Source organism: Enterococcus salsurae (assembly GCF_054784955.1).
Window position 1 is genome coordinate 1 of sequence record NZ_BAAHWY010000004.1, and the last position, 57,671, is coordinate 57,671.

Below are 57,671 nucleotides of genomic sequence, written 5' to 3' on the forward strand. Positions count from 1 at the left end.
ACGCCGCCAGCGTTCGTCCTGAGCCAGGATCAAACTCTCATAATGATTTGTTTGAACGATCCAAAGGATCGTTAAGCTCATAAAATTAAAACTTTGCTAGCTATTGCTTGCATGTATTTGCTTCATATAAATGAAGCGTCCTACACATTGGTTCGTTTGCTTGCTTTGTTCAGTTTTCAAAGGTCTACAGTGTTGCTTTAGCAACTTTTATATCATATCAGAGTGACAAGTGATTGTCAACACTTTTTTATAAAAGTTTTTTTGCTCGTTGTTTTGCAACAACGTGTCGGCTGCCTTAGCAACTTAATCATAGTAACAAATGATTTGTTATTTGTCAACAACTTTTTTTAATTAATTTATTGTCATATCAACAACGATCAATCAATTTATTTTTGCGACTCAGTTATAATATCATCTGTTTCAGATTTGGTCAAGCACTTTTTCAATGTTTTTTGAAAAGTATATTTTGACCTGCTGGCGTTTTGCCAACGTTGATAAATTTACCATGCTTCATCGCTTCGGTCAAGGAAATATTTCATCTTTTTTACAAAAATCGTTTCCATAAAAAAAAGACCGCTGCTGCGGTCATATGTTTGATCATTTGTCGATTCATTTTAGAAAAAAGGAACACCTTCAATATCGTAGTCTTCAATGATTTTACGGAAGATGTTTGGTTCTTGCCAGGCATAGCCTGTTGGCAATTGTTGGGTTTGTGCTGCTTCTTTTGTTTCAAAAACAAATAAGGGAACATTTTGCATACCAATATTTCCATTTGTTAATTCAACCAGTTCAATCGCTGTCACATCTAAGTGAATCTGCTCTTTGAACAATTGTAGGATCGTAGCCAAGCCGGTTTTATCCTCTGAAAAATCTGTTGACGCTAGTTCTGCATTGCCTTCATTCATTTGCATCAAAAATCGTTTCGAACCATTTGCTAAGTGCATCATAACTGTACCTGCTACTTTTTTGGACCCCAAAATACCCACCTCAGTTATTCATTTGTTTGCAAAGTAATTTTAGCACATTTTCAGAAAATATGCACGATTATCTGCGGTTGCTTTCTTTTTCTAGCATTTGTTTGGCTTCACTTGTCCAGACTGGGAGAATCTCTTCGATTGTGCGAAATCCGATGCGTTTATTTTTGTTGGTAAAGTATCTTTTTCGTTTAAAGGGCGGTTGCACAAATGTGGGTTCCAGTGTCCTTCTAGACAGGCTGATTTTCTGGCTGTATTCATCGATATCAATGATTTGCACACGAATCTTCTGACCAACCTGTAATACTTCATGGATATTCTTGGTAAATCCTGACTGGATCTCTGATACATGGATCAAACCTTGCGTTTCTTTATCTAAAGAAACAAATGCACCATAAGGTTGGATACCAGTGACTGTTCCTTCTATAATGTTGCCAATTTGATAGCTCATATTCATTCCTCGCTTTTCCTCTTTTATTATACTTGAACAAGTGGTAGATTTGAAGTATCAGAACCAATCTTGCACTATATAGGAGGGAATTAGATGATCGATTTTGATAAAGTACAACCTCGAACAGGTACCAACAGTGTAAAATGGGATGCCATCCAGGAGATGTATCATCGGGAGGGGTTGTTGCCTTTATGGGTAGCAGATATGGATTTTTTGGCACCCAAAGCTGTCACCATCGCCTTACAAGATGCCGTAGCAAAAGGGATTTACGGCTATAGTATATTTCCAGATTCCCTTTATAGGGCTATCATCGACTGGCAACAAACACGCCATGGTTTTTCGTTAGAAAAAGAAGCGATTTTATTCAATAGTGGCGTGGTCCCCAGTTTAGCCTTGGCCTTGCAAAGTTATACCGCAGAAAATGATGCCATCTTGATCCACGATCCTGTCTACCATCCTTTTGCTGACGTGATCAAGCGTAATAACAGACGATTGGTTCGCACTCCACTGCTTGAAAAAAATGGGCACTTTGAAATGGATTTTGCAGCTATGGAACAGGCGATCGTTGAAAACAATATCAAACTCTTCATTCTATGCAATCCGCATAATCCTGGCGGACGGGTTTGGACCAAAGAAGAATTGACTACCATCGGTCTATTGTGTCAAAAGCACCACGTCTTCGTTGTCAGTGATGAGATCCATCAAGATATCGTCTTTGCGCCACACAGATTTACTTCTTTCCAAACTGTTGATCCAAGTTTCACCGCATTTTCTATCGTGTTGACTTCAGCAACCAAAACATTCAACTTGGCAGGAATCAAAAACTCAATGGTCTTCATCAAAGACCCTGCCTTACGCAAACGATTTGTTGCCGCACAAGAACGAAATGTACAAGGTGAAATCAATACTTTTGGTACAGTGGCTACAGAAGCCGCTTATCGAGAAGGCGCGCCATGGCTAGAAGCTTTGCTGCCGTATCTTTCCGATAACGCTGCTTTCATTCAATCTTTCTTACAGGCACACATGCCAAACGTGCGTGTTCAAATGCCTGAAGGGACGTACTTGATGTGGCTTGATTTCTCTGCCTATGGATTGTCAGACCAGCAATTGCAGCGCATTTTGATCAACGAAGCCCATGTCGTCTTGAATCAAGGAACGATTTTCGGTCCCCATGGCAGTCAGCACATGCGTTTGAATTTCGCTTGTTCTCGCAGCATTTTGGAAAAAGCATTACACCAGATTGCTGAAGCTTTTGAAACGATTGACAGAAAAGAATAAAAGAAGAACCCACTTGCCCGGACACACAATGTCTGACAAGTGGGTTTTGTTTGTTATTCAATGATATCGATTGATTCGATCACAACATCATGCACTGGACGGTCTTGTGGGCCGCGTTGCACGCCAGCGATTTCATCTACAACAGATAAGCCTTCAACGACATGACCAAATACAGTATGACGGAAATCTAACCAAGGTGTGCCACCTGCTTTATACGCTTCGACTACTTCTGCTGGATAGCCAGCACCTTCTAATTGACCCAACATATTGCTTGGTACATTCTGATTATTCACGATGAAAAATTGGCTGCCATTTGTATTTGGACCAGCATTCGCCATTGACAATGCACCGCGAAGATTGAACAATTCTTTTGAAAATTCGTCTTCGAAGCTGCCGCCATAAATACTTTCGCCACCCATACCAGTTCCGGTTGGATCGCCGCCTTGGATCATGAAATCTGGAATCACTCGGTGGAAAATAATTCCATCGTAGTACCCTTTTTTCGCCAATTCGACAAAGTTTTTGACTGTCTTAGGGGCTAATTCAGGGAACAATTGAACAGTGATATCCCCGCGATTTGTTTTGATGACTGCTTGATGACCAGTTTGATTTTCTAATGCTAACTGTGGAAATTCAGACACAACTAACTCCTCCTTCTCTATACTAAATCCATGATAGCAGAAAATTGAAAAAATGCTAGTTTCAATAATCTTTGCTATAATGAGTTTGTCCGATGAATGGAGCAAACAATAGCAATATAAGCGTAGAAAAGAGGAATGACATGGACATTTTTGATATTACGATCATTGGTGCCGGTCCCGCCGGCATGTTCGCAGCCTTCTATGCCGGTATGCGCAACGCCAAAACCAAATTGATCGACAGTTTGCCGCAACTAGGCGGACAACTCGCCACTTTGTACCCCGAGAAATATATTTATGATATCCCTGGGTTCCCAAAAATCAAAGCTGGTGACTTGGTACAAAATTTAGAAAAACAGTTAACGACCTTTAATCACCAATATTGTTTGGAAGAAACTGTTTTACATATAGAAGAACAAGAAGATTATCTTGAGATCACTACCGATAAGACGACCCATTATTCGAAAGCTGTCATCCTTGCATTGGGAAATGGCTCTTTCCAACCCAGAAAACTGGCCTTGCCAGATGCAGAACGCTTTGAAGGATATGGACTGGATTACTTTGTCACAGATTTGATGAAGTATGCTGGCCGTAAAGTGGCGATTGCCGGCGGCGGCGACTCGGCAATCGATTGGGCATTGATGTTAGAGCCAATAGCAAGTGAAGTGTACTTGATCCATCGCCGTCCCGAGTTTCGCGCACATGAACATAGTGTCAGCAAATTAAAGGACTCCTCGGTCAATGTCTTGACGCCTTATGTGATCGAAGCCATCGAAGGAGAGCACAAAGTCACCGGTCTTTCCTTGCAACAAGTCAAAGGCGAAGACACCGTTTCCTTGAATGTAGATGCTTTGATCGTCAATTATGGGTTTTCTTCTACACTGAATATCAAAGATTGGGGCTTAAAAAGTACGCGTCAAGGCGTATTTGTCGGTTCTGATATGCGAACGTCGATTCCTGGTGTCTATGGTTGCGGTGACATCGTATTATATGATGGAAAAGTGGATCTGATTGCCACCGGTTTTGGGGAAGCTCCTACCGCTGTCAACAATGCCTTGCATTTTATTGACCCTAAAACACGCACGCAACCTGCCCATAGCACAAGTCTATTTAAGGAGTGAGGCCTCATGGGATCGGCAGATTTTGGTCTTTATTTGTCCCCTGTCCAAGGAAGCGATCTAACCTTGCAAATGATCCATTATTTACAACAATTTGGCGCAGACGATACAGCACAACACAATCTGGATGTAGCCGAAGCCGCCCGGGAGCTGGCACTCCGATACCACATTGATGCTGATAAAGCATATGCAGCTGGTCTACTGCATGATATTAGTGTGGTGATTCCAAATGCTGATCGACTGGCCTTTCAGCAGCATATGCTGGCGCCTGTTTTGTCTGCTGAAGAAGCGGCCCCTTTTTTGCTGCACCAACAACAATCTGCTCTGTTGGCTGAGTCAGTCTTTTTCGTGACTGACCCCGAGATTTTATCGGCCATTGCCTGTCATACGACATTACGGGAAAATTTTAGTTCACTGGATTTGGTTGTTTTTTTGGCGGACAAAATCAAATGGGACCGCAAAGACCAAGCACCCTTTTTGACAGATATCCAAGCAGCCTTAACAGACTCCCTTGAACAAGCTGCGAAGGTTTATCTGGACTGGCTTTTCGCAGGAGATATTGTTGTCCCCCATCCATGGGCGGTCGCCGCGCTAGCGCAGTTGAATCATGAATAATTGTGAAAAAAACGTCTGACAAAAAAAGATATTGGAGGGAAAGAGATGGTATTAGAGAACAAAACGTTAGAAGATAAAGCACGGGAATTATTGGCCGACCGCGGTGTATCCATGCAGGACATCGGCGAACTCGTCATGTTTTTACAAAAAGACTACATTGCAGATATTACACTAGACATGTGTATCGACAGTGTCAATGCAGTCTTAAGTAAGCGAGAAGTCCATAATACGATATTAACGGGTATCCAATTGGATATCTTGGCAGAAGAAAACCAGCTACTGCATCCGCTGCAAGAAATCGTCAAGGATGATGAAGGACTGTATGGTATCGATGAGATTTTGGCATTGTCGATCGTCAATGTCTATGGCTCAATTGGCTTTACCAATTATGGCTATATCGATAAGGTAAAACCGGGGATCCTGAAAGAACTGAATCGTCATGACGGTCCCAGAGTCCACACTTTCTTGGATGATATCGTCGGCGCGATCGCCGCATCAGCTGCTAGTCGTTTGGCCCATCAACATCCTAACAAATCTCACTATATTACCCAATAAACGCAAAACACTTCAGTTGCGGTCGCAACTGAAGTGTTTTTTTACGATAACGTCTACTGTATTAACGAACAGATTGCTTCAAACTTCTCTTGCCCCAGAAATAAAAAGCAAAGAAAAAGAGTTCGATCAATACAAAGAACAAAATAAAACAGTGCATAAAGAAGCTTTCCGGCAAAACATTGATGATTGGATCAGTTCTAGGATCAAACAACCAGTCATCATTGCTGAAAAAAATCTCATGAAATGTCACAAAGAAACGATCAAATCCAATGGCCATCAAAAAGCCGAAAAAGACCGGGATCAGCATGCCCCATTGAAACGGACGGATCAAACGCCATTGTTGCTGTTGCTTCCTCAAGCGTCGTTTGAGCCAAAAGCTCGGTACCACCGTCAGAAACATAACTGCATAGTTCAGCATAAACAGCTTTTTGACATCATAGAAATGACCGGCCCCAGCTGCCGACATTGGAAAATCCGGTAATGAGAGGGTCTGATTAAAAGGATTGTTCAAAAAATCTAACAACAAGCCATAATTCTTGTGCAACACTTCTTGGGAGACCGTTGTCTGCGCTAAAATATTCAAGTAATGGACATCAAACCAATATAATGGACGGAAATTGATCGTGATCGTAATCGCAAAACTGATCAAGAACAAGAACAAACAAACAAATGCAATGCGTTCAAGCCACAGCTGCTGCTTCATTTGTCAAAATCCCATTCATCTAATGAATCCAACACATACGTAGGTGCGACTGGCAACAACGGGACGGCTGCTTTCGGGGTAAAACCTGAAAGCACCAGCAATGAATCAATGCCATTGCGGATACCAGAGCAGATATCGGTATCATAATTGTCTCCAACCATGATCACATCTTCTTTTTGTAAGCCAATATGATCGACTGCTTTGTCCATGATGATGGCTTCTGGCTTGCCAATAAAGATCGGCGGCGTCTGCGTGGCTGTCTCTACCATCGCAATCAATGAGCCAGCGCCTGGCAATAAGCCACGTTCTGTCGGAATATTTTTGTCCGGATTGGTGCCGATAAACGTAGCGCCTTTTTGGATCGCCAATGTGGCCAAAACAAACTTTTCATAGGTCACATCATTATCTAAACCAACAACAACGTAATCAGGGTTGGTTTCATCCCACGCAAAACCAGCTTCTAGAATCAGATCAATCAAGCCAGCTTCGCCGATCACAAAGACTTTCTTGCCTTTGGCATCATCTTTCATAAAATCGATCGTAGCTAAACTAGCTGTATAGATTGTTTCAGGTCCCACATGAATATCGAATTCTTGTGCCAAACGATCTGCAACGACTTGGGGGGATCTAGTCGTATTGTTGGTCACAAATAAAAAGGGCAAGCCTTTGGTCTGCAATGCTTCCACAAAACGTTTGCCTGCAGGTATAGGTTCTTTGCCTAAATAAATCGTCCCATCTAAATCAATCAAATATCCTTTATAACTCATGCTATTCTTCCCTTTGCCGAATCGTAAACTCTTTTTTGCTGCTTTTCACAACGGTTGCAGTTTCTGCCGTTTTTGGTTTATTTTCTTTTGGCTTACGATTTTTGATTGTCGGTTTTGTTTTTTTGTTGACCACTGGTTCTCGTTTTTCTTCAGTATGCGCTGTTTGCGGCTGCGTTTTTTGGCTCGCAGGTTTTTTTTTGCGGCGACGTGTGGTACTTTTTTCTTTCTTGCCGCCGATTCGTTGAATTACAAAATAGGCACAGCCAAAATTGCAATACTCATACAAATAATCTTCTAACATATCGATTCTTTGGTCTGGCAACGATTTGCGGTTGTCCGTTTCAAAGAAACCTTTTAGGCGCAATTGTTCATAGCCCCAATCTCCTACGATATAATCGTAACGCGCTAGTACTTCACTATACCGTTCCCCGAGTTTTTCAGGATCAAAGCCATCGCGATAGTTGACCACGATTTTATACTGACGGGAACCAATCATGATTTCTTCTTCATTTAGCAAAGTGACCAGTTCGCCTTTTTTAGGCTGCTTTTCTGGTTCTTCTATAATTTCTTCAAGTACAGATGTGATTTCATCTGTGATCGTTTGTTTTTCGGTCATCTTTTCACCACCTGTTGCTTATTATACCTTGTTTTATGCGCCAATGATAGTCGGGGATTTGCGAGAAACTTGCCAAAGGTACTCGCTTTCACAGTAATGGATAACGCGCGCTTAAATAATTCCCTACCACAGTGCGGATAAAGTCTGGAAATAAGAAGGTCACGCGCCCTGCAATCTCAATCGTCGGGAAAAATGGAATAAAGAGATAGTGATCCACTAGTGTGATGGTATAGCTTTGTTTGGGGTCGACTGGATGCTGCTGCCAAAGCACTTGATGGTTGGTTTCATCATATTGAATTCCCTCATAAACCAGTTCGCCGAAAATCTGTCCGCGAAAGCCCATCCCAACAATAGGGAAACGACGCAGAAATGCGCGGTTTTTTTCCATCTCTAACACCATGCGGACAAGGTCGTTGCCAGACAAGGTTACTTTGATCAAATGCATCGGATGGGGCAAAATCGTATGCAGCTGATCCTGATCAACGATACCAGCAGGCAAGTCGCCAAGAAATAAGCCAGTATTCAACACCGCAGCTTCCGTGTCTCCCGCTTTGCACAATGCCAATAATGCGGCTTTGATCAATGAATGATCCGTTTGCTGCTCCGTCAAAGCATGGGGCAGCAGCGCCACTTGATTTGCCCGCAGCAGACGATGGCCAATCGATAAATAGCTGTCGATTTCTTCTTCATCTTGAGGAAAGGCCATCAAGCCGAGCGTCGGTATGACTCTGGCTGATTTCTCCATGATTGTGTGGTCATCAGTCAATTGGAGTTCGACTTCACCAATATACATCCCAAATTTCCCTGCTGCAGCGATCTGGACGCCATTCACAGTTTCCCCCTGTTCAAATAAGTGGTGGGTGTGGGAACCCAAAACAACATCTAGTTGCGGAAAGTTCAGGGCGATCTCTCGATCTGCGTTGATTCCTAAATGGCTCATCAAAACCAGCACGTCCACTTTTGGACGTAGATGCGCAACCAAAGAAGGCAAGATTTCCATCGGCTCACGTATATCCCAACCGTTGGGTGCATACGTCAATGGAAACGGCGCGGTAAAGGCGATCAAGCCAATTTTTGTCCCCATTTTTGTTTCGATGATCTGATACTCTTTGGCCCAAGTCGGCGGTTGCAGGTCTTTTTTATCAAACAAATTCCCTAAAATCACTGGGAATTCAGCCAAATCGTACAAATGCTGCAAATCTTCTTTCGGGTTGCCGACGCCTTCATTGTTGCCGATCGTCACTGCATCATAATGTCCTTGATTCATCAAATCCACGTTGGCCTGTCCATTCGTTGCCTCAGTCAGCGGATGCCAACGATCCACAAAATCTCCCAAATCTACCGTCACCACTGATTCATCAATGGCGATGGCTTCTCGTTGTCGCTGGTCCAGATAACGGCGAATCTTCGGCCAATTTTCTAAGTGTGAGTGAATGTCATTCGTGTGGATGATCGTGATTTTTTCCATCCTCTGCCTCTTTCCTATCGTCCTTTGTTGATTCGGTTCAACGATGCTTGTTTTGTTGCCTCTGCCTATGGGGCATATTTCTTCCAATTTTACTACAAAACCCAGATAAATTCTTTACTGGTAGACTCCCTATGCCACAAAACTATTTCTGACGATGCCTATGCACTATGCTATAATATTTTTTTGACTGAAACGAACCATAAGAATAAGAGAGGATGAACTGCTTGAAAATATGCGGCTTAACATTCGGCTTACGCAATGTAAAGACAGGCATCAGTGTCTTTATTTGTATTTTACTTAGTTTTCTCTTGCAACGAGAAACATATGTGGTCTCAACGATCACAGCTGTCTTTACTTTACGAGAAGACCACCAAAACACCCTTAAATACGGCAAACATCGGATCGCCGGCAATACCTTCGGCGCCATGGCATCTGTGCTGTGCATCGCGATTTTTAAATACTTTGGCTTCACGCCCCTTGTCCAAATCATCGCCATTCCATTGGTGATCATGTGCATGATTGCACTATTGGTTCGATTTGATTATAACGAAGGCACTGTTGGTGCGTGCGCAACCTTGCTGACGATATTGTTTATGGTGCCGCATACGGAATCTTATGTTTATGCCTTTAATCGGGTGATCGATAGTTTTATTGGGATGGGGGTAGCGATTTTGGTGAATCGGTATTTGCCGATGCGAAGTAGAGAAAAATGAGTTCCTCATGATCAACAAAAAAAAATTTCTTAGAGATACCTCTTCATCTATAATAAAACAGAACAAACCTGAAAATGAGAGTAAGTCGGTTCAACTTTCTCTTTTTTTTACAAAAAGTGGTTACCCCTGAAAATACCACTCTGAAGATATACACTCATGTAATTGAGAAGTAAAAAAAATATTTGAGAGAAATTAAATAACCTAGGGTTATAAACCCTAGGTTTGAACAATCATCATTAAATTGTAAACGAATACCCCTTTTGCCCCATTTCTTGTTATGGACCATCATCAGAGTTGATAAAAAGCTATTCTATAGGCATTCAATCAGACACATGAAGGACCCTGCTTAGTGCTGCTTCCTTCCGGATCTGACACGCTTCACAAGACCTTCATTGTCCTAGCCTTACGGCAGTAATTAGTATAACGTACTTTACTCAGGATTACTAGTCTTTTTTTGTTTTTTCTTTTCTCTTAGCATGCGGAAGAAATCTGTCAGCATCTGACCGCAGGTATCTGCCAAAATCCCACCCTCAACATGTGCCCAATGGTTGAAGCGTTCATCCGTTAATAGGTTCATCAATGTGCCTGCGGTACCGCCTTTGGGATCGTGGGCACCGAAGTAGACTTCTTCTACTCGTGATAAGAGCATTGCGCCGCTGCACATCGGGCAAGGTTCCAACGTCACAAACAATTGTGCGCCTTCTAGACGCCAACTGCCGACTTTTTGACAGGCCGCTTGGATTGCAAACATCTCTGCGTGGGCCGCTGCTTGTTGCTGATGCTCTCTTAAATTGTGCCCCCGGCCGATGATCTCACCATTGAGAACCACTACCGCACCAATGGGGACTTCAGCGATGGCAGCAGCTTTTTCTGCTTCTTTGATGGCTTCTTGCATGAAATATTCTTTTTGTTCAGTAGTCAATGTACTTTCTTTTTCCACGTGGGGCTTCACTCCTGCTTGTTTACTCATACTCTCATTATACCGAAGGCAATGACCAAAGACGAGAAAAAAACCGCAACGCGTTGATCGTTGCGGTTTGGTCGATTATTGGATCAAAAGACAGAGTCAATCAAACTAGTTAATTTATCTTTGACATGTTCCGTAGAATCTTTGATATTGTCGCCATAGACCGAGATTTTATCGCGGCCATCTTTGACTTTTCTCATGACGCCTAATAATGAATCTAGTTCATTGTCCGACAATCCATCTACAACATCCAATAGCTTCTCATTGCCATTGAATTTGTCATCGACAAACTTCTTCACTTTATGGCGGTTGCAAGCGAAGCGTACTTTATTGAATACTTTGTCTGAAACAACGACTGCAGTGGTGATGCCAGCAATCGCTGCAATACTTAATCCAACCGTTACTTTTGATGATGTTTTCATATCGATCAGCTCCTTTGATTTGCTATTTACATGATAGCACGGCGCTCCAGATATGAATACTATTTCGATCAATCTGCTTGAAATCTTAACCCTTTAGGAAAGAAGTTTTTTACGATGCCTTGGACTTGCTTGCCAATGCCTACTGGCACCTCATCGACCTGTAAAATCACCCAACCGGCATTTCCCGGTACAGAGATGGTTTCCCCTGCAACATATTGCTTCCACTGCTGGATCGTGATCGGCAGCGTCGGTCCTTGACTGCCTGCAAGAAATGCCAGCGCCACAGCGTAACTTGGTTCGATCCGATGCTTTTTCATCGTTCCAAGATGCAGTCCGGGCCGCATTACTTTGAGTCCTTGCAATGAGGGTAGCATTTTTGGCACAAGCCATAGCTGATCACCAAGCATGTGCAACGTACCTTCATCAAAAGGCAAATAAGGAAATGTTGCTTGAAAGGTTTCCCATAATTTGCTGGCTTCTTGCTCTAATTTAGGCAGTGCCTCTTTATGTTTGCCTTTCTTTTGCTTGATCGACTTAGCTTCACCTTGATAGTGCAACTTTGCTGCAAAATGGCCTTCGCCTTGATTCAAATGCGGCCATAGACGAACCGTTTTGTCGATATCGGCTGCATGTCCCCACTCAGGGCGTCCATGCGCCACGTTGGGCATGGCGATAGGTTGGATCACGAATGGATAGTTCTCTACAAGCCAGCTGATGATCGCTTCGTTTTCTTCTGGTGCAAAGGTACACGTGGAATAAATCAATTGCCCGCCTGGCTTTAACATTTTCACAGCCTCTATCAAAATAGCTTGTTGCCGGTTGGCGCATTGCTCCGGCGCACCACTGTGCCATTCAGCAACCGCTACTGGATCTTTACGAAACATTCCTTCCCCTGAACAAGGTGCATCAACGATGATTTTGTCAAAAAATTGCGGAAAATGGCGACTCAGCTCATTCGGCGCATGATTGGTCACGACGACGTTCGCAAATCCCCAGCGTTCGATATTTTCAGACAGAATCTTCGCTCGCTTAGGAAAAATCTCATTGCTGACTAACAAACCAGCACCTTGCAATTGACTCGCCAATTGCGTTGATTTGCCGCCCGGTGCTGCGCAAAGATCCAACACGCGTTCCCCTGGTTGGACATCTGCGATTGCCGCAACGATCATGGCACTTGGCTCTTGACTATACACATAGCCAGCCTGATGCAGCAGCGACTTGCCTTTGACTTCTCCAATATAGGCATGCGGTGCATAAGGTGCTTTTTCGTGCGCCGGTCCATACTTTGCCAGCATAGCTTCAGCCTGCGGCTTCGCAATATTCAAGCGAAATCCCTTCACAGGATAACCAGACGTCAACGCAGCAAAAAATGCCGCTGCTTCTTCCCCCAATAAATGTTGGTATTTTTCAATAAAAGAAATTGGTAATTCCATACGTGTTCCCCCTCGGTTTTTTTATTTTAGCGATTGAGGGGGCAATATGCAAGCAGAAATTATCGAATGAATGGCGCAAAAATGTTTGTGTTTGGCACGAAAAACCTACGGGTATTTCCTGCATCATAGCTCCTTGCTGCCAGAACGAAAAAAAACGTGAGACAGATAACGACCTGTCTCACGCAGCAGCCATGTTTGCTTATTTGAATACGGCTTTTTTTACGCTTTTTTCAATAAAGGGCACTGAGATGAAATCATCCCAGAATTTGATGAGCGGGCCAACCAAGAAGGCACAGATAAATGTCCCAATTCCGATCGGTCCACCTGTAAATAAGCCAATCAGAGCAAACGAGACATCTTGGATCACCCGAACCACCCGATAGTTTGCTTTTGTTCTATCAACGATCGTCGGTGCCAATGCATCGTAGGGTGCACTGCCAAGGTGTGCCGACATATAAAAGGACGCCCCAAAAGTAAAGAACAATACGCCTAGCAGCAAAAACAATCCTTGTTGCAGCCAACCATCAGGGGCAACTGACAATCGATCAAAAATCATCGTATAGAAATCAATAAAAAAGCCTGTCAAAACCATATTGATAATGGTCCCAATACCAATGTGACGTCGGCCAAAGATAAAAATCAACACAAGGATCACCGCATTGATCATTAGTTGATAGGTACCTAAAGACAAGCCCAAGACAGCACCTACACCAATATTGGCTGCTGTATATGGATCAAGACCCACACCGCCTACCCGTAACAATGCTGCACCAAAACCTAGAATGGCTACGCCAATCAATGCATAAAGAGAACGCAAACCCGTTTCTTTGTTCATTTTATCCCACCTTCTTTTCCTTCAGTATAACGAGAAACACAAGAAATGGGAATTGCGATGCTTAGGGGGCGCTTGCCGTTTTTTTTGCTGAAACGACTTTTGTAGGCAAAAAAGTATTCAAAAGATAGACAACAATAAGAAATACAACCTGTACATCGGATAGAATACTTTTGTTTGCTTATTCGTCCCAATGAATAGTCACCAATTTTGAAATATTTGAAAATTCGTTGATATTGTAGTTCCTATATGTGATTAAATATTTTTGATTATCCACAGACAATTTCTCATAATCATGCTGGCTAACTTCTAAGCTAATCGGCTCATTGGATAAATCTCCAAAATTTTCTATTTTAATCATATACTTCTGATTATTCATTTCAACTTTTGAAATGATACTCGTGTAGGCATCTATATGTTCAATGTTATTGTTATCTTTTCCCGTCAAAAATAGTGCGCATGCTATCAACAATAAAGAAGTAAAAATAAACTTTTTACTCAAAATGATCTTAATCATTAAGAAACCCAGAACGATGTTTATGCCAATATTTAGTATAAATACTGAGATGAATTCATTATTAAAGTACAGAAAAGAAATAGCATAAAAGAATGATAACGCGATATTGATTATCGCTAAAGCAAAAAACATCTTATTCGTTTTTACCATGAATAGCTCCTTTCAGTCGAACAAATCCTTTTGGTCTAAGTGGTTTGGATATTGTGTAATCATATAGACTTGATTATTGATTTGATAAATCATATTCAGACTTTACGTCATCTATATAAGGATCATTTATTTGATGATCCACTGCATCTGAATATTTTTGATATTCTTCTGTTGATTCCAGATTTTCCTCGTTAGTTAAATTTTCAGCTGATTCATCAAAAAGAATATTCGAATTTGCTCCGGAAACAAGCAGAGATCCATCATCTTGAGTATATGCCTCTCCGACATATTCAGTTGTGCCATCTCCTCTTTCAACAGGAACATCATCTTCATATGTTGTACCAGTTAATTCAGTTACTTCACCTACAAACACATAATTTCCTGAACCGACTACCGCTTCTGGATTTTCAACATCAATATTATAGTCAGCATGAATCGCATAAATCGGTATTTCTTTTCCAATAGCTTCTTCATTGGTCTGTTTGTTTTGCAGCACTAATGCTGCAGCTCCGATCAAAATACCAATTCCTAAAATGCTGCTAAAAACTGCTATTTTCTTCATCTCGAATCCTCCTAATCATTTATATGCTTTATCATATGAAGCATTGTCATACTTAATTTAGCGCTAGAATCATACAAAGTTCTCTTGATTTATGACACGAGTTTAGGAAACACTCGTAAGCCTATCATCCCGCGAATTATCCCGTGTATCAAAAAATATTAAGTTTTTTATTTCTTAAAATAAATGGCTGCAGTTACCAGTTTTACAGCAACGACTTTAAACCCGTTATCAAATGAACGTCTTGGCATAATCTAGATCCCCGCTTTCCCTTAAATTTTAGTCTCGTTTATTATGCCAAGTTCTGTTTACGGCCTTTTCTTCTGATAACCATTCCAAAATCCTCTATACTAGACATAGCCTATCGAATTGGAGGAATAATTATGACAGAAAAAATTTATGGGTATGCCCGTGTATCTACGCGGCAACAAGATTTAGCACGCCAATTAGACCTGCTGGATGGCTACGGCTGCCACAAAATATATACCGAAAAAATCAGCGGTGCCCATACAAATCGAGCAGAATTAAACAAATTAAAAAAGCGGGTCAAAGCGTCAGATCAGGTCTTGATTGAAAGCTTTTCTCGACTTGGTCGTAGTACGAAGGACTTGATCGACTTGGTTTCCTTCTTTGAAGAAAAAGGCGTTAAGGTTATCAGCATCAAAGAAAACTTCGATACCCAAACGCCACAAGGAAAATTAATGATGACTGTTTTCCAAGCTTTTAGCCAATTTGAACGAGATATTATTGTGGAACGAACAAGAGAAGGACTGGATTCGGCTCGCGCAAGAGGGAAAATCGGTGGACGGCCGCGCGTCGATCAGCAACTGGTCCAACAAGCGGTGGCGATGTATTATGAACAAGCGTATCCCGTTGATGTAATTTGCGAAAGAACCGGCTTAAAGAAAGCAACAGTCTACCGCTATTTACAGGAAGTGAAAAAGCAAGAATCCTTCACAACAATCGAACACGCGCTTCCGTAATCTTATTCCCTTCCACTAGACATATCTCGCATCAAGGGAATCGTTGGAATATTTTCAACAATGCGCATAAAAGCATCCGCACTCCCCCCGTATCGGGTATAATTGTGCCATCACCTCAAGCATCCCTCACTAGAAAAAAAGGGTTGAATTGGAAAGGACGTACCACATGTATCTATCTAAAATGTCTATAACTGACTATAAAGACTACTTGACATATGCTACTCACGCATATGCCCAAGATAAAATCCAAGCTGGTACTTGGTCGCCAGCAGAAGCCCAGACGCTTGCTGCAGAAAGTTTCCAACGACTTTTGCCAGATGGACCAAACACCCCAGATCATTACGTCTTCTCACTCATGCAAGAAGGCATCGATCAGCCGATCGGTATACTCTGGATCCATGCGCAAGATCAAAAAGCGTTTATCTATGATTTTGAGATCAATTCCGCTTACCGTGGCCAAGGGTATGGCAAAGCTGCACTGAAAGTTGCTGAACAATGGGCCCATACCCAAGGGATTCGGGAAATTGGTTTACATGTCTTCGCCCACAACCAATCGGCCTATCATTTATACAAAAAAATGGGCTATCTCGAAACAGACATTTCGATGGTACGGCAGATAGATGCCGAGCCCCAACCAACGCAGCACACAACCGCAACAATATTTTCGGAAAAGCTTGACTCCCTGATTGCCTTAAGAGAGTCCGGACGTGCATCCCAAGACACCGCAGTACTGAAAGAAGCGTTGACGGGATTTCAAGATTTGATACACGTACACTCTCAAGAGCCAGTCCTTCACTATCAAACTGGCATTTGCTTTGACAATCTTGGGTTCACCAATGATGCGATTCCGCATTATGAACGGGCCATCGCGCTAGGTCTGGGTGAGGATGATTTACGTCGTTGTTATTTGGGATTGGGCAGTTCCTATCGCGTGACTGGTCAATATGCACGTTCGCTCGCGATTCTAGAAAAAGCGGTCGAACAATTCCCCGAATACAAGCCATTGCATTTGTTTTATGCGCTGACATTATTCAATACCCAGCACTATGAACAAGCATTAGAGAAAGCGTTCCTTACTTTGCTGCCTGACAATCAAGATCCTGATATCCGCTATTTCGAGAAGGGACTGCGTTTTTATGCCACCCATTTAGATGACACTTGGTCACCTGCTTTTTACCAAGAGCAAGACTGACCGATCCCCTGACGAAAACGATCGATTTCATACGAATCGGTCGTTGTGTGTCAGATGGCACCCCACATTTTTTTCAAACCGCTCACGCTTGCCGTCCATAAATTGACACAGCAATCAAATCTCCCTTGCGTATTGCCTCGTCTGCGTAGTCTTGAAAATCAGCTTCCCTTTTTGTCGAATCATTTTTTCCATACGCTGTGGCGGGCCCCTATCTATCTTAAAATCGACTTGAACAAAAGCCAGTCAAACCAAGTGAAAACACTTGATTTGACTGGCTTTTCAAGTAAAATTACATACATATCCATGGTTTTTCGAAGGACAAAAAACAATGATGAGGAGTTTATCTATGTTAAAAAAAGTACGGTACACAGCAGCAGGTCTTTCGCAAGAATATCCATTTCATTTGCCTTGGCTATCTGCGATTGAGGACTTGGATTTCCATCAACCTTTGACTTTTTTGGTTGGCAATAACGGTGTTGGCAAATCAACTTTGATCCAAGCATTGGCCATTCAAACGCAGATTCCGCAACTCACCAATGCATCTTATGAAGACGACCCGAGTTACACTGCACTGCTGGCCTTTGCCAATCGCTTAAAAACGGAATGGGATGTGAAATCCAAAAGCGGCTTTTTCTTTCGTGCGGATGATTTTATCAGCTTTGTTCGCGAAAATGAGCGTTTGCGCCATGAGTTGCAAGAGGAGCTTGCGTTGTTGGATCAGCAAGGGGTACCCAAATTATCTTTCCAGCGGCAACCGTATGAGAACTCTTTGGCTGCATTAAAACGCACATACCCCAAAGCGCTGCATACCTTGTCACACGGTCAATCCTTTCTGGCACTCTTCAAAAGTCGGTTAGCCCCAAACAGTTTGTACTTATTGGACGAGCCTGAGACACCTTTAAGTCCCCAAAATCAATTGGCTTTGCTGCAAATGATCAATGATCAAATCAAACAAGGGGCACAGTTTATCATCGCTTCTCATTCTCCGATTCTGACTGCCCATCCAGAGGCGGTCATTTACGAAATCAGCGATACACACATCGCCCCAATCGACTACGATGAGATTGAAAATGTCTCATTTATGAAGCATTTCATGTCAGATCCACAACGATTCATGTATTACATGTTGGAGAATCAGTGACGCGATCCATGCAAAAAAAGAGCGGAAACATTCGTTTCCTGCTCTTCTCACCAACAATTTCTTTAAATGAATGAAAGATGCTTTTGGCTTAATGGTGTACGTTGATCTGTGCCAACAAATCTGTCAGATCTGTTATCTTTTTTTGATCGATCTGCTGGATGGTCTCCGCGATTTGTGCCGCTAACGTGCCATCGATGTGTTTGGTCAGATTTTGATACTTTTGCAGCAACTGATCCCAGCTGGCAGGACTAGTCGTGAATCCTGGATAGTCGTGTTTTTCTACTGAAAAGATTTGACCATCGTTGGTTTCGATGGTCACTTTGCACACCATTTCTTTGGGAAAACGTGCGCTGTAGTCTTCTGAGCAGTTGACGTCTACTTTTTGCAGCAACGATTGTATATCTTGCCGATTGATCCTTTGTAGTTGATATTGCTCTGGCATCACTTGTCCGTCCAGAAAAGCTGCCGCCAGCATATAAGGCAGCGAGTGGTCGGCTTCTTCTTTGGTCTTGATGGTTTTCTTTTCTCCTTCTTCGCCACCGCCGATAATGTTATACGCCACATCGAAGGTATCTAAGCGAATCTGCTTGATTGCTGATGGCGCGATGTTTGCTTGTTGTTTTAGTGCTAAAATCCCCTCAATTGCTGATTGAGAATGGATTTCTGCATTATATTTTTTGATGCTCGTCCGGGTGACGCCTTCATAGTTTTCTTGTGCCCATTCAATCGCAAAGGGGCCTGCGATACTCTCCATGAAGCCTTTATTCCCTTCGAAGACTTCGCGAGGACCAGTAATACCATATTTTGCGAGTATCGCTGCATGCATCGCCCCCATCGCCGTGTTGGGATAGGCCAAGCCTTTCCAATGCGACAATTGGCCCGTTCTGGTTACCCGCAAGGCATTCTGCGTGGTACCCGCAATAGCGATTGCCTGTGCAATACCCTGCCCATCTAAGCCTAAAGCACGCGCTGTACCTGCTGCAGCGCCATACGCCCCTTGGACTGTATGATCAAATCCATGTTTTCTAACAGGTGCCGCTTCAGATAGCCTGGTCTGCACTTGATAGGCAATGGCCAGTGCCACCAAAAATTGTTTGCCGCTGATTTGGTTGTATTCCGCAGCAGCCAATACCGGTGCGATGTTGTCCGAGGGATGACACGTTTCTTCTTTGGCTAAAAATGAATCATTAAAATCAAGATAACGAATGGCTGCACCATTGAAGAACGTGGCATTGACTGGTGAAGTCTTCCCGCCGCCAATCAGAGTCACTGCCGGCTGACCACCTAGGTCTTCTGTCATCTGACGAATCGCTTGGATAGGTTGCCCCTCTAATGCCCCAATCGCCACCCCGATACTATCTAATAAGCGCCCTTTCAATGCAGTGATCGCTTCTTGTGATAGATCTGACCACGCGGCTTTTTCTACCCAATGGGCAAGTGCTTCAACCATTGTTTGTTGTGTTTCTGTCATTGTATCTGCCTCCAGTCTGCAACGATTTTGGTTATCCTCAGGCGCCCATTAGTCATTCTTGCCATCATCAAGGGTCAGCACGCGGCCAAATAATTCATTGTTCCCCCAAATCCCTCTGCGCAATCCTTCAAGTTGGACAATTTGACTGTGGTCAACGAAGAGATTGATTTCAGGCCCGTAGTTTTTGATGTACCAAGCAAATACATTCGGATCTGCTGCTTCAAACATCACTTTTTCTGTCCCTAACTCCTTGGCAAATTTAGAAACCACATCTGTTCGCCAGTTCGTCACACTTTCTGTGATGCCTTCTGATTCGATCATCAGCATATAAGCGCCTGCTGCCAAACATTTCTTTCCGGTTTCGATTGCTTTGTCAATATCGGTCAATCCCGCTGCTTCATTTTGAGCCGCTGTGTTGGTACCGCCAGAGCCAAATTGAATCCCAATCTCAGGTTTAGCAAGCAAACCAGCTTTTTGAACACGTTGGGTCAAGCGGACAATGTCATCGCTCGGCATCGTCAGAAAACCGGTAGAGATCTCAATGATATCAAACCCAACGCGCTTACACTCATCAATGTAATGATCCACTGCATCGATGCCTTGGGTCAATACATATTCCATCCAGCCGCCGGTATCGACTTTCACGCCATATTCATGACAGATATTGATAAATTGTATCAATTGGTCTTCTGGCATCAATGAAAAAGAGCCGCCAGCAAACTTGATGATATCTACATGTTCGCCCATTGTCTCCATAATATCTCTCAAGTAACGCTCCCCCATGACGTTGTAATAAGGACCGCGTATCTCGGTCACACCATATTGTCTGGGCTTTTGCGGCCTGCTGTTGTGTCTGATTTTCGAAAATGCTTGTTTATTGGTCATAGTCTTTCGTTCCCCTTCTCTTCGCTTTTCAAACCGCTGCTGTGTCCTATCGGTTGCGTCAACATCGATTTGTTCCTGTTTTTAGGTAAACCGGCTTTTCCGTTTTTTCTATACAACGCCTATCTTGGAGAGTCCACCTCTTTACAGCGCAGCAAAATCGTCATACTATAGGTAATAGTTGCGTGTATGTTTTTTACAAAACATAGATGACCGTTTCATTGGATTCATACTAGCATGGTTGCATACGGAGATAAATACAGATTTACGGTAGACCTATCGGTAAATCCGATCAAAAGGAGACCTGCCGCAAGTGAAGATTGGTGCACCGCAAAGCGTCAATACGTATTTATTCAGAGATTTTTATCGACAATATTTAGATGCGACCTATCACTTGCATGTGAGCGCCCATTGGAATCGAACGATTTACACGATGATCAATGCCTTTCATCTAGATATCGGGATTGTTTCTCGGCCCTATCAATCAAAACAAGTCACCACAGTGCCTTTACTGGACGAGCCGTTACTGATCGTTTATGATAATCGTTTCGCACAATATGAAGACATGGCGGAATTGAACCGAGGGGACCAAATCTATATTGGTTGGGGACCCGCTTATAAAGAGTGGTACCATCGCCATTGGGATACAACGATTCCCGCAAGAATGACGTTAGATTCCCCCGAATTGCTGATGGACTATTTGACAGCACCCCATACCTGGGCAATCGTTCCTCTATGCGTCTATCAAGATATTGCTGAAAAAAATGCCCATATCCGAACATTGCCCACAAAAAGTGCGGTCTACCGCCGTTTATATGTCATTTATCAATTTGGACAAGGAGAAGCCCGCAATCAAAAAATACGCAACTTTATCACTGATATGCAGGCATTTATTCGAGAACTAGCTGCAAAAGAACGTTGCAAATTGCCTAATGCGTCAATTGAAGCACTAAATCAGCCTTTGAGCCAGCATGAATAGACCACAACCAACTTAAGCGAGTTGGTTGTGGTCTATGTGTCGAAGGATATTTTCTTGCTTGCTGCCTCTCATGCTTTTGACCTATCTCTGGTTAGGACGCTTGGATAATCTGCTTGAAGCCTTCTTTCAACTTCGCATTCTCTGTTTCCGTGAAATACAAATAATCATTTTCGTTTCCTTGGTTTTGACTAGTGACCAACACAAGCGGACTGCCATTGTGTATCGTAAAGAAATAGACATGTTTGTCTAAATAATCTTGTGTTTCTGCGTCAGAATAGACCGCCACTAGGTTGTATGCCTCACTTGATTCTCCTGTATCAGACCAGGCAATGTCGATCGGTGTATCATCAATCACCGCTTGCCATTTGTCTGACCCGCTGAGGACACCATCTGGCAAAGCCAATCCGTATAAATCAACGTTGTTCCCAGGACTGTATGCTTGATACGTCTGCTCCATCTCTGCCCCCCAGTCCTCCATAAAACTGCGCAATTGCGCTGCCTTCGTTTCATTCCACAGTGTAGCTTGCGGGTTTGTTTCTGCCCCTGAGGTTTGCGTCGTACTCGTGGCATCTGTTGTACTGGTCACGGTGCTCGTTTCGGTAGATGATTGACTCGCGGTAGTCGATGAAAGGGACGATGCGCTACTTGTCTGACTGCTGTCGCTAGGGGAACTTGTTGCCGTATCACCACAGGCAGCTAACACGAAAAGAGAGGCTAGCAGCCACGTAGTTGTCATTTTTTTCATTCTACTCACCTCGTTTTTATTTACTATATCAATAGTGTACGACACTATATGCGATTGAACAAATGATAACAACGATACCAATGATGCTTTCTATTGACCTTCTGTTCTAAACGTGCAATAATAGCCTCATTATAAAAAAATCACCACCGGGTGATCCCAGTATGTAGACAACTCTTTAGGTCTTAGTAGAGTTGGCTAGATGCTTTTTTTTATGTGTAAGGAGGAATGTCAGATGACATGGATATATTTATTATTAGGTGGGTTATTTGAAGTTGTTTGGGCAAGTACGATGAAATTGAGTAATGGATTTAGTCAGCTTTGGTATAGTGTCCTCACAGTGATTGGCATGGTCTTTAGTTTTGGATTCTTAGCTTTGGCTGTCAAGCAATTGCCTTTGAGTATCGCTTATCCTGTATGGACAGGCATTGGTGCAGTGGGCTCGATCATCGTCGGGGTTATCTTGTTTAAGGATCAGTTGTCGCTGTTGACTTGGTTTTTCGTGGTCCTACTCATTGTCGGTATCTTGGGCATCAAATTTACGAGCGGTCATTGATTGATATCCGGTATGGCATGAGCTAGCTATAAACACCTCGTGGATGTATTGGGATTCACCTAAAGGTCTGTTCAGGCTTTTTTGCAGTTCACTTCATATGCTTAATCAAAAAAGGGCGAAGATTCGCCCTTTTTTTCTGCTATTTCAGCCCACGGCTTTGATCTACAGGGTATTTCAGGTTGTTTTTGATCAGCTTCTCTTGGATGATCTCATCGATATCCAAATTCAAATTATCAGCCAGCATATAGCTATAGATCAGCACATCTGCGATTTCTTCTTTCAAGTGTTCAAAGTCTTTCAACGCTTCCTCTGACGTTTTCCATTGAAAAATCTCCAGCAATTCTGCTGCTTCGATGGAGATCGACAAGGCTAAGTCTTTTTCGTTATGGAACTGTCGCCAGTTGCGTTCATCTCGAAATTGATTGATGCTGTCCATTGACCTATTTTTGTTTTCCATTCCTTCTCACGCTCCTACATTATCGGTGAACTATCTCTAGTTGTCTCTCACACAATACCCCATTTTTTATAAAAAGTCCTCAAGTGTATCCTACTGATCCGAACACAAACAAAGGTGCCTGACCTTACACGACCTAACGACCAAGTGACAAAAATGAAACGACTTATTCTTGCCAGGATATGCTATATTTTACACAACGCATTTGATTCACCCCAACATGAATCATGCCCTATCCGGGACTCAAGACGGATTACAGACGCTAGATATATTTGTACACTATATCATATATTATTCAGTAAACAGAAAGGATGAGAAGCATCGACATCAAAACCGTAAAAGGATTGACCGCATCTGAAGTCAAACACCGTGTGCAACGCGGTGCTGTCAACAAAACAAAAAAAGACCATGCCAATTCTTATCCTAAAATCATCTGCAGCAATATTTTTACTTTCTTTAATTTGATCAACACAGTGCTTTTCTTACTCGTTTGCCTCACAGGTGCGTATCAGAATGGGCTGTTCGTCTTCGTGGTATTCAGCAACGTCATCATCAACCTGTTCCAAGAAATCCGTTCGAAGCGAACTTTGGATAAGATGGCTCTGTTGAAAGTCGCTAAGGTCGATGTGTATCGTGACGGCACCCTAACGCAGCTGCCGATCGAAACACTCGTCCTTGATGACCAAATCCTACTGAAAAATGGGGATCAAGTCCCTACAGATGCGCAGGTCATCTCTGGGACGCTAGAAGTCAACGAGTCCTTGTTGACTGGCGAAGTAGATAGTATTTATAAACAAGCAGGTGATGCCTTATTTTCAGGGAGCTTTGTCACTTCAGGTGAAGCTGTCTGCCAAGTGATCCATGTTGGTGCAGACAACTATATCGAAAAAATCAATAAAGAAGCAAAAGCCAGCAAGCGCCAGACTTACTTGATCCAAGGGAGTTTGAATAGAATCATTCGCTGGATCAGTTTGATCTTGGTTCCACTATGCAGCCTGTTGTTCGCGAAACAATACTTCTTTTCTCACGCCCCCTTCGATACTGCGATTTTACGAACTGTAGCTGCAGCTGTAGGCATGTTTCCTGAAGGCTTATTCTTATTGACTAGTGTGACATTAACCATCAGTGCTGTCTATCTCGCACGACGCAAAGTATTGGTCCAAGAATTGAACTGTATTGACGCGTTGGCACGGGTCGATGTGCTCTGTTTAGACAAAACAGGCACGATCACCGAAGGAAAAATGACCGTCGAAAAAGTGATCCCGCTGACGGATTCAGCAGATATCCCGCTGATCACACAAAATCTATTGGCACAGCTACCTGACCAAAACCCGACTGCGCTTGCGTTGCGGGCGCATTATGACTCCGTTTCAACTTTTTCGATGCAACAAGTGACGCCCTTTTCTTCCGACCGCAAATATAGTTGTGTGACATTTGCAGAACAAGGCACTTACTTTATAGGTGCGCCCTCGATTTTACTCTCGCAAACGGACAAACAGCTTTTGCAAAATGAAAAACAATTTGCCGAAGAAGGCTATCGCGTGATACTCCTGGCCCATAGTCCTCACGCCTACGAGATCGATCAGTCCTTGACAGACATAGAAGCGCTGGGCTTTTTTCTCTTATCAGATACGATTCGCTCAGACGCTGAAGCTACCTTGGAATACTTCCGTTCTCAAGGTATTCAATGCAAAGTCATCTCTGGAGATGACCCAGTTACTGTCAGCCAAATCGCTAAGAAGGTCAATTTGCCCGGAGCTGCAAACTACATTGATGTATCTACTTTAACCGCTGTCGAATTAAAGGAAGCTGTTGGCAGGTATCAAATTTTCGGTCGTGTTACCCCGCAGCAAAAGAAAGAAATGGTGCTTTATCTCAAAGAACTTGGTCATACAGTGGCGATGACTGGCGATGGTGTCAACGATGTTCTGGCATTGAAAGCAGCGGATTGCTCGATCGCGATGGCGTCAGGTGTTGACGCCGCTCGACAAGTAGCGAATTTGGTGCTATTAGAAAACCAATTTGCGGCATTGCCATCCGTAATGGATGAAGGGCGCCGCGTCATCAACAATATTACCCGCTCAGGTTCATTGGTCTTGGTGCAAGTATTGTTCTCGATCATCATTACCATTGGTACCTTGCTTTCAGGGACTACCTATCCATTTGAACCGATTCAATTAACGATGATCAATGCCTGCTTTGTCGGCATCCCGACTTTCTTCTTGAACTTCGAGCCAGATTTCAAGCGGATCAAGGGAGACTTTATGACAACGATTTTCCAACAGGCTTTTCCGGCAGCGATGACCATCTCGATCGGCACCTTGCTGATCATCAATGTCGGGTATTGGTTCAATAGCAGCACGCAAGCCCTTTCGATCATGAGTATTATTTTTACGGCTTGGAATTATCGGTTGTTGCAAAGAAAAGTCTACCCACCTATCAATAAATATCGAACAACGATATTCTTTTGTACCCAATTTTTCTATTTTGTTGCTTTGATCATCGGGCAAAACCTCTTTAATTTAGGCAACACAACCTACATGAATCTCATCTTGCTGATTGCTTTATTGAACTATGCCACGTACATGCAGCGATTTGTTGAACGATGGATGAAACAGTTGATGCGTCAATACAAGAAAAAACGTGCGCTGCCGAAGATATCCAAAGTATAAGCCCCAATGAAAAATAGTCCGATACGCCCTCATGTTTGAGGGGGATCGGACTATTTTTACGTACAACTAGCTGTTGTGTACCACCAGTACACTTTCGATACCTGCTGCCACTTCATCATAGCCTAGATAGTGCAAAATCGATAATTCCTTTTCAACATCACGAATCGTAAATTGGGCTTTCTTGTCGATAACTTGTTGGAAAATATTGCCGCAAATTTTTTCATACATATAGGTTGTATCATTGGTATATTCAAGCAATTGAGCCAACAGCTTAGGCCCGTAAGTATAATCTTTTCTGATCGCTACCAGCAAAATCAACGCATTCAATAGAATATGAGAGAACTCACTATGGATAGCCGACTCTTTGATCAATGAATGGATTCGACGATTCAACCGATTCAAAATACCATAAATATAATCATTCGTAAAAGCGAACATGCAACTGCCAAAAATCGATATTTCAAATTTCCCCCACGTGTCGATACTATTTAAATAGGTTTGGATGTACGCAATCCCTGATTGACTGCCCTCTATTGTTTGATGCTTCATATAATTGTATTCAATCGCAAATTGTTCTTTTTTGATCTGAAAAAAAACATCTGCTGTTTCTGCATATTGCGCTGCTAATTGTTGCTGCAACGCTTGGTACTTCTCATCAGTTGGATGCATTAAAGCTTGACGAAACAATCGATCATACGCTTTTTTGCTATCCATACTTGGCATATCTAGACGACTAAGGTATTCTTCATACGTCACATTGAGTTTTGACAAAATTTGCGTCAGTTTTTCTGAAGACATTGATGTCCCTCTGAGTTCAAATTTGTTCAACGCTTCTCGACTCATGATCCCCTCTGCCAGCTTGGCAATCGTAAACCCGCGCTCTTCCCGCAACGCTTTCACCACTTCATTACTTTCCATCCTGCTTCTCCTTCATTTAAGGTACATTTCATCACATTTCGAACCAAGTATACCTTAACTTACGTATCCTTGGTATATAAACAATACAGTTTGTGTGGGAGTATAAATGATAACTGTTATTTCATTGGGAAATTTGTTCCTATAAATGGATAGTTTAAGAGGGGTCTTAGGCTGTTTCATTTGGTAAAACAATCACTTATTAACCATTTCTAAGTCGTATATCCAAATAATTTACTGTTATAAATTGTTTTGAATCGTTTAGAAAAACTTCTCGCAATCTTGGTTTATTGTTTACAACTATCATCTATACCAAAAAAGCCGCAACCTTTGATTACAGGATCAAGGAAGCAGCTTTTTTGTGTAGGCACATGTATTCATTTTTCAGTCTGCAGGTCTTACGCAAACATCTTCTTCGCCGCACGAGCCAACGTTTTCAAATCTTTGTCATAGCGTGGCGTAGGGACCAACCGTGACATTGGAATGCCGGCAAAGTGGAATGCCGCAATTTCCCCAGAACGGACAGCACTTTGTTCTGTGAAAATCATTTGATAGGGTTGTTCCACAAATTCCCCTGTGAAAGCCAGATTGGTGGAATGAGCTGGAATCACTTTTGGCCGATCGCTTTTGGCACGATTGTTGAACAATGCAGAGGCATACGGCATATACACAGGAATATTGTTGATGACACTATCCATGATCAATGCTTCTTTGTCTCGAATATTGCCCGGTCCGGGATCGACTTTAGACAACTGGCCAATCAATTCTTGCACCATTTCTTTCCCAGTCATTTCGATATACGGTTTAGTCACGAATTCCCCTACCCGACGCGGATATAAGAAGTACCCCCAAATGACGGTTTCATTCGGTTTTTGACTGGTGAAGTGCGGTTGGTGATGAACCACGATCGACATATTGACATCTTTTTGGTGCAAAGGCGAAATTGGCGTTGTGGAAATAAATGAATTCAAGGCATTCCCTGGTTCTTGTGTAGTGATACGTGTGATTTCATTCAGCAATAGATGGTCTTTGGTCGTCAAAGTAAAGCTGACCCACTCGCTCGCATCACGATCTGCGAAAAATTTATCCGGGGTACCCAGATTATAAAACTGCTCAGCCGCTTTCTTCCAAAGACTAGAGGCTGCACCGTAATCCATATTTTCTGCAGCGGGTGTATCAAAATCACCTAATGTCGCTGAATCAGTGATTGACCCATTGGTAAAGATAACAGCTGTATCATCATCAACTGCAACATACTCTTCTTGATTGGTCGTCACATTCAACATGTGCAACCCAGTCACAGTGATTTCATCTTGCATCGTGGTGTCTTTGAACGACCAATCTGTGACTAACCGATCGAGGACGATGTGGCACCCTTGTTCTTTCAAGTAATTGATCAAAGGCAGCATGATGCTTTCATATTGATTGTAGCGTGTCCGATTGACCCCCACTAAATGCTCGATTTGTGTAAATTCGTAAATCATTTGGTGCATATAGCGCCGTAATTCTTGCGCGGAACTCCGGGTCCGAAAGGCAAACGTTGTTTCCCACATGTACCAAAAATTGGATTCAAAAAAGGCTGGATCTTCTTTGAAGTATTCGGCAATGGTGACATTGTCTAATTTTTCTTCTTCACTGTCAGGCATCATGATCATTTGTGTCAGCAACATACGGCTTTTATTGTTCAAGCCTAAGTGACCGCCATCAATGATCCCCTTGCCGCCTTCCAATAGTCTGGCTTTATCAAATGTCCGATGTTTCGCATCAAAATCGCGGGTATCTTCTGCAGCGGTCATGTTTGGTTCCGTCGCAGAAGGAATCCGATCCAACAGATCCATCAAGTCCACGTAGGTTCGATAGTTTAACATGCGGCCGCCTCGGGCCACATACCCTTTTTGATTCTCCATAGGATGATTCTTGTTCCAGTATTCATCTGTGACATCCCTAGTAGGTGCCCCATCATTTGATCCATGATCGTCGAGAGAGTAAAACGTGATTTGGTCGCCTTGCCATTTGCCTTCTTGAATCAGGTAAACTGCGGCTGCCATATTGGATAATCCTGCACCGATCATGATTGCTTTTTTCTTTTGCATTGCGCTTCCTCCTATTTATACATCTTGCTCAACTTCCAGTTAATTCAATGTTGAATCATATTCATCGTATAACCAAGCATCATCTTCAAAGAAACCTGTCTTCTTCGCTAGATATCCTGCACCAGCTGCAGCGATGCCTAAACCGATACTTAATAAGATCATTTTTTTCTTCATGTGATTTCGCTCCTTCGTGATTATTCTATGTCTTATTCAACTTACGGGTTCATCGTAGTCCTTAGGAGGAAAAAGTTCAAATGATAGCCTATGTGATTTTATGGTTATTAGACATATTGGGTGATTTGTCAAAAAAAGACGCCTGTAAAGACACGATCGGCGGAAACCAACCAATTCCCGTAAGCTTGCGACGCGCTCAGGCCATTTCTTTTTTTATTCCCCAAATCAGTGGTTTTCCATTATACTATGCTTAATAAACACAGTTGAGATGACGAAAAAATGAAATAGTTTGGAGGGGAACTATGATCGATTCATTTGTTGATTTACTCATAAAATACGTCATCGCAAAAACCGATTGGGGGCAAAAGACGATCCCTGCACATACGACACTTTTATACGAAGGCGATGTGGCAGACAACTTATACTTTATCCATTCCGGGGCGTTACGGCTTTGGCATAACGATGACGGCAAAGATATTACCTTTCAGTTTTTCTTTGAAAATCAAATCGTAGCCTCATATGAAAGCTGTTATTTAGAAAAACCAAGTTTATTTTCGATTGAAGCAATTGAAGACACAGAATTGCTGCTATTGAAAAAAGCAACATTGGAGACTTTTTTGCAGAACAATCCTGCGTTGATGCGCGTTGTCATGAATCAGCTATCAGAACGATTCATCGCCTATACAGAATATTTCTTATCAAGAATCAAAGAATCCCCAGAAAAACGCTATATTTCTTTGAAAGAACATGATCCCCAGCTGATCAAGCGGGTGCCCGATCACTATATCGCTTCTTTTCTAGGGATAACGCCTGTCTCTCTAAGCAGAATCAAAACACGCATCAAGTAAGCGAGATTATCTTATGTTAATTACATCCCCCAGCTTTCTCCTTATACTTTATTCATCAAAGCATAAAGGAGATTTCTATGAAAACACTTATTATCTACGATCATCCATACGATAGAAGTTACAACCACGCCATTCTTGAGTCAGTGATCCAGGGCATAACGAAAGCAAACGGGACCTACGAAGTAATCGACTTAGGAAAAGAAGCATTTGACCCCGTCATGACTTCCGCTGACTTGTTAGCCTTCGTGAAGCATCAAGCGGTTGATCCCAAAGCCTTTGGCTATGCACAAAAAATCAGCACAGCGGATCACCTCGTCTTCATTTTTCCGATTTGGTGGGAACTGATGCCGGCGATGACCAATGGATTCATCGATAAAGTTATTTTCCCTGGCTTAACCTATACGTATAAAGAAAATGGCCTCAGTATGGTTAGTCTGTTGCCAAAATTGCAGTCTACGACCATCATCACGACGATGAACACACCAAAGTTGATGTATAATTGGACTTATGGCAATGCACTCAAAAAAGCCCTGATCAAAGGCACCTTTCAGAAAACAGGGATGAAGAACGTCAGATGGCTAAGCTTCAATATGGTCAAAATTATCAACGATAAAAAACGACAGCACTGGCTGCAGCAAGTGGCGCACATCTTTGCTGGTAAATAAGTGAGCAGATACAATCAAGCACCCACAGAAGTTCGGTGGAATCGCCAACTTCTGTGGGTGCTTTTGGTTAATGATATGATCAACAATTAGTGCCTTCAAGTATCTACCTAGTACGAAAAATATGGCTTGTCAGATTCTAATTTTTGCTCAATGGCTTTTTGTTTACTGCGCTATCGGATGTGTAAAATCACGTTCAATTCTTAACTAGCTTTCCTCTTATTATAAATATCAAAAGCCACCGCAAACAATAGTACTGCACCTTTAATCGCTTGTTGCCAGTCAACACCAATTCCTAAAAGAGACATGCCATTATTTAAGACACCCATAACCAAACCACCCACGATTGCACCTAGGACAGTCCCAATACCTCCATAAGCTGATGCACCACCAATGTAACAAGCCGCGATCGCATCCAGCTCAAATCCGTTTCCCGCTGTTGCCGTAGCAGCATTTAACCTAGCTGAAAAAATAAGACCCGCAATGGCAGACAAAATCCCCATATTGATAAACATAAAAAATTTGATTTTTCTTGTGTCAACACCTGATAAAGCTGCTGCTTTTTCATTTCCTCCGGTCGCGTAGATGTATCGACCAATGGTTGTCTTATTCGTCAAAAACCGATATACCACGACAAGAAAAGTCAAAATAATCAGCACATTGGGAAAGCCCTCATAACTAGCCAAGACATAGGTAAACCATGAGATCATCAGAGTCATCAATCCAATTTTTGCAGCAAATATTGACATCGAATCTACAGGAAAACCATAACTTATTTTCTTGTTACGATTTTTCAGCATAAACAATGTAACGATAAGAATAGCCATCAAACCAAGAAGTAAAGTCGATAACTTTAACCCTGACACTACGGCTATCTGCGGAATAAAACCAGCACTGAGCATTTGAAAAGCGGCAGGAAAAGGTGATAGTGATTTACCGTCTAAGACAACGATTGTCAATCCACGAAAAATCAACATACCCGCTAATGTAGCTATAAATGCCGGCACCTTCACATAAGCAATCCAAAACCCTTGAAATGCGCCAATTGTAGCACCAACAAGCAGACACAGCAAAATAGCTATTGGTGTAGACATGTTCATATTGATTGTAAAAATTGCAGATAAGGCGCCTGTAAACGCGACAACTGAGCCTACAGATAAATCAATATCACCAAGAATGATCAAAAGTACCATACCAATTGCTAAAATAAGGATATAGCTATTTTGCAGAATGATATTTGTAATGTTCAGTGGTCTTAGCAAAACACCGTTACTTAATAGTTGAAAAGCAACCATGATCAGTACCAAGAAAAAATACATACTATATTTTTGAAAGACTTTCTTAATGACAGCAAAGACCTGTTCTGCTGCCATCAACTGTTTATTTTGTGATCCTTTCTTTTCCAACCTTAGACCCCCACCTTATTCGTCATTTTTTCCATCAATGATTCTTGTGTCGCTTCTCCTCTTTTAGATTCGCTCGTAATCCGTCCATCATTCATTGTATAGATACGATCACACATGCCTAGAATTTCCGGCAGTTCAGAGGAGATGATACACACTGCTTTCCCTGCCTTGGCCATTTCTTGTATGATCAAGTAAATGTCATATTTTGCACCCACATCAATGCCACGGGTTGGTTCGTCTAAAAATAAAACATCTGGTTCAGACAGTAGCCATTTGGCAAGAACGACTTTTTGTTGATTGCCGCCACTCAAGCTTCCTACTTCCTGAAATACATCACGACTTTTTATACGCATTTTTTCTTTATAGTATTCTGATTGCTTGATTTCTTGGTTCTCATCAATCACAGTGGCTTTTGCACGTTTATTCAAGCTTGCTAAAGAAATATTTTCATTGATTGTTTCAATCAAAACCAGACCGTTTCCTTTTCGGTCTTCCGTCGCGTAAGCAACGCCTGATTCAATTGCTTTTTTTACATTAGACAGTTTGATTTCCTTACCATCTTTGAATAATTGCCCACTGATCTTTGCGCCATAACTCTTGCCAAAGATGCTACGGGCAAGTTCTGTTCTTCCTGCACCCATTAACCCGGCAATACCAATAATCTCGCCTTTTCGGATAGTTATATGAATATCATCAAGAATTTTGCGCGCTGTATGTGTTGGATGATACACAGACCAATTCCTCACTTCAAAATACGTATTTCCAATCACTGGCTGATAGTCTGGATAACGATTTTCTAAACTTCTGCCTACCATTCCTTTAATGATTCTCTCTTCGCTCAAATCGCCTGTCTCAGCATGTAACGTTTCTATTGTTTCTCCGTCTCGTATGATCGTGACTGAATCAGAAACTGCCATCACTTCATTTAATTTATGAGAAATAATAATACAAGTGATCCCTTGTCTTTTAAATTCAAGTAATAAATTCAATAAATTTTCACTATCATCTTCATTGAGCGCTGCAGTTGGCTCATCTAAAATCAATATTTTTACATTTTTTGAAATCGCCTTGGCTATCTCTACAAGTTGTTGCTTCCCTACCCCAATATTTGTGATCAGCGTATTCGGCTGTTCGCTCAAGCCAACGCTTTCCATTATTTCTCCAGTTTTTTTGATGGTTTCATCAAAATCAATGAATCCATGACGGGCTATCTCATTCCCCAAAAAAATGTTATCTGCAATAGATAAGTAAGGAATCAGTGCTAATTCTTGATGGATAATCACGATGCCCTCTTTTTCACTATCTTTGATTCCCTTGAACTGACAAAGCTGCTTGTTAAAAATAATTTCTCCTTCATAATCACCATAAGGGTACACCCCGCTAAGCACCTTCATCAGTGTCGATTTTCCTGCGCCGTTTTCACCACATAATGCATGGATCTCTCCTTGTTTGACTTTCAAATTCACTCGATTCAGCGCTTTAACACCAGTAAATGCTTTCGTAATATCCTTCATTTCAAGTATAAATTCTGACATGTTCTTCCTCCTGCTAAAGATGACAAAGCGAATAACCATGATACATGAACGCGATCATTTCTTTTCACTGAATATCTGATTCAAGCAAATAACCGCTATCGATCAAAATTTCTTGATAATTCTGACTGTCGACAGCAATAGGAATCAATAAGTTTGTTGGCACGATCTTTGTATTGTTGTCATATGTTTCACGATCATTCACTTCGACTTCTTCACCCGTCAGTATTTGATCAACCATTTTTGCGGTCACATCTGCTAATTTTTGCGTGTCTTTGAAAACAGTCATAGACTGACCACCTTCAATGATTGATTTAACAGAAGCTGTCTCCGCATCTTGACCAGTAATCACCGGCATTGACCGTTCATTGGTGCCATAACCGACACTTCTTAAAGAAGAAACAATGCCCATCGCTACTGCATCGTTCGGTGCCAATACAGCATCCACGTGATCTTCTGTATAACTTGCGCTTAGTAGATTGTCCATCCGCGCTTGTGCAGTAGCACCATCCCAGTTTTGTATGGCGATTCGACTAAATTCAGTTTGTCCACTTTTAACATTCAAAACACCTGCGTCAATATAGGGTTGCAACACTGATAAAGCCCCATTGTAAAAAAAGCGGGCATTGTTATCATCTGGTGCACCGCCAAATAATTCAATATTAAATGGACCTTCTTGGTTGTCTAAGTCTAATTCATCGACAATATAACTACCTTGCAAAATCCCAACCCCAAAGTTGTCAAAAGTTGCATAATAGTCAACACCTTCTGCATTCATAATCAATCGATCATATGCTATGACTGGAATGTCTTGACCTTTTGCTTTATCTACGACGTCCGTCAACGCTTCACCGTCAATTGATGCGATGACGATCACATCTACCCCTTTGGTAATCATATTTTCGATTTGTGACACTTGGGTAGGTACTTGATCTTGTGCATACTGGATGTCCGTTTCATAACCAAGTTCTTTAAATTTCTCGACCATGTAGTCCCCATCTTTTTCCCACCGTTCCAACGCTTTAGATGGCATGGCGATCCCTATTGTTTTCGTGGATTCCTCATTGGAACTGCATGCTGCTAAAAAGATCAATAAGCCAGCCAAAAATAGCTTTAAGATTCGTTTGTATCTCTTTGTCATTCGTTCTTGACGATTCTTCATATCGGTCATTTCCCCTTTTCATCCTTAAAATTTTCTATCATTGTTGCTCACATGCAGAATTCTATTGACGTATAAGGTATGCATGTTTTTAAAAATTTGCCACTGCCAAAAAATAGTGAATAGAAACCAGCGACTTGCCATCATCATTACCTAGGAATGAAGTGTCTTCCCCGTTCGTCCTCATGAAAGTTCGTTACGACTTGTTTATAAATGGTCAACTATGACTGCCTATTCTCGTATGGTCCATTTCATGTGTACGTTTCTGCCTATTTTTGCGTCCTTCTGCGCATAAAGGAACGCAAAGAAAAAGACATCAGACAAGATTGTCCAATGCCTTTGACATAGCAAAATAAGCGTCTAGCAACTCGTGAAATTTTCCTCATAAAATACCGATTTCGCCTTGATGCTACTAGAAATCACGGGTATTTTTAGGTACAATAAACACGTTGATGCTTTGGCGTCAACTATGGCAACTTGATTGGTCAACCTACTTAAGGTGTGTGACTGATCAGGGCCTCGTAACAGTATTGCCGTACTGTTATGAGGTGCCTATTTTTTTTGGTTTCTATTCGGTATTAGTGTAGCCGATTTTGGAAGGGGTTGCAAGCGAACAAGGATGGAAATTCAATATATTTATCAATAAAAAGGTTAATACTATTCTTAATTTACGAAAATTGACTACACGGGTGGGAACAGCGTAAGTTGGGAGAAATGCTAGAAGATAAAACAATTTTAGAACAAAGTGATGGTAATCATGGAGAACTATACCCAAAAAGTTCAGAATTTGCTAAGGAAGGTATACCATATCTGTCTGCTAGCAACATAATTGACAATAATATAGATTACCAAAACGTTAAATATTTACCACTATTAAGAGCAGAACAATTTAAAAAAGGAGTAGCTAGAGATGGGGATATATTATTGGCACATAATGCCACTGTTGGCCCTTCTGCATTATTAAAAATCAATCTTCCATTTGTAATTTTAAGCACCACTTTAACACTATACAGAATCAATAAAGATAAAATGGATAATCTTTTTTTCTTAAGTATAATTCGATCAAATAAAGTTCAAAATCAGCTAAAAAAAATGATGAAACAAACTACTAGAAATCAGGTACCAATACTTGCGCAAAGAACTATAGATATTTTTTATCCGAAAAACTTAAAAGAGCAAGCAAAAGTTGGGGAATTTTTCAAACAATTCGACGACACTATTACTCTTCATCAGCGTAAACTAGAGCAGCTAAAACTGTTGAAACAAGCTTTTTTGCAAAAGATGTTTGTCAATCAAGGGAATGTTCCTGAGTTGAGATTTGCTGATTTTAGTGAAGAGTGGGAAAAGCGTAAGCTAGGTGAGGCAGTACAAATTACTATGGGCCAATCTCCAAATTCAGATAACTATACAGAAAATTCACTTGATCATATTTTGGTTCAAGGAAATGCCGACATGAAAAATAATAGAGTTGTACCGAGAGTTTGGACGACGCAAATTACAAAGCAAGCAGAAAAAGGTGATTTGATTTTAAGTGTTCGCGCTCCAGTCGGTGATATTGGAAAAACTGATTATGATGTAGTTCTAGGACGTGGGGTCGCAGCAATTAAAGGAAATAATTTTATTTTTCAGCAACTTGGAAAAATGAATGAGGAAGGATTTTGGAATAGATTTAGTACGGGCTCAACATTTGAAAGTATTAACTCAAATGACATTAAAGAAGCTCTAATTAATATTCCAAATGAAGAAGAGCAAAAAAAAATCGGCAGTTTTTTCGATCGGATCGACGACACTATCACCCTTCATCAAAAAAAGCTGACTTACCTTAAAGAATTAAAAAAGGCATTTCTACAATTCATGTTTATCTAAAAATAAATCTTCACATTCACCGAAAACTTCCCAATAATTAACAAGTACCATCAAAATTATTAGGGGGTTTTTGTATTGAAAAGAAAGAGAGCACAACTATTTCATAAGTATTTTGAAGAATGGATTGAATTATACAAAGTAGGATCGATTCGTTCGATTACGTTGGAAAAGTATTATATGAGTTTGCATTGGGTAACTAAACTAGCACCTGATCTAAAAATTGGAGATTTAGATAGACGAAGTTATCAAACGCTATTGAATGCTTATGCGGAAGATCATGAAAAACAGACAACGATGGATTTTCATCATCAGATTAAAGGCGCAATCTTAGATGCAGTGGATGAAGGGATACTGACTCAGAATCCAACCAGAAAAGTCATTATTAAAGGGAAAACACCTAGGGAAAAGAAACCTAAGTTTTTAAATCAACATGAGGTCCAATTATTGTTACGTGAATTAGATTTGAAACCGGAAATAAACTGGGATTGGTTTATTTTACTGGTAACAAAGACAGGATTACGTTTCTCTGAAGCATTGGCACTCACGCCTGATGATTTTGATTTCTTTAATCAAAAGATAACTATTACAAAAACCTGGAATTATCGAAACTCTATTGGAGATTTTCAACCTACTAAAAATGCCTCCTCAGTTAGGAATATCCAAATGGACTGGCAATTAGCCATGCAGTTCTCGCAATTGGTTAGAGAATTAGAGATAGATAAACCTATTTTTGTAAAAAAACGTGTATTTAATTCTACGATAAATAATCGATTGAAAGTTTTGTGTACAAATGCAAGTGTTCCAGTCATTACAGTCCACTCTTTAAGACATACACATGCTTCATTGCTATTATTTGCTGGTGTATCGATTGCTAGTGTAGCAAAGAGACTTGGTCATTCGAGTATGACGACGACACAAGAAACATATCTGCATATCATTCAAGAATTAGAAAATCAGGATAATGATAAGATTATGAGGCATTTGGCGGCATTGGTATAGAAAAAAGGCGCTGCTCGGCGCCTTTTTATATAAACATTCTTTGTAGGAAAGATTCTTTTAATTGTTTGAGGTTATATACCTTATTTTTATGAAGCGCGATAGTATCGTCAAGTTGTTTGAAGAAAGTACCGATTTTTTGTTGTTCCATAGGGTTAGGAAGGACAATTTCTGTTTCCAAAATATTTTTATTGTAGAGTCGTTTAATTGTGCTACCTTCTAATCCTTGCCATTTAACAACGCTATAAAACTGCTTCAAAAATGAATCAATTAAACGATTATCATGTTTCAGCCATACAATATTCGAATCTTGAAAATATTCGTCAGCTCCTGTATATTCAACAATTCTTCCAATACTGCCTGAAGCAGAAATTAATAAGTCACCTTCTTTAGGATACGGGTATTTATTTCTATATTCATCAAACAATTTTTTTGATATAAATGCGTCAGGAGCAGATCCGAAGGTACCAATTTTATAAAAGGGGATATCCCCTCTTTCAGATGTTTCTTTCTTAAAAATACGCTTATTCATAGCAACAGTACCAAGATCCCCCAACTTACGCTGTTCCCACTCTTCACTAAAATCAGCAAATCTCAACTCAGGAACATTCCCTTGATTGACAAACATCTTTTGCAAAAAAGCTTGTTTCAACAGTTTTAGCTGCTCTAGTTTACGCTGATGAAGAGCGATAGTGTCGTCGAGTTGTTTGAAGAAAGTGCCGATTTTTTTTTGCTCTTTCAAACTTGTATATAGTAAGTTCACTTCTTTCAAATCCGAATTATGTAAGTGAACAACAGATTTTCCTTGAGCGCGTTTCGACATTTCTCTCTGTTGTGATCCATTTGAAATTGTTAAAGCCAAAAATATAGGATTAATATTCACGTTCGGTCGAATAATATTAAGATCACCCCCAAGTATCAGCCCAGCAGTATCGATTACTGATGCTCTCGATATATCTTTAGCACTTTCACCAGATGCGGGAACTATTACTTCGTTTCCTTCACTAATAACTGACTTTTCTTTCTTTATAACAAAAGTGTCAACATCGTTAATGACAGTTTCATACTTTGTATAGAGACGACCATAAAGAACAATTGGATCCCCAGACTCTTGTAGATCATTCTTTGTATAGCCATTTCCTTTTGAGAAAGCAGCTAAATTGCCAAGCTTACGCTGTTCCCAATCTTGATCAAAACCATCAAACCGCAATTTCGGTGCTTTCTTTTCTCCCACTATTCAAACACTCCTTTTGCAGCTTCTATCAAATCTTTGGTCTCAGGAGTGACGGCTAACTCGTTTAACATAGAAAGAAACTCTGACTCTGCTTGTTTGATTTCAGCATTGATTTTAGTAATTTCTTGACTCACTGCTACGATATCAATCGGCTCTTCTTCTTCGAAAGTATCTACATAACGAGGAATATTTAAGTTATAGTCATTTTCTTTAATTTCTTCTAAAGTTGCCACATGCGCATACTTTTCAACCTCTTTACGTTGAACGACCGTTTCAACAATTTTTTCCACATCTTCTGACCTTAATCGTTTCTGATTTTTCAGTTTTTCGAAGTCTTTACTTGCATCAATAAACAGAATATCCGACGCTATACGATTTTTTCTTAAAATTAAGACACAAACAGGAATAGATGTATTTAAAAATAGCTTATCAGGGAAACCGATCACGGATTCTATTTGATGTCGTTCAATCAAAGCTTTACGAATGCGACCTTCTGCTGCGCCCCTAAACAACACGCCATGAGGTAGAATGATTGCCATTCGTCCATTATCTTCTAAATGATATAAACAATGTAATAGAAAAGCATAATCTGCCTTGGTTTTCGGGGCTACACCATATTCACGCCATCGGGGATCATCTTCACGATCTTTACTGTTCCAATGGGCAGAATAGGGTGGGTTCGCCATGACTGCATCAAACATACGAGGATTATCTCTACCATCAACGACACCATCTGGCCAGTCACTTTCTAGTGTATCTGCATGGTTGATGCTGATATCATTATATTCCACACCGTGCATCATCAAGTTCATTCGCGCTAAACGATAAGGCGTTGCATCCTTTTCCTGTCCGTAGTATTTGATCATTCCACGATTATGGGAATGCTTCATAAAACTCGCTGTAGTCAATAACAATGATCCTGAACCAACAGTTGGATCGTAGATGGAAAATTTCTCCTCCTCTTCTCTACCGTGGGTCAAAATTCTTGCCATAATGGTTGAGATTTCTTTTGGTGTATAGTATTGCCCCATATCGGAAGCCAATACTGTAGCAAACTGTGCTACCAAGTATTCGTAAATATCTGAGATGGCATCATCGCCACCCGACAAATCAAACTCTTGGGCTGATAGTAACTCAATCATTGAAATCATTACGCTTGCACGTGCTTGTGCATTTGCCCCTAAATCAGCACTATCAAAGCGCATCCCGTCGAAGATCCCTTCAAAATCTCCCTTTGCTTCCAATGCTATTTGTTGATTAAAGTGTCCAAACGTATCAGTCATCAAACCGATATTAAACTGATCTTCATCAATCGCAGCTTTCCAATCAGAAAAGAAGTTGCCAGGTTGAATGGCATAACCTAGATTTCGCTTCATATAGTCTAGACTTTTCGCCGGATCTTGGGCATAAATTTCTTCCCACGTCTTTCCCCGTAAAACCCCTTCTAACCATTTTGTCGCCTTTTCAGATAAGTATTTATAAAACAAAATACCAAAAATATAATCTTTATAGGCTGTTAAGCCAATTTGTCCCCGGGTTTGATTAAGCATCGCCCACATCTTTGTCTGCTGTTCTTTCGATAATGCCATCTGTGCTTCTCTCACTTTCTACTTATAAATCAATTTTTAAACCCTTCAAAAAAGGACATTAACGCGTCTTCAAATTCTGAAGCTTCAAAGAAACCAATATTTTCTTGATCTTCGATACGGTTAACTATCTCATGGAGTTTTGGATTTTCTATCAACGAATGTCCTGGCATATAGGTATCGTATGCCTCTAAAATCATATTACTATTCACATTCTGGTTGGCAGCCCATCGACGTATTTTGAGTTCACGGCGTTCTGTTCGATATTTCTTGCGCGTATTTTGCAGCGATTCTGTTGTAAAATGTTTTGTAATTTCTCCTGCTTCAATATCTTGAACAATATCCTTAATTTCTTGACGATTCTCATCATCCAACGGCGTAATATGTTTTTCAATTGCTTCTTTGTTGGTTGTGCTTTTGTCATCTATAAAGGTATTCAGTAATTCAACCAACATGTCATAATCAATAATTTGATGATTATAAAACTCAAGCCCAACTTTAATCTCTGTTAAATCTGGACGATCCTTTTCTGGTAACCGTTCACGAGCATCATTTAGCCTTGCCTGCAACGCACCAAATTCCTCACTACTAGAGATATCCAAACGAACCATCTCACCTGTTGGTTCTCTTTTATCGTCTAATAGCTCTATTTCACTTCCCAACTCATATCCTTGTTGAACCAAGCGTTGAATTTTATTTTGCGTTGCAAGTCCTAGATTGACGAATTCTTTCAAATCATTTTCTCCGCGGGGTGTTTTGCCAAATTGCGCATCAGACAGCTCTTTTAAGCGAATAACAGCACGCTCTAAATCAAGTATCTGATGGCTTTGCGGTTTTGCCAAGATGTCATCATTTTCCAAATCTTTGGTTTCTTGCTCTGCTGTTTCTTGTTCCGCTTCTTCTAAGGTATCATTTCCACCTTTGGTATAAATGCGTAATGCATTTTCAACATATTCTTGCATCTCATCCCCTTGACGATAGAAACGGACTTTTCCATGGGGTTTACTGTTGCGATTGTATGTCCGATTCGTTCTGGACATTGCCTGAATCAACATACCTTCTTTAAGCATCTTATCCATATAGATCATATTGACAAACTTAGAATCAAAGCCCGTCAAAAGTTGGTCTGAGACGATGACCAAGTCTAATCGGTCTTCAGCTAATCCTTTATTATACGGTTTTTTTCGTGCCAAACGTTTCGTGATATCCAGCATATATGCACGAGCAGGATCTTTGGCATCTAATATACTTGGCACATTGAATTTCGCTGTATAATCATGAATGGCTTTCTTTAAAGACTCATTAAGTTCCTTCGTTCCTTGCTCATTGGACTCATCACGAGAGAAAGTCATGGCTACATTGAGATGAGGTGCCTTCTCTTTAAAAATATTGTAGTAATGTGCTACCGCTTGTTTCCCAGACACAGCCAGCATCGCTTGAAACACATTTTCTTCTCTGATTCCTGATACCAAAGCTCCACTTGAGGTCTTCTTCCAATTTTCAAGAATGTCTTCTACTACTTCATGTCTATACACGGCACTTTGGTAAATCTCTTTTTCGTAGTCTTTCTCTGAAAAATCATCGGTAGGATTTTCGATTACCCAATGCGGCCGGAAATAAGTTATATCGAAACCAAGCACATTACCATCACCAATTGCATCTTTGATTGAGTACGTGTGCAGCCGCTTGCCAAAAATATCATGGGTTGAAATCTCACGTGATGTTTTGATATCGTTTAATTCATCGGAATAAAAATTCGGTGTTCCAGTAAATCCGAACCACGTCGTCTTCTTGAATGCTTGCTTGATCAATTGTACTGACTCACCGCTAGCACTGCGATGGGCTTCATCCATAATGATGACATTCCAATCCTCATTCTTTAAGCCATTTTTAACTGCCTTAGTTAATCCTTGCACGGATATCAACAATATCTGTGAAGCACCTCTATGCTTCAAAGCCTGTTTTAGTTCCCGACCATTCACCTTTTTAATCCGTTGTTTAAAATGGATATAAGCAAAATCTTTGAAATTCTCTAATGTCTGATCAATTAGATCAACACGGTCAACAATGAATAGCACGTTTCGGATCCTTGGCGCGGATGCCAAAAGTTGTGCCACTTTAAAAGAAGTGACTGTCTTGCCAGATCCGGTAGTATGCCAGATATAGCCGCCTTCTTTTTGAATTAAACCGCTAGTTTCCATTTCTTTCATACGTTGCAAAATTTGACGTGTCGCTTGAATTTGATAGCTGCGCATCACCATCAAATTATCATTTGATGCATCGGGAATCATATTTACAGTGATTAATCGATGCAACGCTGGTATCCCCATTACTTGATGGACAAAAACAAAAGCATCCGTTATATCATTGTTTTTTTCATCGCGCCATCCAAATACATAGGTCTTATTATAATGTTCAAATGCATTCGGTCTCGCAAAATAGTGAGCGGAATGTTGACTCAAAATAAACTGAACTTGAACAAATGCGAATAACCCTTGGTATAAACCATCACCGTGATATCCTTTTAATTGCTCAAAGGCACTCCACTGATTCTGCAAATGCTCATCTTTTTCTTCGATATGTGCAACAGGTATACCATTGATTAATAATGCAAGATCAATGATGCGTTTAGTAGTTAACCCTTTAGGCAATTCGGTAAAATTGATTTGACTAACTACCTCATATCGCGAACGTCCCCCTGCGACATCATCTTCATAAAAAATTTCAATTTCAATATTTGATCCATCATCTCTTGTTAGCGGAATTGATCCAACGCCACCCGAGCCAACCAATAGCAACTGCGCATCATAAGGTGTCCGAATGCGTTGTAATTCTTGCAAGATTAAGCCGAATTCAATATCAGATAATGGTATACCATCCAACTTATGCGCATTTGTTTCATTTAAGACTTCTCGCCAGTGCTGTTCAATTTTTTTGATGCTGACATTAGACAAATCTTCTCGATAAGTCCACCCTTCAGCTTCAAGTTTTTTAATCAATGCTGCTTCAAACTTTGCTTCTGCCACCTACATCTTTCCTTTCACATTATCTAATTTTTAAAGTTGCTTTTTTTTAAACTCATGCTGATTTACTGCGTAAGTTTAATATAGTCAATATGATTATATCACGGTTCAATGCTGAACTTTTGAGATATTTCTGAAAGCGTAGTTTATTTTAATTGCAGTTTTACTGACTCGAATTTTGACAATTGATTATGATGCGCATTATGCGTATAATGAAAATACAAAGGAGTTACCCTTAAGTTGCTAAAGCAACTTGGACTGCGCTAACTCTTTATCAAAAATCAAAGGAGTCGATACAATTGTTAAAAACCTATCCAGCTATTTTCCACACCGAAGAAATCGGCTATTCTGTGACATTTCCAGCATTCAATGGCGGTACACAAGGCGATTCATTAGAAGAAGCAATGGAAGAAGCCAAAGATTTCTTGTCTAGCATCATTGCCTATTATATAGATGAAGATCTGACCTTACCCGATGCTCCCGATATCCGCGCCATCATTTTGGCGGATACCAACGATTTTGTGACCTTGATCCAAGCAAATCCTATGCCTTACATTCGCGGAAACAAAACGATTCGCAAGAACGTGACGATTCCAGAATGGTTGGCAAAAAAAGCTGAGAAAGAGCAGATCAATTTTTCTGAAACTTTGACTGAGGCGCTTTATAAAAAGTTTGGCTGATATGTCATCTAATCGACCAAAAAAACAGACCCACCATAGTGATGTGGTCTGCTTGCATTTTTCATACGCTATTGTTTGGCATACCCGTTTCCGTGGCCTGGCGTATAACTTTGTGCTTCTGTTGCAGTAATCAATGTAAAGTTACTAGGAATCTTAACTTGTCCATATGTCTTACCACTTTCAACCTTCAAAAATTTATATCCGTCAGGCGCTTGATACCATTCCCCTACCAATGAAGGTGGAGGTGTGGATTGATTCGAACCTGTTTGGTTACTGCTGGCTTGATTTGCTTCTTCCGCTGCTTTGGCTTGAGCGGCTTGCTCTTTTTCTTGTTTTTCACGTTCAGCCTGTGCCGCTGCTTCTGCTGCTTTTTTCTTGTCAGCGATTCGTTTGTCACTGCTTGTTTTCGCGTTGGTATACTGATCGTCCAAATCTGTGAAACCTGTTTTTAAATTTCCAGGTGTGTAGTCTTTCAACACTAAACTGTCTTCTAATTGAGTTTTCGCAGAGGTCAGTTCTGTTTTCTCCTCGTCGGAAAGATCGCCATTGCTCAGGAGCGATTTGGTTTCGTTGATCAGAGATTTCGCTTTGTCTGCATATGATTTGAAATCTTTAGCAGTAGCTGCTTGCTTCTGACTGATCGTTTCGATCAGCTTAGATGACGCCTCTTGTCTATCAACTACAGCTTGCTTTACATCCGCATCTTCAAAAAATTGTTGATTGTCTGCTTTATTTTGGTTCAACTCTTTTTTTTCACTATCTGACAGATAGGGTTTCTTTAACAGTGTATCACTAGATTCGTTATCTGCCTTGAGTGTATCAACTAGATAAATCAGTTCTTTTTGATTATCTGTGACTGCTTCCGTCAGTGTCTTTGCTTCATCAGCTAGTGCGCGGACTGGTGTGATTTCTTTTGTGTCACTCACTGTCTGATACTTCTCTACTAGGTCTTTGATTTGGTCTTGGTCTGCTTTACTTATAAATGCTTCATCGCTTTTTTCAACTAAAGTGTCGATTTGTATTTCTACTTGTCCTAGTTCGGTTTGAATCGTATTGGCTTCCATAGAAGCGACACTTTGCGAAACCTGTGAAACTTGTTCTTCACTTTGCGCAATCAGCGCCAATAAGCCTTGTCTGTTTTGACTATTTTTTGCTTGCGCAAAAGTTGAAAGTTCATTTTTTAAAATACTTTGCTCATCTGCTGAAATAAATTCAGATTCGAGTAATGTCTTTATTTTTTGTTCTTGTTTTTCTTGTTGATCATATACTTCTTGATAGGCATTGGCATTTGCAGAAGTCGCAATGATCCCCGTCATTGAAAATGCCAATACAATCCCTAATAACTCTTTTCTTAATTTCATCCTCATTCTCCTATTAAACCAACTCTTTATGACGATTCGTATCCAACGCCCGATAGGTATCAAAAGAGATTTCCCCATTCTCTTCATCACCAGTCATTTCATTCAAAAACAGATAATAGGCTCTGAGTTCATCTATTTTCCCATGAAAATCTCTACGTATTTCTTTGTCTTGCCATTTTTTATCATCGGCTAGCCAAGCAAATAAGTCATTTGCCTCATCCATTGGCAGTTTATTCAGTTGCTGATCAATAAAAAAGACGAGTGCTTCTTGTTTTGATAAGGTCGGATTTGTCTTTCGCAAGTATTTTTTCAGTTGTGGATAGGTTGCCGTTTCAACCCGTGTTTTAGTAGCATAAAAAAGAGCGATACCCATTCCTGCCAAGTAGATCAAGAAAGGACTGATTCTAACAAGATCTAAATAAACAATGATGCTTGCCAAAACAATCAACCCCATCGATACTGCGACAACTTTCCTCTGATAGTCTTTTTGTTTCTGATAGCCATTCATAATATCTTGATACTCTTTCATTTTTTTACCACCCTATTTTTATTTACTAACACTATTATGATAGGCTTTACTTTCAGTAGTGACAAGAAGAAAATGGTTATTTATTTATATTTTTTATCAAGTGATAAAACAAGAGGTGAAAGTAAAACTTCCACCTCTTGTTTTGCAATCACTATCTTCATTTGTTCTTTTTGATCCATGCGCAAAATGGTTGCTCTATTCATTTGCATACATGTTACCTGAACTTGACTATCGTAATCAAGATTTCAACATCATATGTCTATCCACATACATCCGAATCCATCCCAAACACCCAACGACAAAGCAAGCCAAAAACAGCCAAAACCCAGAATCGATGGCAATCCTACCATTTGCCAAAAAAGATTGTGTGCCGATTATCGTATCCCGAATATACAACGTCAGACCCAAAATACCTAGAACAGTCACAATACCCAAGACACCATACCGTTCTTTTTTCGATTCATTCCATGCGAATAGACTTTCTGTGATGATTTGATACCCAAAGATGATCATCCCCACAACACCAATAACAAATAATGCAAATTGAGTGGTGTCTCTGAAGTAATTGGGTGCCAAATATAATAACAGACCACCAACAGTCAAACCTAACTCATAACTCCTGCTTTTCAACTTTAATTGTCTTTCATCATAGGTCTTTTTTCCAAGTCGTGCCCCGCGTGTCAGCCAAAGCATCAAAGCCAAAATGAGATAAAAGACAACCAGAAAGATTAGGCCAATATACCACTTACCTAACCACGCAAATACCACTAGATTACCAACGGTCCAAATCATCAGCACAATTTTTTGGATGATATCCGAACGAAAATGTTTCATTTAGCATTCCCCCCAGTCAATCTAAAAATATCCTCGATAGGCAATTGAAAATAATGAGCAATACGTAAAGCGAGTTCCAAGGATGGATTATACTTATTGGTTTCGATAGCATTGACGGTTTGCCTAGAAACACCGAGGATTTCAGCCAGTTCACCTTGTGATAGTTTAGCTTTTTCACGGATCATCCTTACTCTATTCATAACGGGCATTGCTTTTCTCCTGTCAAGTTTACTTTACAACTAGTGTATCATAATAGAAGGATTAGTGTAAAGGCACCTTTACACTAAGTACGCGTCTTGCGACTTCATTTGATACTCTTAGACATAAAAAAAAAGCGTGACGAAAGCTACTACTTCCATCACGCGTATCATTGACTTTTTGGAACCAACTGCCCGAATTTCTCTGCTATTTTTTATGATGCTGCAGCAAATCAGGTTTCATATCCAACATCGAATAGCCTTTCACATCATAGCGATTGCGGCTATACGAGTAATCGATTGGTCGGCCAGATTCTAAATAAATGATCTGCTCCAATTCCAATACTGGGTCATCTTCTTTGCAATCAAGATAAGCCTGATCGTACTGATCGCTTTTTGCTGCTTGAAAGGTCCGATAAGCGCCGGCAAATCGATGGCCTAAGTCTTGCAAGATGTAATCATAAACTGAGTCTTCCAAAATATCTTTGGTCAACCCACGCACCAAATCGACAGGCATATACGAGTGCTCAAGTATGTATGGATTTCCCTCAAGAACCCGCAGTCTGATGACATGATAGACAGGTTGTTCAGGCGTTACCTGCAACATCTCTTGGATCCTAGTCGTAGGAAAGCAGACTTCAAATGTAATGACTTGACTTGTCAACTGCCGCTTTTCTTGTTTCATTTGGTAACTTAACCCTTTGTATTCTGTTACTGAAGATGTATCTTTGCCTGCAAAAGAATGGTTCAACACCTTCGTCCCGGATCCTCGTTTCGTCAGCAGCAGCCCTTCCATGATCAGTATATTGACTGCATTCTTGATTGTCATGCGACTGACACCAAATTCTTCCACCAGCTCTGTTTGATATGGCAACAAGCTGTCTTTTGGGTAGGTCCCATCTTTGATTCTTTTACGCAGTACATCTGCAATCTCCAAATACTTCGGCATCTTTGCCACCTCCGAAACGGTTTCCTATTTTTTTCCAAAACGACTAAAAAAGAACCGGCTTGACGATAGCGTGTCAACACCTGCTGCAACTTGATTTGTCACACAATGAGGTGGAGATGCACACTTTACTCGCAGCCGGTCAATCTGTTTTTTTCTTTATTTAGCTGAAATGAACTATTTGTTTATTCTGCGTTTTTCAAACGACGTGTTTCTTGAATTTGCGCCATTTTAACAAATGGCAGGTAAATGACAACGGATAAGATCAAGTTGACTGCTGCTAGAATACCACCAGCAATACTTTGTGTAGACAAAATACCGCCGATAATCGGTGGTGTCGTCCATGGTGCAATCACGGTAGCCGCAGGAACAAGCCCGGTGGCCGTTGCGAAATACGCTGTTGTGACTAGAACCAATGGTGTCAACACGTATGGAATGAACAAAATCGGGTTCAGCACAACTGGCAACCCAAACATTACAGGTTCATTGATCATGAAGATACCTGGCGCAACTGACAATTTTGCCACAGTCATATACGCTTTATGATGACGAGCAACTAAGAAAATCGCAATCAATAAGCCTAATGTTGCACCTGTACCGCCGATATTGACGAATGAATCAAAGAACGGTTTGTTGACGATGTAAGGCAGATCAGTTCCAGCTTGCAATGCTTTTGCATTGGCTTCGATAGCTGGTACATTGATCGTTTGCATAAATGGATCGATGATATTGGCACCATGTAAACCAAAGAACCATAAGAATGCAGAAATGAAACCTAACAATAGCGCTGCTGGATATGAATTTGCCAATCCCATAAATGGTTGTTGCACCAATTCATAGAATGAAAGAACGATGCTCGTCACACCAAGCGCTTGGAAAATTGCGGTAAACAAAGCAAAGATCGACACTGTGATCATTGCAGGGAACAAAGCCGCAAATGAACGAGACACTGCAGGTGGCACCCCATCAGGCATATTGATGACCAAACGTGGATTGCCTGCCAAACGACGGAAAATCTCAGTTGAAATAATTGCAACGATCAAAGCCAAAAATAATCCTTGAGAACCTAATCCAGCTGCTGTCAGCAAGCCATCAGCATCGGTAGCAATTGCACCCAAAGCGAAGAAACTTGCTACTGAGATAGCGCCGGCACCTAATGCGTCTTGATTATAGCTCTTAGCTAAATTATACGACACCGTGAAAGCGATTAAAAGTCCTAGTATTGAAAAAGTACCAGCTGATAAATTGTTCCCAAATGCCTGCCACGTACCTTCTCCGAAAATCCCATTCATGAAATCAATATATGCAGGAATTGGCAAATTATTGATCAATACCCCAAATGATCCTAAAATCATCAATGGCATCGTCACAATAAACCCATCCCGAATTGCAACCAAATGTCGTTGAGACCCAATTTTAGAAGCGATCGGAATGAAATGCTTCTCCATAAATCCTATAAATTTATCCATTATTTTTCTCCTTTCAAACCCTTAACAAAATAGTGAAACCGATTTCTAATAAAGAATAGCATGGAAATATTTCCATGTCTAGTCTTTTCTTTTTCGAAATCAATCTTTTTATTAACCTAGCTTATCATTTGATTAGAGTTACTTTTAAAGATGCCGAAACAGATTGTTTTAGCTAACCATTGCAAAAAAGCCATCAGAGAGAGAACTATTCCTCTGATGACTTAAATCCTTTACAATGATCACAATAGCGATAAAACAACATCACATTGCAACGCATTGATTTCAATTAACCTGTTCTATTCATCCAGCAGCCAATCTGCAATATAAATAATGGGGATTCCATCAATTTGTTCAACCTCATAATAGCGCCCAGTCAAAACAATTTTTTTATAGTTGTCTTTAATATTGAGTAAATTATCTGTTTCACGCGTATTGTGAGGTAATTGATAAGCAACTTGAACATAGAGTGTCTCATCTAATTTTCGCGCAATAAAATCAATTTCTTTTTGCTCTATTTTACCAATATCAACATGATATCCTCTGCGAAGCAGTTCAACATACACAATATTTTCTAAACGATTACTGTAGTTGCCATCTTTTCGTCCCACCGCATTTCTTCTCAGCCCTGTGTCCACTATAAAGTACTTGCCATTCGTCCTTAGATACTCTCGACCGCGTATATCATATTGTTTTGCACGATAAAATAAATACCCGCTCTCCAATAAATCTAAATACCTATTTACTGTGTGACTAGTGGTTTCAATCCCTTCACTCTTCAATGTATGAACGATTTTACTCGTGTTCACAAGTTGTCCAACATTATCTGCTAAAAATCGAATCACTGATTTCAAAACAACAGGGTCCTTTATGCCGGCTCTTAATGCAACATCATTCAAAACAATTGTATCAAATATACCTGATAGAATCGTATCTTTGATTCCTTCTTCCGCAATCACAACGCTTGGGAATCCGCCATACTTTTCATACTCTTCGTAGGCTGGATCCACTTTTCTTGAATCAGGATGGATCTGTTTTACCGCTAAAAACTCTTGGAAGGACAAAGGATACATAGGGTTTTCAATATAGCGCCCACTTAAAAGCGTTGCTAATTCGCCAGAGAGCATTTTGGCATTCGAACCTGTAATCACAATGTCACTATTAAAACTCACTCGAACGCCATTGATAACCCGTTGCCAGCCATCGACTACTTGGACTTCGTCTAGCAACAAATAGACTTTTTTCCCATCTTTAGGCAACAGTTCCTGGAACTTTTCCCGCAGCTTCTCCTCTGTCGTAATGGTTTGGTAGTCAAAACTCTCAAAGTTCATGTAAATGATATGATCATCCGGAATGTCCTCTTGCTTTAAATATTCTTTGAATAAAAGTAGTAGAACAGACTTCCCCGAGCGTCTGACACCTGTAATCACCTTAATAAAGTCAGTGTCTTTAAAGTCAATGAGCCGTTGAAGATATGTAGGCCTTTCAAACATCCATTTCCACCTCGTTTCTAAACATCATTTTATATTAAATTTTATCATTATTTGAAGTTAACTTCAAATTTATGTCGTAATTACGTTTTAATGAAGTTTAGTTAGCATTTCTTTCCTCTTTTGGTTCAGATTTTCACGTTTCTAACGAAAGAGTCAATCAAAAAAGCGCCCATTGGTGCTGTGATCAATATGGCGAGTACGGACACGGTGAGTATCATTTCTCCAGCTGGCAAGCCTAATGACAGCGGAACTGAACCAACAGCTGCTTGTACAGTTGCTTTTGGTAAATATGCAATCATACAAAACGATTTTTCTTTTAATGTTAATCTTGTTTTGGACAGAGAAAGAAAGACACCACTCATGCGTATTGCTGCTAAAACTAGAATCAGAAGTATCGGCATAAAGCCTGCAGCTATGGCATAGTCTATATTCACACTAGCGCCCACTAACACAAAAAGAAATATTTCTCCAATGTTCCATAAATAATTGAATTTTTGGGCTAGCCTTTGTGCGACTATTTTGTTTTTATTTAAAATAATGACATTGATTCCTAGTACACTAAGCATTCCTGAAAAAGCCACGAGACCTGCTAACCTAGATTCTACAGCCATAAATAGCAGCGAAATTGATAGAAGAAGCAGTACTTTCATCGAGTCGAAGATGCGATATCTTTTAAATAACCATACGAGCAAGTTTCCAACGACCAGACAGGCAAGTGTGCCTAAAATCATTGAAACTGGAATATCAATCAACTGCAAAAATGCGCTATCAGCACTTTGATGCAACCCTAACAATGATGAGAAAAGAACGAGAACAATAACATCTTCAACTGAAGCACCTGCTAGAATAATTTGCGGCACACTATGCTCTTTCCCATAGCCTTTCCCAATACATTGAACCATACGCGGCACAATCACTGCAGGTGAAACTGCTGCGATAATACTCCCCAGTATAGCTGACTCCAGAAGTGACAAACCAATCAAAAGAGGCGCAAATAGCATTGTGCCAATGATTTCAATCATTGCCGGCACAAAACACATGCGTATTGCCGGACCTCCGACATGTTTAAAATCAGAAATATTCATGGCTAATCCTGCCTTGGATAAAATAATGATCAAAGCAATCGTTCTTATTTCTGATGACCTATTTAATAAGTCGTCCGATAATACATCCAATGTGAATGGACCCAAAAATATACCTATACCTAAAAATCCTATCAATGGCGGAATATTTACTTTTTTACATAAGTGCCTGACCACCAAACCTACAAGTGTGACGAATACTATACTACCTATCATCATTTCCTCCTAAAAAAAATGACTTCTACAAGCTTAAAAAAAGCCTGTAGAAGTCATTAGCAATCATTTGCGGTTCCAGCATCACTGAGGGAGACATTCATTCCCATATTTATGTTATATTATGATATATATTTTATTGTTGGTCAATACAAAATACAAGTGAACCGATCGATTATTCTCATCTCTATGTTCTATGCTTATATTAACTATTTAACGGAATTCCTGACTACAATCTCATGCTTCACAACTTTTGATGCCACATTTCCAACATTTTCTATGAGTTGAATCAACATATCGATTGCCTCGCTTCCCATCTCATGGAAAGGTTGAGATATTGTAGTTAAAGCAGGTGTGCTCATTCTTGCAGTTAATGAATTATCGTATCCTATGACAGATAAGCCACTTGGAATATTGATCCCTGCCTCAGAACAAGCAGACATCACTCCTAATGCTGTTTCATCGCTGGCACAAACGATGCCATCATAGTTAAGCTCCCCCTGAATAATTTCCTCCATATTTTCCTTTCCAGAATCAAAACCATAATCTCCAACATAAATATCTTTATTTGAAAAAATCAATTGATGACTGGCTAATGCATTTTTAAACCCTACTATTCTCGCTTTACCTGCAATACGATCTGCTGGGTTTACACCAATCAAGGCCAATTTTTTACATCCTCTTTTGATCAAATAAGATGTCGCATCAGCAATCGCCTCTTCATCATTGACTTTAATAAAGGGAATATCACCTTTTACTGTATCTGCAGAAAGCAACACACATGGGATGTTGTTATTTTTGATTAAATTGATCTCATCGTCTGATAAATCCACCGAGAAAATGATAAAGCCATCGACATTTCGCTCCTTCATTAGAGTGATGCTTTCCCTCATTCTTGATCCATCAATACCTGCGTGTGTCAAGATCACGTTATAACCTTTCTTATATGCCTCATCTTCAATTCCACTAATTATATCTCCGTAAAAACTAGTCGCATATTGTGGCATAATAATTCCTAATAAATCTGTTTTTTTGCTTACCAATGATACTGCAGATTTATTTTGACTATAGCCCAATTCATGCGCAATCGTTAATATTTTTTGTTTGGTTTCTTCACTATATCCACCAAGATCATTAATCACTCGGGATACAGTAGCTATAGAGACATTCCCTCTCTTAGCAATGTCTTTAATTGTATATTGCATATAAACCTCCCGGGTAAACGCTTACGTTCGTAACTATAGTATTACACAAATTTATTAGAAATGCGAGAGATTTTTCGTCAAAAAAGAACCTCACTACTTCATTTTTAGACAAATGAAAACAGTGGGATTCCTTTATGCTGATCATCTTCAAAAGTGGTAAAAACTTGTTGCTGGAGTCATTCATGTTCTTTCATTTCTTTAGATGACTAAAATAAATCATATCCCAATATTCTAAAGACGGAGCTGACACCCGTACATAACTCCCTTTTTCATCAGAACCATATTCCAAAGATAATTCCTTAGAAACAGAATCATATGCAGGGTCTGGCGAAGTTACCCAAGCACTTTCAAATGAGTCATCAGTATAATATTTAACCACCACATTTTCGATCCTAGTAGGCGTTTCTTTTTTTCCTTCATTGGCACGCCAGTCATTGTCTGATACACCAAGCAAATTTATTATTTGAATGGTATCAAATCCATTTCCTGACTTACTATATGTCCATATTGTATTAGGATCACCATTCTCTGAATGATTATGATGAACAATTTCAATCAGTTTATCATTATCTTCTAATCCATCCCGCAAAAGATTTTGATAAGCAACAATAAAATTTTGCAGCGCTTTTTGACGTACTTTGTGTTCATCTGACATATATAAATTATGCTTGGGAAAATATTCATTCGATAGCATTTCGTCGCCATCACCTAATTCAATACGTGAACCTCCTGCAGCATATACTGCCGCATCTGTTAATAAAACTGCAGACATATTAAAAGGTTCACTCACCACACTCTCAGCATAATCGTATTCCATATATGCTGGAATGATCAGAGATTTCCCATCACTTTGGTCTCGAGAATTATCGATGACGTTCTTTAGACTTTGATAAGTATTGTACTGCTCTCCATCACTTGTTGTATCCCAAGGCCAGATTTCTGCATATAGGACATCCACAGCAGAGGCATTTACCTGTTCGATACCTTGAGCACCTACAGGATTAAATGATAGATAATAGCTATCAAGCTTCTCTTTGGCAATATCCAAGAATTCTTTATACCCATCCTTCACATAAATACCTTGTGTCTCATCACCAATCATATCATGAGTCCACATTTTTCCCCATTCACCCACTGTATCTCCATGCCAACCATCAAATCCCATCACTTGTAGAGCTTCTAAATTTTTTTGAATAATATAGTTTTGCCATTCTGGATTTTGAATATCAAAGAAAAAGAGATTGGATTGACCTGTAGGACTTGCACCCATTGAGAATGTAAATCGATCACCTTTATTTTTACCAGCTTCATGATCTTCTGCATACCACAGCCCCCACTCTTCTTTGATACCATATTGAGCATAATTATTTGTCGCAGCATAAATCATATTATAGGACATATTTGTCATCCCTCTTGCTTTTGCTTCAGCTATGTAGCTTTTGATGGTCTCTCCACTAATCTTGCGACCAGCCCAATCTTGCCACTCCATTGTTCCATCTTCAGGAATTAATTGATGATGCAGGTATTTCCAATCATAGTATTCAATCCCATTTAATTGCCAGTCGTTCATTTGCTCAATCACTGCTTCAGTGTCTATATCCTTATCGAAATTTGTCAAAAAGCCATATCTAGGAAACTTCGTCCATGTACTTGACACATCTGCTGCTGTATTCATGTGTCGAATAGCGTGACCCTCTGAATCGAGTATGTCCAATTCAAATAAATAGCCTTTAAAGTCTTCGTTTGGTGCAGTCCATTCAATTTCCTCTTGAATGCTCCCTTCTGATGTCGTTTCCCAAACGCCTTCAATCGTATCGATTGTTTCGTTCAAGTATTTCACGTTGACAAGATACTTGCCTTTAGATGGTTCTAGAGAATTTGAACTTGTCGATAACGTCAAGATGATGGTTTCCCCGGGATCATACATAGATTTATCTACTGAAAACTTTAATGTTGCATCATATTGAATGCCCACCATCTCCTCTTGCAATTTTTTGTTCATATAAGCACTACCAAAAATAAAAACGAAAAGAAAGGCAATGATAATAATCGAAACAGTCCAGCTTTTTTGTGTATCTTTTTTTGTTGCAAGAACTTTTCTATTATTTTTTTCTCTTATTTTCGTCATATTTACTCCTTTTCTAAATATTTCAGTCACTAAGTAAATCAGCTTATTTCTAAGACAACAGCTTCATAGGGGTCCAAATAGAGCATACCTTTTGTATATTCTTTCTTCGTATAATTCTGAATCAAAACTGATTTTGGCTCTTCCTTTAGATCAAAAGTAGTTGTCTTTTCTTGAAAATTAGTAATGATCAACCATTTTTGCTCATCTAGCACACGGCAATAAGCAAAAATATTTTCGTCTTCGGTATCAACCAAATTATAAGTTCCCCAAACTACAATTGGATGTTCATGTCGCAATTGGATTAATTTTTTATATGTGTAGAAAAGGGAATCTTTTTCCTCAAGAGCTTTCTCCACATTGATTTCAGGATAATTAGGATTTATATGTAGCCAAGGTTTATTCGAGGTAAATCCTGCATTTTTTGAATCATTCCACTGCATCGGTGTCCTTGCGTTATCTCTCCCTTTTGCATTGATCGAGTCCAAAATATCCTCTTTTGCATAGCCCTGCGACAAGCGGACATTGTACATATTGATACTCTCAATGTCATCGACTTCTTCAATGGTTTCAACCGGATAATTGATCATACCGATTTCTTCTCCCTGATAAATATACGGGGTTCCCTTTAATAAATGCAGCAAAATTGCAAACATTTTTCCACTTTGGACGCGAAACTCTTTATCATTCCCCCAGCGAGAAATGATTCTTGGTAAATCATGGTTATTCCAAAATAAACTATTCCATCCCTCGGAAGCCAGCTCTGTTTGCCACTTGGAAAAAACGTCCTTTAGTGCTGGAATAGACAGGTCGATTAAATCCCACTTTTCTTTTCCTGGTTGCTGATCAAGACCGGAATGCTCAAATTGGAAAACCATTGACAGTTCATTACGATTGGGTTTGGAATATAATTTAGCAATTTCTGGTGTTGCTCCCCAAGTCTCTCCAACCGTCATAAGGTCTTTGTTGCCAAATGTAGCTCGATTCATTTCTTGCAAGTATTCATGCAGTTTAGGCCCATTCCCTGTTATCTTTTTGAATGGTTGTTTACCAACTAAATCAATAACGTCCATTCGGAATCCGCCAATCCCTTTTTCAATCCAAAAATTCATCATGTCATAAACAGACTGTCTTACTTCTTGATTCTCCCAGTTTAAATCCGGCTGTTTTTTACTGAATAAGTGTAAATAATACTGTCCCGTTAATTCACTATATTCCCAAGCTGGACCAGAAAATGTTGAACCTAAATCATTGGGCGGATTCCCTTGTGAATCAGGATCTGACCAAATGTAAAAATCTCTATATTGATTGTCTCTTGACTGTCTCGCCTCAACAAACCAGGGATGTTCATCACTGGTATGATTAACAACCAAGTCCATAACGATTCGGATATTCCGCTTCATAGCTTCTGCAATCAGAATTTCCATGTCTTCCATTGTTCCGAATTCGTCCATTATCTCTTGATAATCTGAAATGTCATAACCATTATCATCATTTGGCGATTTATAGACAGGACTTAACCATATCGCATCAATGCCTAAATACGCCAAGTAATCCAATCGTTGGATAATCCCTTTTAAATCACCTATGCCATCCCCGTTACTATCTTGAAAACTACGAGGATACACCTGATATACGACTGCTTTTTGCCACCATGAACTCATATTGAATCTCCTTTTACATTTCATACTTTTTAAATACACTTAACATTAAAAATGATTTTAAGAATACAAGAAAACTACACCCAATAAAAATGCTCAGATACAACACAAAAACAAATGCAATTGGGGAGGTCACTATCAAAAATAGCAAGAACAATGTGATAACTGATAACAAAAAGCTCACCCGCATATTTGCTAAGACAAGCCTCATAGAGTTCATGAAAACAAGCTTAGCCGAATCTTTAAAGCGTGCAATATAACCATACGTATATTGACTACTTAACACAAGGACAAGACCCACGATAGATACCCCAAGCAAGCCAATGAGATTTTGCTGATCCAAATGAATCATATAATTCAAATCGACAACCACAACGAAAAAAACAATAGATTGCATGATGCTAAAACCAATAGCTTGTTTGAAATTTCGTTTATATGCCAAAATAAAGTTTTCAATAACACGTGTATCATTGTTTTCATGCAACTTAAAGCAAACGGCATAAGCTGCGCTGGTTGCAACACCAATTGTTACAATTG

53 protein-coding genes, 1 other RNA gene, 1 pseudogene and 1 riboswitch (1 of these 56 running past the window's edge) are annotated in these 57,671 nt (G+C 40.3%); of the genes and pseudogenes, 16 read left to right on the plus strand and 39 right to left on the minus strand.

Features of this window, described 5'->3' with window-relative positions:
• Nucleotides 1-614: 614 nt before the first annotated feature.
• Nucleotides 615-977, minus strand: coding sequence for a hypothetical protein (locus ACYVRS_RS10130; protein ID WP_313539794.1), 363 nt, complete (start codon nt 975-977; stop codon nt 615-617).
• Between the two features lie 67 nt (nt 978-1,044).
• On the minus strand, nt 1,045-1,425 hold the full coding sequence (locus tag ACYVRS_RS10135; RefSeq protein ID WP_313539788.1) for a CvfD/Ygs/GSP13 family RNA-binding post-transcriptional regulator: 381 nt from the start codon (nt 1,423-1,425) through the stop codon (nt 1,045-1,047).
• A 93-nt stretch (nt 1,426-1,518) separates the two neighbouring features.
• Here ACYVRS_RS10135 and ACYVRS_RS10140 point away from each other — a divergent pair, with 93 nt between their 5' ends.
• Nucleotides 1,519-2,703, plus strand: a complete 1,185-nt coding sequence (locus tag ACYVRS_RS10140; protein ID WP_313539785.1) for a MalY/PatB family protein — start codon at nt 1,519-1,521, stop codon at nt 2,701-2,703.
• A 53-nt stretch (nt 2,704-2,756) separates the two neighbouring features.
• Here the strand turns inward: ACYVRS_RS10140 and ACYVRS_RS10145 are convergent, their stop codons facing one another.
• A complete protein-coding gene (locus ACYVRS_RS10145; RefSeq protein ID WP_461198873.1) occupies nt 2,757-3,344 on the minus strand; it encodes a peptidylprolyl isomerase in 588 nt (195 codons plus the stop codon).
• 140 nt (nt 3,345-3,484) lie between these two features.
• Between ACYVRS_RS10145 and ACYVRS_RS10150 the strand changes: the two genes are divergently transcribed.
• The 3 genes from ACYVRS_RS10150 to ACYVRS_RS10160 are packed head-to-tail and all read left to right on the plus strand — an operon-like array spanning nt 3,485 to nt 5,629.
• A complete protein-coding gene (locus tag ACYVRS_RS10150) occupies nt 3,485-4,462 on the plus strand; it encodes an NAD(P)/FAD-dependent oxidoreductase (RefSeq protein ID WP_312499854.1) in 978 nt (325 codons plus the stop codon).
• A 6-nt stretch (nt 4,463-4,468) separates the two neighbouring features.
• Nucleotides 4,469-5,074, plus strand: a complete 606-nt coding sequence (gene yqeK, locus ACYVRS_RS10155; protein WP_461198871.1) for a bis(5'-nucleosyl)-tetraphosphatase (symmetrical) YqeK — start codon at nt 4,469-4,471, stop codon at nt 5,072-5,074.
• A 45-nt stretch (nt 5,075-5,119) separates the two neighbouring features.
• On the plus strand, nt 5,120-5,629 hold the full coding sequence (locus ACYVRS_RS10160) for a phosphatidylglycerophosphatase A family protein (RefSeq protein WP_313539779.1): 510 nt from the start codon (nt 5,120-5,122) through the stop codon (nt 5,627-5,629).
• A gap of 61 nt (nt 5,630-5,690) precedes the next feature.
• On the opposite strand, the gene ACYVRS_RS10165 is transcribed toward ACYVRS_RS10160, so the two are convergent.
• The 4 genes from ACYVRS_RS10165 to ACYVRS_RS10180 form a co-directional block, all read right to left on the minus strand.
• Nucleotides 5,691-6,332 (minus strand): TIGR01906 family membrane protein, encoded by a 642-nt coding sequence (locus ACYVRS_RS10165; RefSeq protein ID WP_312499851.1) that lies wholly within the window; start codon nt 6,330-6,332, stop codon nt 5,691-5,693.
• Nucleotides 6,329-7,099 carry a TIGR01457 family HAD-type hydrolase gene (locus ACYVRS_RS10170; RefSeq protein WP_313539774.1) on the minus strand — a complete coding sequence of 257 codons (771 nt, stop codon included), beginning with the start codon at nt 7,097-7,099 and terminating at the stop codon, nt 6,329-6,331. Before ACYVRS_RS10170 ends, ACYVRS_RS10165 begins: the two co-directional genes overlap by 4 nt.
• A 1-nt stretch (nt 7,100) precedes the next feature.
• Entirely contained in the window at nt 7,101-7,715 is a 615-nt protein-coding gene (locus tag ACYVRS_RS10175) for a YutD family protein (protein WP_054115962.1), read from the minus strand.
• Between the two features lie 88 nt (nt 7,716-7,803).
• Complete coding sequence (locus tag ACYVRS_RS10180; RefSeq protein WP_313539770.1) at nt 7,804-9,183, minus strand: bifunctional metallophosphatase/5'-nucleotidase; 1,380 nt, start codon at nt 9,181-9,183, stop codon at nt 7,804-7,806.
• 224 nt (nt 9,184-9,407) lie between these two features.
• On the opposite strand from ACYVRS_RS10180, the gene ACYVRS_RS10185 reads away from it, so the two are divergent.
• Nucleotides 9,408-9,896 (plus strand): FUSC family protein, encoded by a 489-nt coding sequence (locus ACYVRS_RS10185; protein ID WP_082348634.1) that lies wholly within the window; start codon nt 9,408-9,410, stop codon nt 9,894-9,896.
• Between the two features lie 308 nt (nt 9,897-10,204).
• Here ACYVRS_RS10185 and ffs read toward each other — a convergent pair.
• The 7 genes from ffs to ACYVRS_RS10220 form a co-directional block, all read right to left on the minus strand.
• Nucleotides 10,205-10,303: signal recognition particle sRNA small type (gene ffs / locus ACYVRS_RS10190), an RNA gene on the minus strand.
• Nucleotides 10,304-10,326: 23 nt separating this feature from the next.
• A complete protein-coding gene (gene tadA / locus ACYVRS_RS10195) occupies nt 10,327-10,836 on the minus strand; it encodes a tRNA adenosine(34) deaminase TadA (RefSeq protein WP_312497688.1) in 510 nt (169 codons plus the stop codon).
• A 113-nt stretch (nt 10,837-10,949) separates the two neighbouring features.
• Entirely contained in the window at nt 10,950-11,285 is a 336-nt protein-coding gene (locus tag ACYVRS_RS10200) for a hypothetical protein (RefSeq protein ID WP_054115958.1), read from the minus strand.
• Between the two features lie 68 nt (nt 11,286-11,353).
• Nucleotides 11,354-12,718: an RsmF rRNA methyltransferase first C-terminal domain-containing protein gene (locus ACYVRS_RS10205; protein ID WP_461203296.1), complete on the minus strand. Its 1,365-nt coding sequence runs from the start codon at nt 12,716-12,718 to the stop codon at nt 11,354-11,356.
• Between the two features lie 199 nt (nt 12,719-12,917).
• Nucleotides 12,918-13,553 carry a YczE/YyaS/YitT family protein gene (locus tag ACYVRS_RS10210; protein ID WP_313539763.1) on the minus strand — a complete coding sequence of 212 codons (636 nt, stop codon included), beginning with the start codon at nt 13,551-13,553 and terminating at the stop codon, nt 12,918-12,920.
• Between the two features lie 178 nt (nt 13,554-13,731).
• A complete protein-coding gene (locus ACYVRS_RS10215; protein WP_461203297.1) occupies nt 13,732-14,217 on the minus strand; it encodes a hypothetical protein in 486 nt (161 codons plus the stop codon).
• Between the two features lie 73 nt (nt 14,218-14,290).
• Entirely contained in the window at nt 14,291-14,779 is a 489-nt protein-coding gene (locus ACYVRS_RS10220) for a hypothetical protein (RefSeq protein ID WP_461203298.1), read from the minus strand.
• Between the two features lie 380 nt (nt 14,780-15,159).
• On the opposite strand from ACYVRS_RS10220, the gene ACYVRS_RS10225 reads away from it, so the two are divergent.
• The 3 genes from ACYVRS_RS10225 to ACYVRS_RS10235 all read left to right on the plus strand — a co-directional run bounded on the left by ACYVRS_RS10225 (nt 15,160) and on the right by ACYVRS_RS10235 (nt 18,092).
• Nucleotides 15,160-15,759 carry a recombinase family protein gene (locus ACYVRS_RS10225; RefSeq protein ID WP_461203299.1) on the plus strand — a complete coding sequence of 200 codons (600 nt, stop codon included), beginning with the start codon at nt 15,160-15,162 and terminating at the stop codon, nt 15,757-15,759.
• Nucleotides 15,760-15,925: 166 nt separating this feature from the next.
• Complete coding sequence (locus ACYVRS_RS10230) at nt 15,926-16,951, plus strand: tetratricopeptide repeat protein (protein ID WP_461203300.1); 1,026 nt, start codon at nt 15,926-15,928, stop codon at nt 16,949-16,951.
• A gap of 346 nt (nt 16,952-17,297) precedes the next feature.
• A complete protein-coding gene (locus tag ACYVRS_RS10235) occupies nt 17,298-18,092 on the plus strand; it encodes an AAA family ATPase (RefSeq protein WP_461203301.1) in 795 nt (264 codons plus the stop codon).
• A gap of 88 nt (nt 18,093-18,180) precedes the next feature.
• Here ACYVRS_RS10235 and ACYVRS_RS10240 read toward each other — a convergent pair whose 3' ends face one another.
• Together ACYVRS_RS10240 and ACYVRS_RS10245 are read right to left on the minus strand one after the other, a co-directional pair.
• The gene (locus ACYVRS_RS10240) at nt 18,181-19,563 is read right to left on the minus strand and encodes an MmgE/PrpD family protein (protein ID WP_461203302.1); all 1,383 of its coding nucleotides are present in this window, start codon (nt 19,561-19,563) and stop codon (nt 18,181-18,183) included.
• 48 nt (nt 19,564-19,611) lie between these two features.
• Entirely contained in the window at nt 19,612-20,448 is an 837-nt protein-coding gene (locus tag ACYVRS_RS10245) for a phosphosulfolactate synthase (RefSeq protein ID WP_461198854.1), read from the minus strand.
• Between the two features lie 310 nt (nt 20,449-20,758).
• On the opposite strand from ACYVRS_RS10245, the gene ACYVRS_RS10250 reads away from it, so the two are divergent.
• A complete protein-coding gene (locus ACYVRS_RS10250; RefSeq protein WP_461203303.1) occupies nt 20,759-21,424 on the plus strand; it encodes a LysR family transcriptional regulator substrate-binding protein in 666 nt (221 codons plus the stop codon).
• 91 nt (nt 21,425-21,515) lie between these two features.
• Here ACYVRS_RS10250 and ACYVRS_RS10255 read toward each other — a convergent pair whose 3' ends face one another.
• Nucleotides 21,516-22,169 carry a DUF4767 domain-containing protein gene (locus ACYVRS_RS10255; protein ID WP_461203304.1) on the minus strand — a complete coding sequence of 218 codons (654 nt, stop codon included), beginning with the start codon at nt 22,167-22,169 and terminating at the stop codon, nt 21,516-21,518.
• 232 nt (nt 22,170-22,401) lie between these two features.
• Between ACYVRS_RS10255 and ACYVRS_RS10260 the strand changes: the two genes are divergently transcribed.
• On the plus strand, nt 22,402-22,722 hold the full coding sequence (locus ACYVRS_RS10260) for a DMT family transporter (protein WP_054115948.1): 321 nt from the start codon (nt 22,402-22,404) through the stop codon (nt 22,720-22,722).
• Between the two features lie 139 nt (nt 22,723-22,861).
• Here ACYVRS_RS10260 and ACYVRS_RS10265 read toward each other — a convergent pair whose 3' ends face one another.
• Nucleotides 22,862-23,179 (minus strand): nucleotide pyrophosphohydrolase, encoded by a 318-nt coding sequence (locus tag ACYVRS_RS10265; protein ID WP_461203305.1) that lies wholly within the window; start codon nt 23,177-23,179, stop codon nt 22,862-22,864.
• Nucleotides 23,180-23,487: 308 nt separating this feature from the next.
• On the opposite strand from ACYVRS_RS10265, the gene ACYVRS_RS10270 reads away from it, so the two are divergent.
• A complete protein-coding gene (locus tag ACYVRS_RS10270; RefSeq protein WP_461203306.1) occupies nt 23,488-25,848 on the plus strand; it encodes an HAD-IC family P-type ATPase in 2,361 nt (786 codons plus the stop codon).
• 66 nt (nt 25,849-25,914) lie between these two features.
• On the opposite strand, the gene ACYVRS_RS10275 is transcribed toward ACYVRS_RS10270, so the two are convergent.
• From ACYVRS_RS10275 to ACYVRS_RS10285, 3 genes are all read right to left on the minus strand, one after another.
• Nucleotides 25,915-26,766, minus strand: a complete 852-nt coding sequence (locus ACYVRS_RS10275) for a helix-turn-helix domain-containing protein (protein WP_312542215.1) — start codon at nt 26,764-26,766, stop codon at nt 25,915-25,917.
• A 395-nt stretch (nt 26,767-27,161) separates the two neighbouring features.
• Nucleotides 27,162-28,856 (minus strand): oleate hydratase, encoded by a 1,695-nt coding sequence (locus tag ACYVRS_RS10280; protein WP_312497674.1) that lies wholly within the window; start codon nt 28,854-28,856, stop codon nt 27,162-27,164.
• A 39-nt stretch (nt 28,857-28,895) separates the two neighbouring features.
• Nucleotides 28,896-29,030, minus strand: coding sequence for a hypothetical protein (locus tag ACYVRS_RS10285; protein ID WP_054115942.1), 135 nt, complete (start codon nt 29,028-29,030; stop codon nt 28,896-28,898).
• A 302-nt stretch (nt 29,031-29,332) separates the two neighbouring features.
• Between ACYVRS_RS10285 and ACYVRS_RS10290 the strand changes: the two genes are divergently transcribed.
• Nucleotides 29,333-29,878, plus strand: coding sequence for a Crp/Fnr family transcriptional regulator (locus tag ACYVRS_RS10290; protein ID WP_461203307.1), 546 nt, complete (start codon nt 29,333-29,335; stop codon nt 29,876-29,878).
• Nucleotides 29,879-29,955: 77 nt separating this feature from the next.
• Nucleotides 29,956-30,543 (plus strand): NAD(P)H-dependent oxidoreductase, encoded by a 588-nt coding sequence (locus tag ACYVRS_RS10295; RefSeq protein WP_461203308.1) that lies wholly within the window; start codon nt 29,956-29,958, stop codon nt 30,541-30,543.
• 200 nt (nt 30,544-30,743) lie between these two features.
• On the opposite strand, the gene mmsB is transcribed toward ACYVRS_RS10295, so the two are convergent.
• From mmsB to chvE, 3 genes are all read right to left on the minus strand, one after another.
• A complete protein-coding gene (gene mmsB / locus ACYVRS_RS10300; protein ID WP_461203427.1) occupies nt 30,744-31,913 on the minus strand; it encodes a multiple monosaccharide ABC transporter permease in 1,170 nt (389 codons plus the stop codon).
• A gap of 35 nt (nt 31,914-31,948) precedes the next feature.
• Nucleotides 31,949-33,481: a multiple monosaccharide ABC transporter ATP-binding protein gene (gene mmsA / locus ACYVRS_RS10305; RefSeq protein ID WP_461203309.1), complete on the minus strand. Its 1,533-nt coding sequence runs from the start codon at nt 33,479-33,481 to the stop codon at nt 31,949-31,951.
• Between the two features lie 64 nt (nt 33,482-33,545).
• The gene (gene chvE, locus ACYVRS_RS10310) at nt 33,546-34,619 is read right to left on the minus strand and encodes a multiple monosaccharide ABC transporter substrate-binding protein (protein ID WP_461203428.1); all 1,074 of its coding nucleotides are present in this window, start codon (nt 34,617-34,619) and stop codon (nt 33,546-33,548) included.
• A 717-nt stretch (nt 34,620-35,336) separates the two neighbouring features.
• Between chvE and ACYVRS_RS10315 the strand changes: the two are divergent.
• Nucleotides 35,337-36,503, plus strand: a pseudogene (locus tag ACYVRS_RS10315) (restriction endonuclease subunit S); the annotation flags it as partial.
• A 75-nt stretch (nt 36,504-36,578) separates the two neighbouring features.
• The gene (locus ACYVRS_RS10320) at nt 36,579-37,502 is read left to right on the plus strand and encodes a site-specific integrase (RefSeq protein ID WP_461203310.1); all 924 of its coding nucleotides are present in this window, start codon (nt 36,579-36,581) and stop codon (nt 37,500-37,502) included.
• A gap of 25 nt (nt 37,503-37,527) precedes the next feature.
• Here the strand turns inward: ACYVRS_RS10320 and ACYVRS_RS10325 are convergent, their stop codons facing one another.
• Genes ACYVRS_RS10325 through ACYVRS_RS10335 form a run of 3 tightly spaced genes read right to left on the minus strand, consistent with a single transcriptional unit; the run spans nt 37,528 to nt 43,345 of the window.
• A complete protein-coding gene (locus ACYVRS_RS10325) occupies nt 37,528-38,733 on the minus strand; it encodes a restriction endonuclease subunit S (protein ID WP_461203311.1) in 1,206 nt (401 codons plus the stop codon).
• Nucleotides 38,733-40,322 (minus strand): type I restriction-modification system subunit M, encoded by a 1,590-nt coding sequence (locus ACYVRS_RS10330; protein ID WP_461203312.1) that lies wholly within the window; start codon nt 40,320-40,322, stop codon nt 38,733-38,735. Before ACYVRS_RS10330 ends, ACYVRS_RS10325 begins: the two co-directional genes overlap by 1 nt.
• Nucleotides 40,323-40,351: 29 nt before the next feature.
• Complete coding sequence (locus ACYVRS_RS10335; RefSeq protein ID WP_461203313.1) at nt 40,352-43,345, minus strand: DEAD/DEAH box helicase family protein; 2,994 nt, start codon at nt 43,343-43,345, stop codon at nt 40,352-40,354.
• A 296-nt stretch (nt 43,346-43,641) separates the two neighbouring features.
• Here ACYVRS_RS10335 and ACYVRS_RS10340 point away from each other — a divergent pair, with 296 nt between their 5' ends.
• Nucleotides 43,642-44,022, plus strand: a complete 381-nt coding sequence (locus ACYVRS_RS10340) for a type II toxin-antitoxin system HicB family antitoxin (RefSeq protein ID WP_461203314.1) — start codon at nt 43,642-43,644, stop codon at nt 44,020-44,022.
• 68 nt (nt 44,023-44,090) lie between these two features.
• Here ACYVRS_RS10340 and ACYVRS_RS10345 read toward each other — a convergent pair whose 3' ends face one another.
• The 12 genes from ACYVRS_RS10345 to ACYVRS_RS10400 all read right to left on the minus strand — a co-directional run.
• Nucleotides 44,091-45,383, minus strand: a complete 1,293-nt coding sequence (locus tag ACYVRS_RS10345; protein ID WP_461203315.1) for a hypothetical protein — start codon at nt 45,381-45,383, stop codon at nt 44,091-44,093.
• A gap of 13 nt (nt 45,384-45,396) precedes the next feature.
• Nucleotides 45,397-45,912 (minus strand): hypothetical protein, encoded by a 516-nt coding sequence (locus ACYVRS_RS10350; protein ID WP_313540069.1) that lies wholly within the window; start codon nt 45,910-45,912, stop codon nt 45,397-45,399.
• A gap of 237 nt (nt 45,913-46,149) precedes the next feature.
• Nucleotides 46,150-46,746, minus strand: coding sequence for a hypothetical protein (locus ACYVRS_RS10355; protein ID WP_312497660.1), 597 nt, complete (start codon nt 46,744-46,746; stop codon nt 46,150-46,152).
• The gene (locus ACYVRS_RS10360) at nt 46,743-46,955 is read right to left on the minus strand and encodes a helix-turn-helix transcriptional regulator (RefSeq protein ID WP_054115920.1); all 213 of its coding nucleotides are present in this window, start codon (nt 46,953-46,955) and stop codon (nt 46,743-46,745) included. Before ACYVRS_RS10360 ends, ACYVRS_RS10355 begins: the two co-directional genes overlap by 4 nt.
• A 196-nt stretch (nt 46,956-47,151) precedes the next feature.
• Nucleotides 47,152-47,892: a GntR family transcriptional regulator gene (locus ACYVRS_RS10365; protein ID WP_054115919.1), complete on the minus strand. Its 741-nt coding sequence runs from the start codon at nt 47,890-47,892 to the stop codon at nt 47,152-47,154.
• A 182-nt stretch (nt 47,893-48,074) separates the two neighbouring features.
• Nucleotides 48,075-49,358 (minus strand): PTS sugar transporter subunit IIC, encoded by a 1,284-nt coding sequence (locus ACYVRS_RS10370; protein WP_054115918.1) that lies wholly within the window; start codon nt 49,356-49,358, stop codon nt 48,075-48,077.
• Between the two features lie 296 nt (nt 49,359-49,654).
• Nucleotides 49,655-50,848, minus strand: coding sequence for an ATP-binding protein (locus ACYVRS_RS10375; protein WP_461203316.1), 1,194 nt, complete (start codon nt 50,846-50,848; stop codon nt 49,655-49,657).
• A gap of 125 nt (nt 50,849-50,973) precedes the next feature.
• A complete protein-coding gene (locus ACYVRS_RS10380) occupies nt 50,974-52,146 on the minus strand; it encodes a cation:proton antiporter domain-containing protein (protein ID WP_461203317.1) in 1,173 nt (390 codons plus the stop codon).
• A 40-nt stretch (nt 52,147-52,186) separates the two neighbouring features.
• Nucleotides 52,187-52,260, minus strand: a riboswitch (Fluoride riboswitch).
• 92 nt (nt 52,261-52,352) lie between these two features.
• Nucleotides 52,353-53,348: a LacI family DNA-binding transcriptional regulator gene (locus ACYVRS_RS10385; RefSeq protein ID WP_312497654.1), complete on the minus strand. Its 996-nt coding sequence runs from the start codon at nt 53,346-53,348 to the stop codon at nt 52,353-52,355.
• Between the two features lie 190 nt (nt 53,349-53,538).
• Complete coding sequence (locus tag ACYVRS_RS10390; protein ID WP_461203318.1) at nt 53,539-55,476, minus strand: glycoside hydrolase family 66 protein; 1,938 nt, start codon at nt 55,474-55,476, stop codon at nt 53,539-53,541.
• A gap of 38 nt (nt 55,477-55,514) precedes the next feature.
• Complete coding sequence (locus tag ACYVRS_RS10395; RefSeq protein ID WP_086268985.1) at nt 55,515-57,137, minus strand: glycoside hydrolase family 13 protein; 1,623 nt, start codon at nt 57,135-57,137, stop codon at nt 55,515-55,517.
• 13 nt (nt 57,138-57,150) lie between these two features.
• Nucleotides 57,151-57,671, minus strand: partial view of a DUF624 domain-containing protein gene (locus ACYVRS_RS10400; RefSeq protein WP_005470262.1) — the 3' portion only. 100 nt of this gene lie beyond the right edge of the window; only the last 521 of its 621 coding nucleotides appear in the window; its start codon lies beyond the right edge, outside the window; its stop codon occupies nt 57,151-57,153.

Excerpts from the sequence above, each read along its gene's own strand:
- ACYVRS_RS10205 (WP_461203296.1), bottom strand. The coding sequence starts at position 12,718 with ATGGAATTACCAATTTCTTTTATTGAAAAATACCAACATTTATTGGGG.
- chvE (WP_461203428.1), bottom strand. The coding sequence starts at position 34,619 with ATGACAAAGAGATACAAACGAATCTTAAAGCTATTTTTGGCTGGCTTA.
- ACYVRS_RS10280 (WP_312497674.1), bottom strand. The coding sequence starts at position 28,856 with ATGCAAAAGAAAAAAGCAATCATGATCGGTGCAGGATTATCCAATATG.
- ACYVRS_RS10140 (WP_313539785.1), top strand. The coding sequence starts at position 1,519 with ATGATCGATTTTGATAAAGTACAACCTCGAACAGGTACCAACAGTGTA.
- ACYVRS_RS10285 (WP_054115942.1), bottom strand. The coding sequence starts at position 29,030 with ATGAAGAAAAAAATGATCTTATTAAGTATCGGTTTAGGCATCGCTGCA.
- ACYVRS_RS10220 (WP_461203298.1), bottom strand. The coding sequence starts at position 14,779 with ATGAAGAAAATAGCAGTTTTTAGCAGCATTTTAGGAATTGGTATTTTG.
- ACYVRS_RS10240 (WP_461203302.1), bottom strand. The coding sequence starts at position 19,563 with ATGACAGAAACACAACAAACAATGGTTGAAGCACTTGCCCATTGGGTA.
- mmsB (WP_461203427.1), bottom strand. The coding sequence starts at position 31,913 with ATGGCAGCAGAACAGGTCTTTGCTGTCATTAAGAAAGTCTTTCAAAAA.
- ACYVRS_RS10225 (WP_461203299.1), top strand. The coding sequence starts at position 15,160 with ATGACAGAAAAAATTTATGGGTATGCCCGTGTATCTACGCGGCAACAA.
- ACYVRS_RS10135 (WP_313539788.1), bottom strand. The coding sequence starts at position 1,425 with ATGAGCTATCAAATTGGCAACATTATAGAAGGAACAGTCACTGGTATC.
- ACYVRS_RS10245 (WP_461198854.1), bottom strand. The coding sequence starts at position 20,448 with ATGACCAATAAACAAGCATTTTCGAAAATCAGACACAACAGCAGGCCG.
- ACYVRS_RS10375 (WP_461203316.1), bottom strand. The coding sequence starts at position 50,848 with ATGTTTGAAAGGCCTACATATCTTCAACGGCTCATTGACTTTAAAGAC.
- ACYVRS_RS10165 (WP_312499851.1), bottom strand. The coding sequence starts at position 6,332 with ATGAAGCAGCAGCTGTGGCTTGAACGCATTGCATTTGTTTGTTTGTTC.
- ACYVRS_RS10345 (WP_461203315.1), bottom strand. The coding sequence starts at position 45,383 with ATGAAATTAAGAAAAGAGTTATTAGGGATTGTATTGGCATTTTCAATG.
- ACYVRS_RS10395 (WP_086268985.1), bottom strand. The coding sequence starts at position 57,137 with ATGAGTTCATGGTGGCAAAAAGCAGTCGTATATCAGGTGTATCCTCGT.
- ACYVRS_RS10255 (WP_461203304.1), bottom strand. The coding sequence starts at position 22,169 with ATGAAAAAAATGACAACTACGTGGCTGCTAGCCTCTCTTTTCGTGTTA.
- ACYVRS_RS10260 (WP_054115948.1), top strand. The coding sequence starts at position 22,402 with ATGACATGGATATATTTATTATTAGGTGGGTTATTTGAAGTTGTTTGG.
- ACYVRS_RS10370 (WP_054115918.1), bottom strand. The coding sequence starts at position 49,358 with ATGGATAAATTTATAGGATTTATGGAGAAGCATTTCATTCCGATCGCT.
- yqeK (WP_461198871.1), top strand. The coding sequence starts at position 4,469 with ATGGGATCGGCAGATTTTGGTCTTTATTTGTCCCCTGTCCAAGGAAGC.
- ACYVRS_RS10360 (WP_054115920.1), bottom strand. The coding sequence starts at position 46,955 with ATGCCCGTTATGAATAGAGTAAGGATGATCCGTGAAAAAGCTAAACTA.
- ACYVRS_RS10350 (WP_313540069.1), bottom strand. The coding sequence starts at position 45,912 with ATGAAAGAGTATCAAGATATTATGAATGGCTATCAGAAACAAAAAGAC.
- ACYVRS_RS10275 (WP_312542215.1), bottom strand. The coding sequence starts at position 26,766 with ATGGAAAGTAATGAAGTGGTGAAAGCGTTGCGGGAAGAGCGCGGGTTT.
- ACYVRS_RS10160 (WP_313539779.1), top strand. The coding sequence starts at position 5,120 with ATGGTATTAGAGAACAAAACGTTAGAAGATAAAGCACGGGAATTATTG.
- ACYVRS_RS10200 (WP_054115958.1), bottom strand. The coding sequence starts at position 11,285 with ATGAAAACATCATCAAAAGTAACGGTTGGATTAAGTATTGCAGCGATT.
- ACYVRS_RS10385 (WP_312497654.1), bottom strand. The coding sequence starts at position 53,348 with ATGCAATATACAATTAAAGACATTGCTAAGAGAGGGAATGTCTCTATA.
- mmsA (WP_461203309.1), bottom strand. The coding sequence starts at position 33,481 with ATGTCAGAATTTATACTTGAAATGAAGGATATTACGAAAGCATTTACT.
- ACYVRS_RS10380 (WP_461203317.1), bottom strand. The coding sequence starts at position 52,146 with ATGATAGGTAGTATAGTATTCGTCACACTTGTAGGTTTGGTGGTCAGG.
- ACYVRS_RS10210 (WP_313539763.1), bottom strand. The coding sequence starts at position 13,553 with ATGAACAAAGAAACGGGTTTGCGTTCTCTTTATGCATTGATTGGCGTA.
- ACYVRS_RS10170 (WP_313539774.1), bottom strand. The coding sequence starts at position 7,099 with ATGAGTTATAAAGGATATTTGATTGATTTAGATGGGACGATTTATTTA.
- ACYVRS_RS10265 (WP_461203305.1), bottom strand. The coding sequence starts at position 23,179 with ATGGAAAACAAAAATAGGTCAATGGACAGCATCAATCAATTTCGAGAT.
- ACYVRS_RS10235 (WP_461203301.1), top strand. The coding sequence starts at position 17,298 with ATGTTAAAAAAAGTACGGTACACAGCAGCAGGTCTTTCGCAAGAATAT.
- ACYVRS_RS10180 (WP_313539770.1), bottom strand. The coding sequence starts at position 9,183 with ATGGAAAAAATCACGATCATCCACACGAATGACATTCACTCACACTTA.
- ACYVRS_RS10355 (WP_312497660.1), bottom strand. The coding sequence starts at position 46,746 with ATGAAACATTTTCGTTCGGATATCATCCAAAAAATTGTGCTGATGATT.
- ACYVRS_RS10230 (WP_461203300.1), top strand. The coding sequence starts at position 15,926 with ATGTATCTATCTAAAATGTCTATAACTGACTATAAAGACTACTTGACA.
- ACYVRS_RS10365 (WP_054115919.1), bottom strand. The coding sequence starts at position 47,892 with ATGCCGAAGTATTTGGAGATTGCAGATGTACTGCGTAAAAGAATCAAA.
- ACYVRS_RS10150 (WP_312499854.1), top strand. The coding sequence starts at position 3,485 with ATGGACATTTTTGATATTACGATCATTGGTGCCGGTCCCGCCGGCATG.
- ACYVRS_RS10390 (WP_461203318.1), bottom strand. The coding sequence starts at position 55,476 with ATGACGAAAATAAGAGAAAAAAATAATAGAAAAGTTCTTGCAACAAAA.
- ACYVRS_RS10175 (WP_054115962.1), bottom strand. The coding sequence starts at position 7,715 with ATGACCGAAAAACAAACGATCACAGATGAAATCACATCTGTACTTGAA.
- ACYVRS_RS10270 (WP_461203306.1), top strand. The coding sequence starts at position 23,488 with ATGAGAAGCATCGACATCAAAACCGTAAAAGGATTGACCGCATCTGAA.
- ACYVRS_RS10290 (WP_461203307.1), top strand. The coding sequence starts at position 29,333 with ATGATCGATTCATTTGTTGATTTACTCATAAAATACGTCATCGCAAAA.
- ACYVRS_RS10330 (WP_461203312.1), bottom strand. The coding sequence starts at position 40,322 with ATGGCATTATCGAAAGAACAGCAGACAAAGATGTGGGCGATGCTTAAT.
- ACYVRS_RS10215 (WP_461203297.1), bottom strand. The coding sequence starts at position 14,217 with ATGGTAAAAACGAATAAGATGTTTTTTGCTTTAGCGATAATCAATATC.
- ACYVRS_RS10295 (WP_461203308.1), top strand. The coding sequence starts at position 29,956 with ATGAAAACACTTATTATCTACGATCATCCATACGATAGAAGTTACAAC.